Raw genomic sequence first — 57,671 nt, 5'->3', positions numbered from 1 at the left:
GAGGAAATTGAAAATTCTACAAAAACATACGGACCTAGTTCCGATGAATATAGTTGGGAAATGGCAGTGGATTCTGCAAGAATTCCTAGACCTGGATTAGCTAATTCATAAAGGATATCAGCAGAAATGGCAGAAAAGATTAAGATTTTAGTGGTGGGTTGTGGTAATATGGGGGCTTCCCATGCTACGGCCTATCATCAAATAGATGAGTTTGAGATTGTAGGGTTAGTCTCTCGTGGACAAAGTAAAGCGAAACTCAATGAAAAATTAAATAGTAATTATCCATTGTTTGATGATTACTATCAGGCTTTGGAGGAAACAAAACCTGATGCGGTTTGTATTTCTACTTATCCAGATACTCATGAGGAATATGCCGTTAAGGCGTTTCAAGCAAATGCGCATGTATTTATTGAAAAGCCTTTAGCGGATACTGTCCTGGGTGCTCAGCGGGTTATCGATGCAGCAGTGGCAGCTAATAAAAAATTAGTCGTCGGTTATATTTTGAGACATCATCCTTCATGGATTAAGTTCATTGAAGTGGCTCAAAAAATGGGGGCTCCTCTAGTCATGCGTATGAATTTAAATCAACAGAGTCACGGCTATATGTGGGATGTTCATCGCAGCTTGATGGAATCTCTAAGCCCGATCGTTGACTGTGGCGTGCATTACATTGATGTTATGTGCCAAATGACGAATGCGAAACCTTTAACTGTGTCGGCAATTGGCGCAAGGTTAACGGATGATATCCCTTCCGATAATTATAACTATGGGCAGCTACAGATTCGTTTCGATGATGGAAGTGTCGGATGGTATGAAGCTGGTTGGGGACCTATGATCAGCGATACGGCATTCTTTGTTAAAGATGTTATCGGCCCCAAAGGCTGTGTCTCGATTGTTGCAAAGGAGGCTGGGAAATCTGGCAATTCTGATTCTGTAGAATCACACACGAAAACCGAGTCCTTGAAAGTGCATTATGCTGATATTGATGAGCAGAATGAATTTATTAAAAAAGATGAATGGATTGATCTTACGGATGAACCTGATCATCAGGAATTATGTAATCGAGAACAGCGTTTCTTTTTAAAAGCTATTGAACAGGATCTGAATTTGGAAAAGTCCATGCAGGATGCTATCAATAGCCTTCAGATCGCAATTGCCTGTGATGAATCCGTTAAAACAGGGGCGGTAATAAAACTTTAATATGCGTAAATACTCTTTATTGATTGGGTTAATCTTTCTTAACCTGATTGTCTTTGCTCAATCCAAAAAACCAAATATTGTACTGATCCTTGCTGATGACTTGGGATATGGAGATTTAAGTGTCTATGGCCAAGAAAAATTCAGCACTCCAAATATTGATGCTTTAGCTGAAAAAGGAATCTTATTTACCGATTTTTATGCTGGAGCCCCAGTTTGTGCGCCTTCACGGTCTGCCTTAATGACCGGTCAGCACACTGGACATACCTATATTCGCGGGAACAAAGAAATCAACCCGGAAGGTCAAGAACCATTAGCCCAAAATATTGAAACCTTTGCGATGGCACTAAAAAATGCAGGCTATAAAACAGGAGCGTTTGGAAAATGGGGATTGGGTATGGTTGGCACTTCAGGTGATCCTTTGAAAAAAGGATTCGATGAGTTTTTTGGTTATAACTGCCAGCGGCAATCTCACCGCTATTATCCAACGCATTTATGGGATAATGAGGAAAGAATAGAATTGGATGCTAATGAAAACCTATCCAAAACTGAAATATACGCCCCGGATCTTATTCATAAAAAGTCATTGACATTTATCCATAATTATTGGGATGCTCCTCTTTTTCTGTTTATTCCTACTGTATTGCCACATGCGGAATTAATCGTTCCGGATGATGAAATCTTCAAGAAGTTTGATGGTAAATTTGAGGAAAAACCATTCAAAGGAAGCCCTTATGGACCAAATGCAGGTATAGGTTATACCTCGCAGGATAAGCCAAGAGCAACTTTTGCGGCAATGGTTACTCGTTTGGACGAACAGGTGGGTGAAGTTGTTTCTGCCTTGGAAGAGGAAGGTATGTTGGAGAATACCATTATCATCTTTACGAGTGACAATGGTTCTCACCGAGAAGGAGGGGCCGACCCTGACTTCTTTAAAAGCTCAGGACCTTTCCGTGGAAATAAACGCGATCTCTATGAAGGTGGCGTCCGTACCCCATTTCTTGTTCAGTGGCCAGCTAAGATAAAACCCAACAGCAAGTCAAATCATGTTGCAGCTTTTTGGGACATAGCACCCACTTTATTGGAAGTGGCTCAGGCAAAGCCCATCAAAAAAACCGACGGCATTAGTTTCTTACCTACCTTATTAGGAAAGAAAGGTCAAAAGGAACATGAATATTTGTATTGGGAATTCCATGAGCAAGGAGGGAAGCAAGGAATCCGCATGGGCGATTACAAAGCCATCCGGTTGAATGCTAAAAACGACCCCAATGCAGAAATTGCAATCTACCATCTGCCAACCGATATAGCTGAACAAAACAATATTGCCTCAAAACATCCAGAATTGGTTCAGAAAGCCAAGAAAATCATGGCAGAAGCCAGAATTGAAAGTGATATTTTTCCGTTCCAGGAAGCAGTAGGCAGTAGACATAAGACAGTAGACATAAGACAGTAGATTTTGCCAACTGGAATTTTAATCTTGTCAAATACAAAAAGACTTTAGCTCATCACTAAAGTCTTTTTTTTCCTACTAAAAACCAACTAGGCTCTTAATCTTATGTCTTTTGTCTAGTGTCTTAAACATATAACCACCATCCAGGCTCTTTTGTCTTATGTCTAATGTCTATTGTCTCCCTTACGGTATATTCAAATACTTATGGGTTTGCAAAGAAATTTCCCATTTAGGATTTTCTTTCACGTAATCGATGATTAATGGGGTCATTTCATCAGCTTTTGACCATTCAGGTTGCAGGTAAAGTTTGCAGTTTGCGCCAACAAATTTCGCATGTTCTTCCGCCCATTGGAAATCACTTTTGTTGAATACGATTACCTTCAATTCTCCGGCTGCGCTCAAGACATCCTCTCTTGGTCCCTTGAATTTCTTTGGAGATAAACATATCCAGTCCCAATAACCAGTCAGTGGATAGGCTCCTGATGTTTCCAGAAAAATTTTGATTCCAGCCTCTTTAAGCTTTTGAGTCAAATAAGTTAAATTGTATAGTAGGGGCTCTCCGCCTGTAATAACAACTGTTTTTGCTGGATGCTGCAATGCGTGTTCAACGATAACATCTGCTGATGTTAGTGGATGTAGTTCAGCATCCCAGCTTTCTTTTACGTCGCACCAATGGCAACCCACGTCGCAACCTCCTAAACGGATAAAGTAAGCTGCCTTCCCTGTATGATATCCTTCCCCCTGTATCGTGTAAAACTCTTCCATCAATGGAAGATAGGTGCCGTCCTCTGGAACTTGATTTGACATGTCTCTGAATTTGAGATGCAAAATTAGAAAAAAAACAAGAGATATGGAATTAATCGCAAAGCCTGACCTCAAGGTGACTTAAATCCCTGTTTACTGTCATTTTGCCCTGATTAGGCCCAGCTTTGGTTCTGCTCGGGTTTCAGTCGTGTTTTGCTCGTGTCTGGTCCGCACCTCATCCAGCCATAATCCGGCGCTCGTCCGCTCACAAGCGGACGAGCGCCGGATGACCTTTGGACATGCTGTGGATGAGACACGAGCAAAACACGAGCAAAACACAGCCAAAACAGGTGTAAAACTCTATCAAAAACCAGAGAATAAAAAAAAGGCCCATTGGGATTACTGAATTACAACAAAAAACCTAGTGAAATGACTGAAAATAAACTTTTTTGCTTGCCGCATCATTTTTAAAAGACATAAAATTTCCGTAATTTTGCATTGCATTAATTCAGGTGACCTTTATAATCCAATGTAATTGTACACATTGACGAAGGTTGCATTTTTATACAAACAATAAATCATAGTTGTAAATGATTAACATTACACTTCCTGACGGTTCAGTACGTCAGTATGAACAGGGCACTACTGCAATGCAGGTTGCTCAATCAATTTCCGAAGGATTAGCTAGAAATGTACTAGCTGCAGAAGTTAACGGTGAGGTTTGGGATGCTTCAAGACCTATCGAAGCAGATTCATCAGTTAAGTTATTGACTTGGAATGACGAAAAGGGAAAATCAACCTTTTGGCATTCATCCGCACACTTACTAGCAGAAGCTTTGGAAGCACTTTATCCAGGTGTCAAATTTGGAATCGGTCCATCCATTGAAACAGGGTTTTACTACGATGTTGATTTTGGAGATCGCGAATTCTCGTCTGATGATTTCAAGCAGATTGAGGATAAAATGCTGGAGTTAGCGAAGCAAAAAGAAGTTTTTGAACGTAAAGCAGTCTCAAAAGCGGATGCATTAGCTTATTTCGAAGATAAAGGTGATGAGTACAAGTTGGACTTGATCAAAGATCTTGAAGATGGGAAGATCACTTTTTATTCACAAGGTAACTTTACGGACCTGTGTCGTGGACCACATATTCCAAATACAGGTTTTATTAAAGCTATAAAATTAACCAACGTTGCTGGTGCATATTGGCGCGGGGATGAAACTCGTAAGCAATTGACTCGTATCTATGGGGTTACTTTTCCTAAGGCGTCTGAGTTGACTGAATATTTAAAATTCATCGAGGAAGCAAAGAAACGTGACCACCGCAAGTTGGGTAAGGAACTGGAACTTTTTGCATTTTCAGAGAAAGTAGGAATGGGCTTGCCGTTATGGTTGCCGAAAGGAACTGCTTTGAGACAGAAGTTGCAGGATTTTTTACAAAAAGCACAGATTAAGGCGGGTTATGAGCCGGTTATTACACCGCATATTGGCCATAAACAGCTTTATATAACTTCAGGACACTATGAGAAGTATGGTGCGGATTCTTTCCAGCCTATCAAAACTCCTGTTGATGGTGAGGAGTTCTTGTTAAAACCAATGAACTGTCCACACCATTGTGAAATCTACAAAACAAAACCTCGCTCGTACAAGGAGCTTCCGGTTCGTTTTGCAGAATTTGGAACCGTGTATCGTTATGAGCAGTCCGGTGAATTACATGGATTAACACGTGTAAGAGGGTTTACTCAAGATGATGCACACTTGTTCTGTCGTCCGGATCAAGTAAAAGAAGAATTCAAGAAAGTCATTGACCTCGTGCTCTATGTATTTGGAGCTTTAGGGTTTAATGAGTTTACAGCACAGATTTCGTTAAGAGATCCAGAAAACAAAACCAAGTACATTGGTTCTGATGAGAACTGGGCACTAGCGGAGGCGGCGATTATCGAATCTGCGGCAGAGAAGGGCTTACCAACAGTAGTTGAGTATGGCGAGGCTGCATTTTATGGTCCAAAATTGGACTTCATGGTGAAAGATGCTTTGGGTAGAAAATGGCAATTGGGAACGATTCAGGTAGATTATAACTTACCGGAGCGTTTTGAGCTTGAATACACAGGTAGTGATAACATGAAGCATCGTCCGGTGATGATCCACCGAGCGCCATTTGGATCGTTGGAAAGATTTGTTGCCGTATTGATCGAGCATTGCGGGGGGCAATTTCCGTTATGGCTTGCTCCTGAGCAGTTTATCATCCTGCCGGTGTCAGAAAAATATGAAGAATATGCTCAAAAACTTTTGGAATCGCTAAATAATTCCGATATTCGCGGTCTGATTGACTTACGTGACGAAAAAGTTGGGCGTAAGATCCGTGATGCTGAGGTGAAGAAAATGCCTTACATGTTGATTGTAGGGGAGAAAGAGATGGAAAACGGAACAATCTCTGTGCGTAAACACGGTGGAGTGGACTTAGGTTCGATTACACCAGAAGAATTTAAAGATTTATTAATAAAAGAAATCACTGTTTAATTAAAAAAACATTTGGCAAAAAGTAACAATTTCGGCCCTAGAGGCCCGATTAGAAAAAAAGAACCAGAACATCGTATCAATGAGAACATCCGTGTTCCAGAAGTACGTTTAGTTGGTGACAATGTAGAACAAGGGGTATTTCCAACGCGTCAGGCATTAGCGTTAGCTGATGAATTAGAGCTTGATTTAGTTGAAATTTCTCCCAATGCTACGCCTCCTGTTTGTAAAATTATTGATTACAGTAAATTTGTTTACGAACAAAAGAAAAAGCAAAAGGAAATCAAGGCAAATGCAAAGCAGACTGTTATAAAGGAAATCCGTTTTGGACCGAATACCAGTGAGCATGACTTCGAATTTAAATTGAAGCACGCGATGCGTTTCCTAGAGAGCGGCGAGAAAGTTCGTGCCTACGTACACTTCAAGGGTCGTGCGATCGTATTTAAAGAACAAGGAGAAATCTTGTTGTTACGTTTTGCACAGGCATTAGAGGATTATGGTAAGGTAGAATTATTGCCTAAGTTGGAAGGAAAGCGTATGTTCTTAACATTAGCGCCGAAAGCCAGCCCTAAAAAATAAAATGTATCTAACAGATTGATAATAATTATATAAGTATTATGCCAAAAGTAAAAACCAATTCCAGCGCGAAGAAACGTTTCAAATTGACTGGAACAGGTAAAATAGCAAGAAAAAATGCTTTCAAAAGCCACATCTTGACTAAGAAAACTACTAAACAAAAACGTAACTTAACTACTACTAGTTATGTTAATGACGCTGATATGGGCAACGTTAAACGTATGCTTGCTATCGGTAAATAAGTTTAGAAAACATTTAATAACACTATTTTTTTAACCGGGTATCGGGTTGTAAGATTACTGAAAAACGTAACGCCTATTACCAAATTAAATTTTAAAAATTATGCCACGTTCGGTTAACGCAGTTGCTTCTAGAAGAAGAAGAAAAAGAATCCTTAAATTAGCTAAAGGCTATTACGGATCTCGTAGCAAAGTATATACTATTGCTAAAAATACAGTAGAAAAAGGTTTACAGTACGCTTACCGCGACCGTAAAACCAAAAAACGCGAGTTTAGAGCCTTATGGATACAACGTATCAACGCTGGTGCTCGTCAACACGGAATTTCTTATTCTCAGTTGATCGGTAAATTAAACGCTAAAAACATCGGCTTAAACCGTAAGGTATTAGCTGACTTAGCTTTAAACAATCCAGATGCTTTCAAAGCAGTTGTAGACGCAGTAAAATAAGTTTAAACCGCATCAATTTTGTTAGGTATACAAAGCCATCCCGTTCGGGATGGCTTTTTTTATGCTGTAATGATTAGTTGAGTTTGATTTCAAATTCATCGAAATCTTCCGTTCGCCAAGCCAGGTCCTGCGTAGTGCTAGATAGGGCAAACCAAGGAGAAAAGGTTTTGACCTTGATGGTTTTTTGATCGGGTAGGAATTCTAAGATGCGGATCCAACCGTCCCCTCCGCTGCCATAAGTTCCGCCACCTAAGGCTTGCGCATTGAATGTCATTTGGCTGACGATTTTGCCTTGGGAATTTTTATCTGTTCTGAAACCGATGTGCTTTCTAATATCATTTGCTGCACCTATGTGTCCAGAAAATACCATTTCAATATTTTTTGATGGTTTCACTAGTTTTTCAAATACGGCCGTGCCATAGTTGGCATCCTGAAGGTCATATTTCGCGGTTTTGATATGTTCATTTTGATAATTGAGGTAGGCGTGGGTAAGTAATATAACGCTGTGGTCACGATATTTTTCCAGGTTGACCACTTGGTTGGCCCAAGCAAGAACGGTGTCCCTAGGGGCGAATTCTAGCGATAAGAAAAGAAATGGCTTGCCGTGAGGAGATACCCATTGGTATGAGGCATTCTCAAGGCTGGGATTGCCATAGATGTTCTCCGTAACTTCCCGCAATAATTTTTGATTTTCACTGTTTTTTTCCGGATAGAAGTAATTAGGAAAATGCGTTGTCTTAGGCTTATGGGTGTAGCTAAAAATATTGTAGTCGTGATTGCCTGTTGCGGTAATATATGGAATTTTCCCATCTAGCTTCGCAAAAGCTTTTGCCGAAGCTTCCCACTGTTGTTTTCCTGTTTGATCCATTTTCTTTGGGTCCGGATTGATTATATCATCATGTTCAACCAAATCGCCAGTGCACATGACCATTTCAATATTCATCCGGTCTTTATTTTCTATGATCCAATTCATCATCACATCTAAGATGGGTTGGTTTCTTTGGAACTTGACATAGTTTTGGATATCAGGCAGGAGGACCATGGTCCATGAGTTCGAATCTGTGAGGTTAGGTTGTTTGAATTTTAACTTTTCTTGTGCTAGGCAATTCGAAAATGTGGTTATTAGAAAAAGGCCTATTATAAGTTTCACTTTAAGAATTTTCATAGGGCGTGATTTTAAATTATTGTCCGTTAAAAACAAACGTGACCTGGGCGGGTCACGTTTGAGAAATTAAAGTATTTGTATGAATTGTAAGCGAATTAATAACCTGGGTTCTGTTTCAGGTTTTTATTGGCATCAAGCTCTTGTGCAGATATTGGCCAATATTCATCTTTATTTACTTTATAAACTACCTGTTGGCTACCGAAGGATTTGCTGGCAATGCTGTGGTTATACACAGGGTTTGCATTTTCGTCAATTCTAAGCAATACATTGGTATCCCAGGTATTGGCCAATCTGTTCAAATAGATATTTCCATTCATGACCTGGTTTGCGATTCCCCAACGACGAAGGTCGTACCAGCGCATGCCGTCGTTTGCCAGTTCTACTTTACGTTCATAACGTAATGCAGTACGCATCTGAACCTGATTCAAACCGGTTGGAAGATTTGGCATTTTAGCTCTTTGGCGGATTTGATTGATGGCATCATAAACAGACGCATCAATACTATTATCTTCGATTTTAGCTTCTGCATAAATCAGCAATAGTTCAGCATAACGTAATACACCCACATTAAGATCAGAGAACCCGGATACAGAAGTTGTAGCGAAATCTGCTAAATCGGTATGCTTACGCCATAGGTATCCGCTGAAAGAACGGTAGGCATTTGTTGCATCAGCATTGGTCTGTGAGCTTGGTTTTTCAGAAGTACCATTGATTACTGGCCAATAGTTGTTTACTTTAGAAAATGAGGCATTTGGTTCGAACTGGAATCCCATAAATCTTGAGTTAGGTCGAACGGTGTATAGGTCCAAGCGAGGGTCCCTGTTTTCAAAAGGTTTTGCAGGATTATAGGTACTGGATTCTGTGATATAATGACCATCCAAATCCTGGAAGGAATCAATAAAGTTTTGGGTTGGTCCCCAATAGCAGACTCCCTTTCCAAGTCTTGAAGCCAAATAATATCCTTGGTTGTGGACATTATCGGAAATGTTGCGGTTGTATTCTACTACCCAAATCCATTCCTTACTGCTTTCATAGCCTTTGTGTCCAAAGATGTTTGCCACCTCTGGTTCACCTTCTTTATGAGATTTATTGGCAATGTCAATGCTTTGGTCAAATTCTGTTAAGCTATGGATTCCATTAGATAAGCTGATGGCTTTTTTCGCGGCTTCTGCAGCAACTTTATATTGTTTTGCATATAATGCAACCCTAGCTTTTAATGTATAGGCAGCGATGCTCGAAGCTCTTGAGAACTTAACGCCTGCTTGCGATTGTGGTAAATGGTCTGCAATTGCTGTTAACTCATCAAGAATGAATTTTTCAACTTCTGTTTTTGGATCACGTGATGGAAGTTCATCCCCTAACTTTAAAGCATTTTTCAAAAGAGGAACATCTCCATAAAGTTCAATTAACTGGGAATAACAGTATGCACGGATAAACCTTAATTCACCGTCAATTTTATTGTAATCAGCTTCGGCCATTGTATTTTTGATTTCAGCTAATTTATCCAAAACATCATGTACCCTTCCGATTGTTTTATAATGGGCTGCCCAAGGTTTTGTTGCAAGCGGATTATCAGTTGTAATAGAGCTGGTGATTGGGGAGGTGTAATTATTGCCGGGTCTAGCATAGCCAATATCGGTAATGTTGTCCATGACATGCCAGATTGGAGTGCTAGAGGCATCCAATAAGGTAAGACCTTTGTAAGCGCCCAGTAATCCCATTTCAGCTTCTTTTTGATTGGAAGGGAATGTTTCCGATGAAGGTCCATCTAAGGGCATTCTGTCCAAGTCACATGATGACATGAGTGCAGCGCACAATAAGCTAATTCCTATAATTGATTTTGTCGTCTTGATCATTGTTTCTTAAAATTTAAAGTCTAAACCAAATGTGTACACCTTAACTTGAGGATAAAAGTTTCCCGAACCTAAGGTTACGCCATCTTGAGCTCCTGCATTGTAATTGATTTCAGGATCATAGCCTTCGTAGAAGTTTGTTTTTGTAAATAAATTCTGTCCGTTAGCATAGATGAAAATTCCGCCGATTTTGCTGTTAGCTAACCAAGTTTTTGGAATTTCATAACCTATCTGAACGTTTTTAAGCCTTAAGTATGAAGCACTTCTCATCCAGAAGTCTGAATTTTGGGTGTTGTTTGTAGAGGTTACTGAAACACGCGGCAAGGATGCGTCTTTATTATCTTCAGACCAGTAGTCTAACTGCCAAGGCTTGATTGCCGATGAGTTTACTGCCGGGATGACATAATGAGAATCCAGGTAGCCATTTGCTTTGGCAACTCCTTGTAGGAAGGCGCTGAAACGGACTCCTTTATACCCTAAATCCAGGTTAAATCCATAAGTGTAACGAGGAATTGTGCTGCCTAAAATCACTTTGTCAGCGTCTGTGATTTTTCCATCAGGAATAGCATTTCCGTTATCATCGAAAGCTCCAGCAACGTCCTTATATCGGATGTCACCAGGTTTGATCGTTCCGAATTGAGTTGGACCGTTGTCTATTTCTTCCTGACTTTGGTATAGTCCATCCGATTGGTATCCAAAAATAGAGTTGATTGCATAGCCTTCCTGTTGTCTCAATAAAGTACCTGAAACTTGGCCTTTCATATCAATGATCTTATTTCTGACATCGGAAATATTTGCGCCCACACCCAACTTAAAGTCTCCGAATTGGTTGTCATAACGAACAGAAGCCTCCCAGCCTTTGTTCTCAACCTTAGCAGCATTTTGGAAAGGCGCATTCTTACCATACAGTTCTGAAATATAAAGTTTCATCAAAATCCCATCGGTGTGTTTTTTGTACCAATCGAAAGTAAAGCTGAAGTGGTTGAACAAGGAAGCATCTAAACCAAATCCGGTCATTGTGGTTTCTTCCCACAATAATCCTGAGTTAGCCATGGTGTTTAAGGCAATCATTTGATCGACTGCGCCGCCGACTGAAATACTGCCAAGGTTCAAGGTCTCGATATAAGGGTAGTAGGTTGATCCAATGTTCTGGTTACCAAGGATACCCCAAGAACCACGAAGCTTCAATTGGTTGATCGATCCCTTAAGATCTTCCATAAAAGGTTCTTCTGAAATTCTCCATCCAGCAGAGAAAGATGGGAAAGCTGCCCAACGATTAGATTTTGCAAATCTTGAACTTCCATCATAACGTAGGTTTGCCTCTAAAAGATAGCGACCTTTGTAATCATAGTTGAAACGTCCGAATGTTGAAACCAATAACCATTGAAACTGGTTTCCGGCATTGTTTTTAGTTTCAGTGTCTGCTCCAGCATTTAATACCTCATAGGTGTCGTAGGTGAAATCACGACGGTATCCCATTAAATATTTCTCGTCATAAGTTTCTCTTGAGGCACCAAGCATCAAGCTAAAGTTATGATCGTTGAATGATTTTTGAGCAGTAGTTTGGAAAGAGTAGCTTCCGTTAAAGTAACGGTAAGCAGATTCGGTAAGTTCTGTTGAAGGCAATGCTGTGCCCGCTTCGCTACCATCTTCATAATAGGTCATGACAGCTTTTGCAAAATCATGGATATTGCGGGTGCGGTATCTTGGTGCAGCCATACCGGAAATGCTCAACCAGTCAGTAGGTTTATAGTTAATCGAAAGGTTACCGATTAATTCCAGGTTGTTAACTTTTCTGTTGCCCCCATCTTCGATAAAAGCAACCGGATTATTTTTTACCCATCCTTCTGACCATAATCCATCCGCTACGCGAATTGGAATGTTAGTAGGCATACGGCCAAGGTAGTTCCAGATTGTGCCTTCGTTTGCAATTTGAAGACGGTTGGTATTCACTGCAGATAAGTCAAATCGAATATTCAATTTATCATTCGGATTGATATCCATGTTATTTCTAAAGGTGTACCTTTGAAATCCTGTGTTTTTAATTAAACCATCCTGAGAAACATAGCCTACAGAAGGTGCCACACGAATTTTTCCGGCCCCAGCGTTTAGGGATAAAAAGTGGTTGTGGGTGAATCCTGATCCGCTAAGAATAGCTTTCTGCCAATCGAAATTATCAGGGTTTTCAGCATATAATTTGTTGAAGTCTTCAAAATCTTTATCGCTATAGATTACCGATCCATTGTCGTTCATATTTGCATCGTTGAAGACTTTCATAAAGGTAGCTCCATCCGTTACTTTAGGGATGAAGGTTGCATCCTGCCATCCCGTATAGCCTTTGTAGTTGATTCCAAATTGATCTTTACCACGTTTAGTAGTCACTAAGATAACGCCATTCGCAGCGCGGGAGCCATAAATAGCAGCAGAAGCAGCGTCCTTCAAGATCGAAATATTCTCGATTAGGTTAGCGTCAATATTGTCAAGAGATCCTGCTACCCCGTCGATGATCACTAAGGGTTCAGAATCAGAACCACCGAAGGAGTTTACACCACGAATACGGATCTGACCTTGATCAGCACCAGGAGCACCCGACTGGGAAGTTACAGTAACACCGGGAGCAAGCCCTTGCAGAGCAGAAGAGGTAGAGACTACAGGTCTTCTTTCAAGCTGTTCGCTATTGATTGTTGAAACCGCGCCAGTAAGGTTGACTTTCTTTTGAGTGCCATAACCAACGACTACGACTTCGTCAAGATTAGTTTGATCGGATTTTAGGATGATGTTGATTAAGCTTTGGTCAGTAATGCTGCGCTCAGCTGTGGCATAGCCCATGCTGGCAAATTCCAGCACATCTCCGACATTGGCCTCAATATTGAATTCTCCGGTTTGAGATGTTTGCGCCAATGCATTTAAGTGTCCTTTAATACGGATGGTTACTCCTTCAACAGGAATTCCATCTTCATTGGTCACTTTCCCCGTGATATTTTTTTGTTGAGCCCATAGCATACCGATCGGTAGTAAGCACAGCAAAAAAATGAGATGTAATTGTTTTTTCATTTAGATGTGTATTAAAAATAAATAGGTTCTTCAAATAGATGTTTCGAACTCAATTTTTACAACTTTTTATTTGTTTAAAATTGTTTCGAAAATAGATTTATAATGTTAAATAATTATTAAGTCAATGTTTTTGTTTTGTTAAAACAGGGCAAAAACTATGAAATAATAATAGATTTTATTCAAAAATAACAAAAGGTTATTTGCTTGTAAAGCGTTTCGAAAATAAAAAAAAGATTTTTAAACCAAAAATTTAAAAATCTTTTTTCTAAAAAAGTATTGAGGAAAGTGGATTATGCCACGATGATTTTGATGCCAAGGTCTTCAATAGACCTTACGATGTTAGAGGACACCTTGCTATCAGTAATAATGTAATCTACGTCGATAAGTTCGCAGATTTTGCCGAGGCCTCTTTTGCCAAATTTGCTGCTATCTACCAGGATAGCTATTTTTTGAGAGGTTTCTATCATTTTTTGGTTAAGGGTAGCTTCAGGAAGATTGCTGATTGAAATTCCGAATTCCAAGTCAATACCATCGGCACCGAGGAATAAAATGCCACAGCTGATCTCGTCCAAAATTCGCATTGCATACTGTCCTGCTACCGAAGATGAGTTGGTTCTGATTAATCCGCCAAGCTGTAAAACTTCAATATTAGGCTTCCCACTTAGCTCTAAACCCACTTTTAATGCAGGGGTGATAACGGTGAGCATATGAGCTGACTCGATGATTTTAGCTAATGTAAATACGGTGGTTCCAGATCCAATCATGATTGAATCATTGTCTCTGATGAGTTTAATGGCAGCCTGGGCGATGCGCTGTTTTTCTTCGCTGTTAATCGATTCCTTAACCAATATAGGTCGGTCAATAGCATAAGGGTTGCTGCTCGAAGCTCCCCCTTTAATCCTGAATAACAGGTTTTTATCTTCTAGTACTTTAAGGTCCTTTCGGATCGTTACGCTGGAAACCTTCATGGTTTCGCAGAGCCAGTCTATCGTAATTTTTCCTTTTTCCTTTAAGCTTTTTAGAATGAATTCGTGTCTGTCCGTAATATTCATCATAATTCATTTAAATAAGTTAATATAGAACAAATATAATGACCTTTTCTGTTCTTGCCTATTGTTTTTTTTTATTTAAAAATGTTTTTTTTTCTATTCATTTATTTCTACATTTGGAACGTAACATAAAAAAATAATAACCAAATTTTCCTTATGTCAAAGTTTACATTGCCGATTCCTGCTAAGAAAAGAAGGTGGTTTATCATTCTGGTAATCTTCCTAGCGATAGTATTCAATTACTATGACCGGCAGATTGTATCCATCCTAAAGCCTATGCTGAAAGATGAATTTGATTTAGGAGACGATGGTTATGCATTAGTGATCAATGTCTTTACAGTATTCTATGCATTAATGTATCCGGTTTCTGGATGGTTGGTAGATAGATTCGGTGAGCGAAAGGTTATGCTGGTAGGGATTTTAGGATGGTCGGTAGCTTGTTTGGGAGGAGGATTCTCCAGGACATTTGGATCGTTTCTATTTTTTCGGGGGATGTTGGGAGCAGCAGAACCTACAAATTTTCCAGCACAATTAAAAGTGATTACAGTCTGGTTTTCGGGGAAGTTGAGAGCAACAGCGAATAGCCTCTGTGTAGCAGGAAGTTCAATAGGGGCCATTATTGCTCCGCCTTTAGTAGCATGGCTAGCTATGCGTTATAATTTTCATACGGTATTTATTGTAGCAGGGATTGTAGGATTAATCATTGCATTATTATGGTTTTTGATCTATACCGAACCGCCTGCTGAAATTCGTAAAGAAGCATTAAACGAAGGGGGGGCTGCTGATTCTGAGCATTCCTTTACTTGGGGGCAATTGTGGAGCAGAAAGTCATTATGGGGGATTTTATTGATTCGTTTTGTCAGCGATCCGGTTTGGTATTTCTGCCTGTTTTGGTTACCGGGATATCTACAGGAGGAGAGCGGATTGACATTGGCTCAAATTGGTATGTTTGGATGGATCCCGTTCTTGGTTGCCGATCTTGGAGCAATAGGTACATCGGCATGGTCTGATAAGATGGTAAGAAACGGTAAGGAACCTTTGTTGGCAAGAAAGATTATGCTGAGTAGCATTGCTGTTTTGGCGCCATTATGTTGTTTGACAGCCTATGTTTCTAATCCTTATCTGACCATATTGATTTTTTCTTTGGTAGCAGTAGCATGTCTAAGTTGGTTATTTACAATTTCAGTTGTCATAGCGGAAGCATTTCCTGTAAAGAATGTTGCCTCTGTATTAGGGATTGCAGGTGGTTTTGGAGCATTAGGAGCGGTATTGTTCAATTATTTTGTTGGACAGATGATGGGTTCATTAGGTGCTGGAACCATTTTTATTGCGATGGCCTTTATGCATCCGATAGCTGTATTGATTCTGTGGACGATGGTAAAGAAGGAAAAGCCGAACGGGGCATTGATGGTAGAAAATAATTAAAAGTAAAATTTTATAAAATATTAATTGTTATGGGAGAAGTTAAGACCATTTTGGAGCCCGCAAGAGAAACTCCAGTACGTATGGAAGTCGATGTATTAGTAGTCGGTGGAGGACCTGCAGGAATTATTGCAGCGCAGGCGGCGGCTTCTGACGGTTTGAAGGTTGCCTTAATTGACAATCGAAGCTTTGTAGGTGGAAACATGACTATTGGGTTGCCCATCTTAGGCTTTTTAGGTCAAAAGGGAAATCAGATTATTAAGGGGCTACCTCAAAAATTTATTGAAAGACTGAAAGAGGTCGATGCAGCTTCAGAACATCGTCCTTGTCCATTACATATGAGTTTGACTTTGGTTGAACCTGAGGCTGTAAAAAATGTTGGCTTAAAGGTGTTGGAAGAGTCCGGCGTAAAGGTTCTGTTGTATGTGTTTTCTGCAGGAGTAGTGATGGAAGGGGATGAATTAAAAGGGGTCATCATAGAAAGTAAATCGGGTAGAGAGGTGATATTGGCGAAAACCGTTATTGACTGTACCGGAGATGCTGACGTTGCTTTTAAAGCGGGAGTTGAATGTGAACAAGGAAATGAAGTTGGGGGAGCACAACCACCGACCTTGATGTTCTGTATGGCGGGTGTTGATACAGAAAAATTAAGGATGTCTATTGCAGAGGAGCCAAGGACCTATTTGACGGATTTTATTCCGGCGGAATATTTCGGTCAGAATAATCAGTTCATCGTGGTAGGTCTTCGCAGCGTTATGGAAAAAGCACGTGCAGCAGGATACCACCTTCCTGTAGAAAGAACGATTTTAATCACGGGCTTGCGCGAAGGAGAGGTTTGGGTTAATATGTCGAGAATTAATGGGGTTGATGGTACGAATCCGGAAAGCTTGACCTTTGGTGAAATTGAAGGTCGAAAACAGGTTGAAGAGATACAGCGCTACCTACAAGAATATGTTCCTGGATTTGAGGAATCACATTTTACGAAAATGGCTCCATTCTTGGGGATCCGTGAAACTCGTCGCATAGTAGGAGATTATGTGATGACAGCAGATGATATTTTGACCTGTCGTCGTTTTGAGGATGCGGTAGCAGTAGCGAGCTATCCATTGGATATCCACCATCCAGAAGGAGGAGGCTGTACCTTGACTTGGTGTGGGGATAGCTATGATATTCCATACCGTTCATTGGTTCCAAAGAAAATAAAGAACTTATTGGTTGCAGGACGTTCGATTTCCACAACACATGAAGCGATGTCTGCTATTCGAGTTATGGCACCATGTATGGCGATGGGTGAAGCAGCTGGACGCGCGGCAAAATTAGCTGTTCGTCATGGTGTTACTCCAGCGGAGGTGAACGTTGAAGAATTAAGAACAGAGTTGATCAATGCTGGAGCCTATTTAGGTGAAGGATTAGAGGCAACAGTTTAATAGAAACAGAGATGAAACAACCTGTAAAATCCAACCGTCGCGAGTTTTTTAAGAAAGCAGGACTTATCACGGCAATCCCTTTATTGGGTAAATTAGATTTACATGCCGGAGAATCAATCGTTGGTACTTCAGATTTAAATGTATTGACCTGCAATATCCGTGTGGATTTAGAGGAAGATGCTGCAAAAGGATTAGGTTGGGCAAGTAGACGCGAGGCATGTTTAGCTGTTATTAAAAAACAGAAGGCAGATATAATTGGGTTTCAGGAAGTTTTAAGAGGACAGTTTCTTGACCTTAAGGCAAATCTTTCGGATTACTTTGCTTTTGGATTTGATGGACCGGAAATGGATCAATTCAAGGAAGGCTATCATGGCATTGCCAAAAACCCGATCCTATTTTCTAAGAAACGGTTTGAATTGTTAACAGCTGGAACTTACTGGCTTTCGGAAACTCCATTAAAACCGGCTAGCCTCTCATGGGGATCAGCCAGAGCTAGGAATGCTGTATGGGTAAGGTTATTGGATAAGAAAACCAATAGGGAACTTCGATTGACCAATCTTCATTTGGATCATGTGAGTAATGAAGCTAAGGAAGGGCAAATCAAGGTCGTGTTAGATGAAGCATCCCCGTATCAATCGGATTTTCCTCAGATCTTAACGGGAGATTTCAATGTAGGCATGGATTCGAAAGTTTATCAAGATGTGATTTCTGCAGGTTGGCAGGATTCCTATGTTCAGGTTAATGGAAATGAGAAACCTGAAGGGACTACTCACGGCTTTAAAGGCGAAGATCCTAACCGCAAAAAATCCAAAAAGATTGATTTTATATTCGTAAAAGGTCCATTAAAAGGGATAGAAATGAAAATAATAAAAGATACTTTGAATGGCGTATTACCAAGTGACCACTATTTTGTGAGTGCTCAATTAAGATATAGCTAGAAATTGTTTTAATAAAAAAGAACAGCAAATGGTCTGTTCTTTTTTTTGCACCAATAGGTTTAATTATGTTTTATTTTGTTTATTTTTAATGAAATACTATTTAATAAATCAATAATAACCTTAAATAAAAACAATGACACAAAGTAATTTAATGGATAGGATCGGTATCCCATCAAATTTGAAATGGGGCTACCTGGGGATTCTTCTCTTTATGATGGGTGACGGGGTGGAACAGGGCTGGCTGAGTCCATACTTGACCGAACATGGTATGAGTATAGAACAGTCTGCGCTACTCTTTACGGTTTATGGGATCACCATTGCCATATCATCTTGGTTTTCGGGAGTTCTTGCAGAAAGTTATGGTCCTCGCAAGTCCATGTTTATGGGCTTGTTGCTTTACCTGATTGGGACAGTAGGATTTATCTCAATGGGAATGGCGAAGTTGGATTACAATGCGATGCTGTTATTTTATGCAATTCGAGGTTTTGGCTATCCATTATTTGCCTATTCATTTATGGTTTGGATAAACTACCGAAGCCCTAAATATATGTTGGGGAGAGCAGTGGGCTGGTTCTGGTTTGTATTTACAGGCGGGCTGAACGTTTTAGGGGCATATTATTCAAGTTGGGCTTTGGAGCGATATGGCTATGAGAACACGTTGTGGTCTTCGATTTTATGGGTGCTAATTGGAGCCTTCTTCGCCTTGGTATTGAACCGGGATAAGTTTGAGACCAAAGCATCTCAAGGTCCGAAAGGTAAGGAATTATTGAATGGGCTGACGATTGTTCAAAAGGAGCCAAAGGTATTGATAGGTGGAATCGTTCGTGTGATCAATACGACGGCACAATTTGCTTTTCCGGTATTCTTACCTATGTATATGGCCGAGCATGGTTTTGACACCAAGGAATGGTTACAGATCTGGGGAACAATTTTCACTAGTAATATAGCCTTCAACTTAATCTTTGGTTTTGTTGGAGATCGATTAGGCTGGCAGCGCACCATTATGTGGTTTGGTGGTGTGGGCTGTGCCATAACAACGGTATTGTTTTATTACTCGCCGATCTGGTTCAATGGGGCATATTGGGCAGTAATGGCAGCAGGAATAGCTTGGGGAGGGCTATTGGCCGGATATGTTCCTTTGTCAGCATTAGTACCATCCTTGGTAAAAGAAGACAAAGGGGCAGCCATGGCTATCTTGAATCTTGGGGCAGGATTGCCTGTTTTTGTAGGACCAGCATTAGTGGGTCTATTGATTGGTACAATTGGAAGCGAAGGGGTGATTTGGGTATTGGCAGGCTTATACCTAGTGAGTGCTGTACTAACAAAATTCATTACGATTCCAGAAGAAATGAAGGAGTCTCAAGCCGAATTAAATACAGTTTAGTAATTAAATAAAGAAAAAAGAATAAACAACCTATGAAAGTATTGTTAACAGCACCTTATGAGAATGAAAAAGCTTTGAATGAGTTGAAGGGGCTTTTTGATGAGGTAATTTATCGTTCATGGAAACCCCATGGGCGTGCATATAATCCGACGGAAATTTCAGCATTGCTTAAAGAAACTGGGGCAGACGCCTTAATTTCGGAGCATGATGAAATCACCGAAGAGGTATTACGTTCAAATCCGGATTTAAAATTTGTGGGTATCTGCCGTGGAACACCATCAAACATTGATTTGAATGTGGCTACTGAATTAGGCATCCCGGTATTTAATACACCTGCACGAAATGCACAAGCGGTTGCAGAGATGTTTATCGCCAATGTCATTACATTGATGCGTAACACAATACCTGCCATCAATTGGTTAGAAGGTAAAAACTGGGGCGAAGGGGCACATACCTCTTACCTAGAATTTAAAGGAAATGAATTAGCAGGAAAGAAGGTGGGGATGGTTGGATTTGGTGCTGTAGGTCAGCATATCGCAAGGATGCTGAAGAACTTTCCAAGTGAAATTTATTATTTCGATCCATACTATGTAGATCCAAACCCGGACTTTAAGAAAGTTGAATTGGAGGAATTGTTCTCCACCTGCGATGTAGTCGGCATCCACCTTCCGGTAACGCCGGAAACAAAAGGAATGATTGATAAAAAATATCTTTCATTGTTGAATAAAGATGCGATTTTTGTTAATACAGCAAGAGCTACCGTTGTTAATCGTGAGGATTTATTAGAAACAATTGAAAGTGGTCAGATCCGTGGTGCGGTATTGGATGTATTCTACAATGAGCCACCAGACGAGATTGACTATAAGATGATTTTAAATAAGAATGTGATTGCCACACCGCATATTGCGGGAGCAACCCATGAAGTAGAAGATCATCATGCTTTCATTATGAACAATAACATTCGGGAATTTTTCCATAATGGAAATAAATCGATCAAACAACTGGTAAATAAAGCTGTCCTAGAAAAAACATCAATTAGCTAATCATGGCAAAGAAAAAAGCTTATTTAATCGTCGATATCGGTACTGGAAATGCACGTGTTGCTGTTTGTGGTATCGATGGAGAAATTTTGAGTATTAAAAGAGAAAATGTTCATTATGAAACTGATCCTCAGTATGAAGATTCTATCTTTTTCAATCCAGAGGAACTGTGGGGTCAGATATTAAGGCTTTCTAAAGAGGCATTACAAGAATCTGGTGATATTCAGATTAATGCAGTCACAGCAACCAGTCAAAGAGAGGGGATTGTAATCACGGATAAAGATGGTAAATCTTTGTTGGGGATGCCTAACATTGATCATCGTGGACGTAAGTGGGAGGTTGATCTAAAAGATAAGGATTTGGTTTACAACCTTTCCGGCCGTTATCCTACATCGCTATTTTCAGCTTTTAAATTAGTCGGTGTACGAGAAGTTTATCCTGAGCTTTTTGCAAGGGTATCCTGCTTTATGAGCATTAGTGATTGGATTCAATTTCAATTCTCAGGGATCGAAGGGTATGAACATTCTCAAGCTTCTGAAACATTATTATACGATGTTGAACATAAATCATGGTCTGCAGCTTTGTTGGATCAATTCGGTTTATCTGCCGATATATTACCAGAACTAAAAGATGCGGCAACAGTCTTAGGCCCAATAAAATCTGAGGTTGGAGAAGAATTAGGAATAAGTTCTACGGCTTTGATCGTAGTTGGGGGCGGAGATACGCAATTGGCAATCCGAAGCATGGAGCCCTCTGCCAATGATGTAGTGATTGTTTCCGGTACGACTACTCCGATCATAAAAATTGTGGATAGCTATGAAAAAGATAGCGAGCAACGTACTTGGACCAGCCGGCACATCGATGCCGATAATTTTATTCTGGAAGCGAATGCAGGTGTTACAGGACTGAATTACCAACGTTTGAAGGAAATTTTCTATCCAAACGAAGGCTATGATATTATTGAAAAAGAATTAGAGGATGCAACCTATTCGCAGTGTGTGGCTTCGTTGGGTTCCCTCATAGCAGACGAAGAAGAACCCTTGACCAAGGGAGGTTTTATCTTCAATGCACCGGTGTCCCATCAGTTAACTCGCGGGAGTTTTGTTTTCGCGATACTTTGGGATATAGCCTGCAGTATTTATGAGAACTATAAGTTCTTATGTGCGGTATCTCCACATCAAGAATCCTATATATGGGCTTGTGGAGGAGGAGTGGAGAGCCGCAAACTGCGTCAATTCATAGCAAACTTATTTGGCAAGAGCATCAAGATTAGGGATACATTCCGTCAGGCTTCGGTCTTGGGTGGTGTATTTATTTGTAATGATGCACTAGGCGTAAAAAATGAGAGTCCGGAATTATTGGAGGAGATTCATCCACAGAATCATGAAGAGTTTGAAAAGCTATACCAAGAGTGGAAGAATGCTCGTAAAACATTTAAACAGGTAGGTCAATAGATGAGCACATATTTTTTTGGACTCGATGTCGGAACGCAAGGAGCGAGGGTGGTCTTGGTTGACGAGAAGGGAACATTGATTGCATCTGACTCGCGTAAATTCCAGTTAAGCGATAGGTTTCGGGAGGAACAATCGCCATTAATTTGGTGGCAGGATTGCGATGAAATGATATTCTCATTAATCCAAAACCTTCCTGAATCCATAAATAAAGCCGATATAAAGTCGATTTCAGTGACTTCAACATCAGGGACGGTTATACCGCTAGATTCCAATAATAAGCCTTTGCATGATGCAATTATGTACAGCGACCCTAGATCATCTGACCAAGGGAAGCGCATTAAAGCAATTGCAGAAAGAAATATACGACACGGATATACAGGGTTCAATGCTTCGAGTGGTATTTCCAAGATGCTTTGGTATATAGAAACCTATACTGAAAAGGTCAAGGATATTTCTTTATGGATCCATGCATCGGACTTTTTAGTAGGAAAGTTATCTGGAAATTACCATACAACTGACTACACCAATGTTTTAAAGTCGGCTTTTGATTTAGAGAAATTGGAATGGCCAAGTTTTGTAAGTGATGAAATTGGAATCAAAGAAAGTTGGCTACAGAACGTTGTTCCTTCAGGAACTGTTGTTGCGACCTTATTGCCACATCTATCGCAAAAATGGGGGCTTGGAGAAATTTCTGTTGTTGTAGGGATGACAGATGGATGTGCCACACAAATGGCATCCGGTGCTGTAAAACCAGGAACATGGAATACGACGATAGGAACGACCTTAGTTATAAAAGGAGTTACGAAGAACAATGTTATCGACCCATTGGGAAGATTATACAGCCACCGCCATCCGGAAGGGTATTGGATGCCGGGCGGAGCAAGTAATACCGGTGCGGACTGGATTTCAATGGAATTTTCGGAAGGGCTGGAGCAGCTAAATGCGGAGGCAGAAACATTGGTTCCTACCCATGAGTTGGCTTGGCCGTTATGGCAGGACGGCGAGCGTTATCCTATTATGGCGCCTCAAGCTAGGGGTTTTGCTCCGGAAGGACTAAGCCGGACGAAGTTGTTTACAGCAAACCTAGAAGGTGTAGCTTTTATAGAAAAACTGGCATACGATATTATAGAAGAGCTTTCATCGGAGAAAGTGGAGGCGGTATATTCCGCCGGTGGAGGAAGCAATTCAGATATCTGGTTAAAAATTAGAGCTTCAGTATTGAATGTTCCAATTTACAAATGCAAAGAAGCTAGTGGGGCATTTGGAGCCGCGATTATGGCTGCCTCCAATACCTTTTATTCTTCATTGATTGAAGCCTCGGAAAAGATGACCGCAATTGAAAAGATGGTATTGCCAGATCCTGAATTAGTTGGCGCCTATAAAAAGCAATACGAGGATTTTAAACAGAAATTGAAAGATTTAAACTACCTATAGATGATTACAATCTGTCTATTAAGACATGGAGAAACTGCGTTTAATGCAGATGGAAATAAATATTGTGGACGAACGGATATCCCATTAACAGAAAACGGGATTTCGCAGGCCAAAAGAATGAATGAATTATTAAAGGAATATTCATTTGACCATATTTTTTGCTCACCATTACAACGTGCAAAAACTACAGCTGAAATTGCTTCAGGCAGACCTGAAAAGGTTCAGGTTGATGAACGCTTGATTGAAGTTGACTTTGGACAGTGGGAGGGAAAGCGTTCTGAAGATTTTATTGCTGAGGATCCTAATTCTTGGTACAACTGGCTGTCGGATCCGGAAGGATTTGAAGCGGGCAGAACAGGTGAAAATGCAAAACAGGTTATCAATAGGCTGGAGAGTTTCTATAATGAACTGATGGAAAAATATGATGGTCAAACCATTTTGGTTGTTGGGCATAATGGTGTTAATCGACTATTTATGTCACAGCAATTGGGTATGCCATTGAAAAATTATCGAAAAATTGTGCAGGAAAACTCGGCCTTAACGTTGATAACCTTAGATAAACATAAAGGTTTCAATTTGTTAAAGTTGAATGCTTAATTTTAGGACTTCAAATTAATTCCGATGAAGAAAACGATTATTGCTTTATTCACATGTCTTGCTGTAATTCAAACAGCTCCTTCCTTTTCACAAAATCTGCATAAGCTAAATTTTAAAACGGTGGAGGAAATGTATGACTATTTCAAATATGCACCTGGAAAGAAAGTAATTTCTGGTCATCGAGGGACGATTGAAGAACAGATGCCTGAAAATTCTATAGCTGCTATGGAAGCGGTTTTAAAGCATAGCCCAGCAATTTTTGAAATTGATCCTCGATTAACAAAAGATGCTGTGCCAGTTATGGTTCATGATGCAACCCTGGAAAGGACAACGACAGGATCTGGAAAGGTGGCTGATTTTACATGGAAAGAACTTCAGCAATTAAAGTTGAAAGACCATAAAGGCAATCCTACGAAGTATAAGATCAATACCCTTGAAGAAATGATTTTGTGGGCAAAGGGAAAGACCATCTTGAATTTAGATAAGAAGGATCTTCCGATGGAGATGACGGCGGAGATTATTAGAAAGCATAATGCTTATGCCTGGGTATGGGTGACAGTTCATAATGTTGAACAAGCAAAATTCTACCTAGACAAAAATCCTAAGCAATATCTTTCCATGCATATCCGTAACAAGGAAGATTTAGATGCATTCAAAGCCTCGGGATTACCTTTCGACCGGATGATCGTCTACATAGGTCCGGAGATCAAGCCGGCAAATCAGGAGATGTATCAGTTCTTTCGTGAAAAAGGGGTGATGTGCATGATTTCTTCAGCACCTACCTATGATAAATTGTCAAGTGTTGAAGAAAGAGCTGAAAAATACAGAGCAGTATTTGAAGACGGGGCTGCTGTGTTGGAATCAGACCTGCCAATTGAGGTAAGTAAGGCCATAAAATAAATTCAGGAAGATAAATTTATAAAGGAAGCTAATTTTGGCTTCCTTTTTTGTTTATAGCTATTTGAAGTATTAGGATATGCGGTAAAATACATTAGTTAAGTAGTTGATATTCAGTATTTATATATTTTTTGAAACTTAAAAAATTATTTGCTTTTATGTTTATATTCGTTTACTGATTATTAACACATGAGAAAATCAATTTTATTAACAGCCATGTTGCTGCTGATGTTGCTATCGGCATTAATGGCTCAACCCTCGATAAAAATAACTAAGGCAGAGATTCCTGCATGGTTAAGGACAATTTCTCAAAAACCTCAGCAAATTAATTTGGATGAGATCAGTCTAGGATATTATTTTGAGCTTATAGAGAATCAATATCATCTAGGAAACCAAACCCATTATGCCAATTCAATAAAAGTTCTAAGCGATGACTCCGGGGCTGAAAATGCTGGTCAGGTGAGCATAGATTTTGATCCGCTATTTCAACGTGTTGTTATTCATAGGTTACAAGTAGAAAGGGACGGAAAGATTCAGGACAGATTGGATTTATCAAAATTTAAGACTGTTGCGGTTGAGACTGATCTATCCCGATTAATCTATAATGGTCAATATTCTTCATTCACCGTTTTAGATGATTTAAGAAAAGGGGATAAGATTATATTTTCCTATTCGATCATTGGATTTAATCCTGTGTTTGAAGGGAAGTTTTCAAATCTTTACTATTTAGAAGGATCTGAACCCAATGGGCTAGTGCATTTAGTATATGTTGTTCCAAATGGAAGAAAACTGAATATCAAGCCGCACAATGGGGCAAAGGCGAATAAGCATCTTGTGAAAGATGGTTTGGACTATTTATACTGGGAGGAACCAACAGAGGGCTCATCAACTTCGGATGAATATTATATTCCTTATTGGTATGATAAAACAGCATATATACAAGCATCTGAATTTTCATCATGGCGACAGGTTGCAGATTGGGCAAAACGGGTTAATCCTATTTCTGAGATCAAAGCTGGCAGTGCCTTGGATAATCAAATTCAGCAATTTTGGGCTGAATCAAAGCAGGATACTACAGCGTATTTTGAAAAATGTCTGAATTTCGTGCAGAATTCAATCCGTTATATGGGGATTGAGATGGGTGAAAATTCCCATCGTGCACATGCACCTGAGAAAGTGTTTAATCAACGTTACGGCGACTGTAAGGATAAGTCACTGCTTTTGGCCTCTATGTTGGCCAGAAAGGACATAAAATCATCGTTAATCCTTGCCAATACTTATCAAGATAAGGAGTTGGATAAATCTCTGCCAAGTCCATATTCTTTTAACCATATGGTGATCGCTGCGGTGATCAAGGGAAAGTTGAAAGCTGTCGATCCAACCATCACGAATCAAGGGGCTGATGTAATGGACCGTTATTTTCCGTATTATGGAAAAGTTCTATTCCTGGAAAATGGTTCAAAATTAAGTGAAGTAACAAAACCCGTATCAAGTCATGGTTATTTTGTAACTGTTGAAGATGTTTTCCAATTATTACCCGAAGGAAAAGCAAACTTAAAGGTTACTACAACATATTTTGATCATGAGGCGGATCGGATGAGAACCTATTTTAAAGAAACGGCAAAGAATCAGATCCAAAATGAGTATGAAGACTATTATAAACAACTATATAAGAAGGCAAAGCACTTAACACCCATATCATTCACGGATGATTTGAAAAACAATGTTTTCATCATTAAGGAAGAATATTTACTTGATAAATATGTCGTTGATGAGGAAAAGCGTGGTGCCCCAGCTTATATGAAATTTATTTATGATCGAATTCCAGCAGTAGAGGAAGATCGGGTTTCGCCAATCTCTGTCGAATATCCTTTGAACATCAATTACCTTGTAAAAATCATCAATAGAGATAAACAAAATGTTGGTTCTTTGGAACATGATGAAGATGTCATCGAACGAGATTCTTATTGGTATTCGAGATTTTTAAAAACATCGAAAGATACATTGATTATTTCCACGACTTTTCGTTTTAATGATTCATATATTCCTGCAGAACAAGTTCAGGATTATATTACTGATTATAAGAAAATAAGCGCTGCATTGAACTTTTATCCCTATTTAAATGATAATGATCAAATAGAGTTGGAGAATTTTAATATCAATGAATTGGATTTTAGTCCTTACGCTTTTTTAGCATTTATGGTCTTAAGTGGATTATTCAGTTGGTTCTTATTTAAACATTATATCAAATCCAGACCTGGAAATTTAATAAGTGTTGAACCTGCGAGGCCTTTTAGTGAAATTACTGGTATTTTATGGATATTGGGCATTGGTCTTTCGCTTGGGAATCTGATGATTTTTGGTGTTTTTTTCACAAGTGAATCCCCTTTAAATGCAAAGCAATGGCAAATAATTGATGGCTTAAGCAATGATAAAGCAAATAGTATACTTTATTTTATGTACCTAAGTTGGTGGCTATTGATTTCCGTATTTTCTTGTGTTTCAACTTTGTTTTTAACGATTCTATTTTGGAAATGTCGTGATATATTCCCTCAAACTTATGTTATTATTCAAGGTATATCTATTATAACCATTTTATTTACAAACTTTTTTCTTTATTTATTAAACTCATCGGAATTTAGCATTTCTACAAATTTAGCGCCAAGAGATCTTTGGACAATCTTGATCGGCATACTATGGTGTATCTATCTGTATAAATCAGATCGTGTAAAACGGACCTTTGTAGTGCCTTACAATTTTGATGATATTGTTGTAGAAGAGGAAAATCAGATTGAAGAAGAAAATAACCTTAAGGAACAAAAAGATGATAGCCTAGATAATCCTGAGGGATTTAAATCCTTATCTGAAGGAAACGGAATTTAAGCCAATCAATTAATACGATAAACAAAAAGAAAAAGGAAAGGTATCACCCTTTCCTTTTTCTTATGTCTACTGTCTTTTGTCTACTGTCTCCCTAAAGATTACTCTCTTTTTTAATTTTTCTTCTTGTTGTGACAGGCTTCGCAAGCTGTTTAGCCTCATACTGTCTTTCAAGATATTTGATTATCTCGCCTGCAATATCTTTTCCGGTAGCTTGTTCTATACCTTCCAGTCCAGGGGATGAGTTTACTTCTAGGATAAGAGGTCCTCTAGCAGAAGGAAGGAGATCAACACCAGCAACGGTTAATCCCATTGCACGTGCTGCGGCAATTGCTGTTTCTTTCTCTTTGCGTGTAAGCTTAACGACCTCGGCAGTACCTCCTCGGTGTAAGTTTGATCTGAACTCGCCTTCTTTAGCTGTTCTTTTCATTGCTCCAACCACCTTTCCGTCCACAACAAATGCACGGATATCGGTTCCTTTTGCTTCTTTGATATATTCTTGGATCAGAATATTATTCCCCAAGCCATAAAAAGCTTCGATAACCGAAGATGCAGCTTTCTTTGTTTCAGCTAATACAACACCAATACCTTGGGTTCCTTCCAATAGTTTAATCACTAGAGGAGCTCCACCAACCATATTGATCAAATCGTCCACATTAGAGGCTGTCCGGGCAAACCCTGTAATGGGAAGTCCTAGACCAGCACCAGAAAGGATCTGCATACACCTCAGTTTATCCCTTGAGCGCGTGATCGCTTGCGAAGGATTGGCAGAGAGTACGTCCATTACTTCAAACTGGCGAACGATTGCCGAACCATAAAAAGTCACTGAAGAACCAATTCTAGGGATGATTGCATCAACACCTGCGATATCTTGACCTTTATAATGTATGGAGGGTTTGCCTTGCTGTATGCCTACATAGCATCGGATATGGTCGATGACCTCACATTCGTGACCTCTACTAATGGCAGCTTCTACCAATCTACGGGTAGAATATAATGACTTATTCGTCGATAGTACGGCTATTTTCACAATATTTTATTTGTTAAACAGATAACGAGGTTATGTGTTTTATATGATGTTATTTGCTAAATTTTTTTTAGATACATCTACCAAGAATTTCCCCGTAATAAAGTTACGTCCTAAAAGCATTGGATAGGACATGGACGAACGATTTCTAAAAGATAACTTGATGTCATACAGTTCGTTAAACATACGGATTTTTGTTAGAAAGATATAACGAATTTCTGACTGGCCAAAAGAACTCTTGACGGTTCTTTCCCTATGAACAGGGAAGGTCAGCTTCAATGTTTTGTCATTATCTTCCTCTGGTCTGATGTAAGCGGTAATATAGAGGTGCCCAGCTTTCTTGACCACTTGCATATCTTCACAGTGTAAAACAGATGTTTCGGCCCCTGTGTCGATCTTTGCATGAATATTGTAAAGTCCGAGTTCAGGCAGGTCAATGACCTCTGTTCTTCCTATGGTTTTTTTACCTTTCACCTTCAATTTATTCGTATATAAATTCTCCAAATGGTGAACGGATAGTCACTTGTTTTTTATCAGCAGCTTCCACACGACCGATGATCTGTGCCGGAATGCCAAATGACTCTGAAATTTTAATGATATCTGCTGCGATTTCTTCTGGGACATAAAGTTCCATACGGTGACCCATATTGAATACTTTATACATTTCCTGCCAATCCGTATTGGATTCCTTTTGGATTAATTCAAATAGTGGTGGAATCGGAAATAGATTGTCTTTAATAATGTGGACATCATCCACAAAGTGAAGAACTTTCGTTTGGGCACCGCCAGAGCAATGGACCATTCCATCGATTTGGCTGCGGTATTTGTCTAAGATTTGTTTGATCACAGGTGCATAAGTACGAGTAGGAGAAAGCACGAGTTTACCCGCTGTAACTTCTTCACCAGTTTCTGTTTTAATTTTGTCCGTGAGTGCCTTACCTCCTGCGAAAACTAATTCATAAGGAACAGCAGGATCAAAACTTTCAGGATATTTTTCTGCGATATATTTGCTGAATACATCATGACGGGCAGAGGTAAGTCCATTGGACCCCATGCCTCCATTGTATTCTTTTTCGTAGGTTGCTTTACCGTATGAAGCAAGACCGACAATCACATTGCCGCCTTTAATCTTGTGATTGGAGATAACGTCTTCACGTTTCATTCTACAGGTAACTGTACTGTCAACGATGATTGTTCTAACCAAGTCGCCCACATCTGCAGTTTCACCTCCAGTTGAATAAATACCAATGCCCATATCCCTTAGTTCGGCTAAAATTTCTTCTGTTCCGTTTATAATTTCAGCGATGACTTCTCCAGGGATGTTGTTCTTGTTTCTTCCGATTGTCGATGAAAGAATAATATTGTCAATAGCACCAACGCACAATAAATCATCCAGGTTCATAATAATTGCATCCTGAGCAATACCACGCCAAACATTAGCATCGCCTGTTTCTTTCCAATAAACGTAGGCTAAAGAAGACTTCGTACCAGCACCATCGGCATGCATGATGTTGCAATACTGCTCATCACCTGCCAAAATATCTGGAACTATCTTACAGAATGCTTTTGGGAATAAACCCTTATCAATGTTTTTGATTGCGTTGTGTACATCCTCTTTCCCTGCGGATACACCTCGTTGGTTATATTTTAAATCTGACATCTTGCTGCAAAAATAAGCAAACCTGTTGACTATTGCGAAAGTTTTTCATGTGGAAATACTGGGATTGAAGAAATTGAATTAGAATCTTTTAATCCGATATTCCTGTCGGATCGAAGTTGTTCTCTTTTATCTTGATAAGCTTATTAAATACATCTTTCAGGTTCTTGTCGGTATCCTTGTATTCCTTTAAGAATTTTTCATTTTCCTTGTCTGTTGCGATGATGTTGAAAAGTTTATCATTCATGTAGTAATACCTGACCTCCCCGGCTTTCTTTGTTTTGTCCATATCAAATTTGGGGTCAATGATATGCGTATTATAATCAAAGCGCTCTTCGAATACAAAGGAAAGTTTACCATCTTTTAAATAGATGTCTTGAAAGGTGTAGCCACTTTCACCATAATGCCTGGCCTTGATAAGCTCAAGTACATTGTTTTTTGTGTAATACTTGGCAATGCCACCTTCAGTTGATTCATGTATTTCTGCGGAATCAATGCGATCCCAATTCTTTATGGCATTAATCCTATTGAAATTCTCCCTGACAATCAGCGTTGAATCTGTTTGAATGCTTGTGCTGCTGTCTTTCGGAGTTTCAGTGAGCGTGCTGACTGTGTTAGGATTCTCCGTCTGTTTATTTTTATTCTCTTGACAAGATGATAAACCTATAATACAGCTAAGTGTAATCAATGTTAGTAGTCTCATAGTGTATGATTTAATTTAAAATAATGTGCAAAAACGATTCCAAGGATTTTTTTTAGATTGGCAACATAAAAAAAGCCCTCAGGTTTTAAACCTGAGGGCTCATGAATTCTTATAGCTATTGCTTAGTGTTTGAAGTGTCTAACACCAGTAGTTACCATGGCAACACCTTTTTCATTGGCCATATCGATAGATAGTTGATCTTTAATCGAACCACCAGGTTGAAGAACTGCAACTACTCCAGCATTTCCAGCAATCTCTACGCAGTCAGGGAAAGGGAAGAATGCATCTGAAGCCATCACACTTCCTTTGATGTCGAAACCAAATGAATGTGCCTTTTCGATAGCTTGTTTTAATGCGTCCACACGTGAGGTCTGTCCGACACCTGAAGCGATCAAGGTACCGTCTTTAGCAAAGACAATCGTGTTTGATTTCGTATGTTTTACGATTTTATTCGCGAAATATAAGTCTTCCAATTGTTGCGCGGTAGGTTTAACTTCTGTAACAGAAGTCATTTGTTCAGGACCTTCTACAGTATGGTCTTTATCTTGAAGGATAACACCATTCAACAAAGTTTTGAATTGTTGAGCTGGTAGTTGAACCTCCTTACGGCGAAGGATAATACGGTTTTTCTTTGCAGTCAAGATTTGTAAAGCCTCTTCTGTATAAGAAGGAGCGATTAATACTTCAAAGAATAGGTTGTTGATTTCCTCAGCAGTTGCTTTGTCAACTTCACCATTAGTAATTAACACACCGCCGAATGCAGACACAGGGTCACATGCAAGTGCTGCTTCCCACGCTGCCTTAATAGAAGGGCGAGATGCCACTCCACAAGCATTCGTGTGCTTTAAGATTGCAAAAGTTGGCTCGCTAAATTCGTCAATAATTGCAACAGCAGCATCAACGTCAACCAGGTTGTTATATGATAATTCTTTTCCATTCAATTTATCAAACATGGCATCTAAATTTCCGAAGAAGATACCTTTTTGATGTGGATTTTCTCCATAACGCAACACTTGAGCATTTTGCTCAGACTGCTTGAACACTTCAATTGGATCTTCTTGGTTGAAATAATTGAAGATCGCAGTATCATAGTGCGATGATGTATTGAAGGCGCGTTTTGCGAATGATTTACGTTGTTCAAGTGAAGTAGAACCTTCTTGAGCAGCAAGGATTTCTTCAAGTTCTGTGTAGTCATTCTTTGAAGAGATGATGACAACATCGTTAAAGTTCTTTGCAGCAGCACGGATTAAAGAAATACCACCGATATCGATTTTCTCGATGATGTCTTGCTCTGGAGCACCAGAAGCAACGGTTTCTTCAAATGGGTAAAGGTCTACGATTACTAAATCGATCTCTGGGATGTTGTATTCCTCGATTTGTTTTTTGTCTTCTGCCAATGGACGGCGAGACAAGATTCCTCCAAATACATTCGGATGTAATGTTTTAACTCGGCCTCCTAAAATAGAAGGATAACCAGTTAAATCTTCAACACGTTCAACAGGGATGTCTAAGTCACGGATGAAGGATTCAGTTCCACCAGTGGAATAAAAAGTAACTCCGTATTTGTTTAGTAGTTGAATTAGAGGTGCAAGGTTGTCTTTGTAGTAAACTGAAACCAATGCATTTTTAATCTTAACAGGATGATTCATTGCGTTTTATTTGGAGCGCAAAGATAATTATTTAAAATATAATTTTCCTGAATTTTGTTAGATTATTAATGTTCAATGCTTTAGCAGCTTTTTGTTTTTATTAGTATATTGGATAACCTAATTGATAAACAGACTAATCATGAAAAAATCCATTCTTCATTTGATTGCTTTTGCATTGAGCATCAGCACGATCACGGTGTCGGCACAAGAAAATATCGGCAAGCAATTGTCAAAAGTGTATTCTCCGGAGGTTTCAGCAGATAATTCAGTTACTTTTCGCTTATTAGCTCCAGAAGCTAAGAAAGTTGCAGTGACCGGTAATTGGATGCAGCAAACAAGTGCTGCAGCGCCTCAGGTGGAAATGTTAAAAGATGAAAATGGAGTTTGGTCTATTAAACAGAGCGATCTGGGTTCGGATTTATTCCTTTATAATTTTATGGTAGATGGTGTGAGGATCAATGATCCATTAAATGTTTACCAGATTAGGGATGTCAGCAATGTTTTCAATTATTTTATCACAAATGGAGATCCCGCTGAATATTATAAAACAAAAGCAGTACCCCATGGCTCTGTAAATAAACAGTGGTACCCATCTTCATTGAATAAGGCAGAACGTAGATTGACGGTTTATACGCCGCCGGGTTATGAGTCCTCAAAAGATAAGTATCCTGTTTTATATTTATTGCACGGAATGGGTGGTGATGAAGATGCATGGCCAACCCTAGGAAGGGTTTCGCAGATTATGGATAACTTGATAGCCGCAGGTAAAGCGAAACCAATGATCGTTGTCATGCCTAATGGTCACACCAGTAATTCAGCAACTCCCGGTAATTCCGAAAAAGGTGAATACCCAATCGAATTCGCGACACCCGACGTTGGTTCTGGTGATATGGAATCAACTTTTGATGAGATCATTAAATATGTTGAAAAAAACTACCGCGTAAAGAAAGAAAAAAAGAGCCGTGCCATTGCCGGACTTTCCATGGGCGGAATGCATACCTTGTTTATCTCAAGCTATTATCCTAATACTTTCGATTATGTTGGCTTGTTTTCAGCGGCTTTCAGAATCAATGACAAAGTTCAGCGTGAAGTGTATGATAATTTTGATCAGAACCTATTGAAACAAAAAGAAAATGGTTTGAAGCTATATTGGATCGGTATGGGCAAAACTGATTTTCTTTACCAAACAGGAGCTGATTTCCGTAAGAAGCTTGATCAAGTTGGTCTAAAATATACCTATGTTGAATCAGAGGGTGGGCATACCTGGTCGAACTGGAGAAAGTATCTTTTAGAATTCAGTTCGTTCCTTTTTAGGTAGATGATAGACAATAGACATAAGACAAAAGAGTCAGAGATGTTGTCCATAAGAGTCTATAAAGTTTTATAAGAATAGACAAAAACCTATAAAGATTTACAAGAATAAAAAAAGGGTCTCTATTTTTTAATAGAAACCCTTTTTACAATATCTCAGTTCTTATGTCTTATGTCTATTGTCTCTCCCTAATTATACTTTTTCAGCAAATTCTCGATTACTTTGGGGTAATGGTTATGTTCCAATTGCTGCCCATTGAATTTGATGATTTCTAGGGTGTCACCAGGTTCCACACGGAAACGTGCTTGGTGTATGATTTCACCTTCGTCAAAATTTTCATTGACAAAATGAATTGTAATTCCATGTTCGTCTTCACCGGCTTCCATTACTGCTTTATGCACGCGGTCGCCATACATGCCCTTTCCGCCAAACTTTGGCAAAAGAGCAGGGTGGATATTGATGATCTTGTTAGGAAACCCTTTTAGGAGGTTTTCAGGCACTAGCCATAAGAAACCTGCAAGAACTACTAAGTCGATATCTAATCTTTTCAACAGGTTGACGATTTCATCGGTTTGATAGAAATCATGCTTGTCAAAAACATGGGTAGGAATTTCAAAATTATCGGCGCGTTGCAATACATACGCATCCGGGTTGTTACTTAATACTAAGGCAACTTCGGCACTGTCAGAATATTTAAAATGCTCCATGATTTTTTGGGCATTCGATCCAGAACCTGAAGCAAAGATAGCAATCCGCTTTTTCACAGTGTGTTATAGTTAGAAAAATTAAACCTTATTCTTTGGCAAATATAGCTGTTTTTTTGCAATAATAGGGTAGGTTGCCATGATATTGGGGCATTTTTTGTTAGTTTTATTAAGATTTTATCTATTCTGTTGATTTATGAAAAATATTATACCGACAATAATTTTGGTTTTCACATTTGTTAGCTCTAGTTTGGCTCAGGTGCCAAAGGAAATGCCGTCATTTTCAAAGTTCATCAATCTATATACAGGAGAGCTTGTCACCTCTGATTCCATCAATAAAAAGCATACCCAGGTTTTCATATTATTCGATGCAGGATGTGGGCATTGCCAGGAATTAGGGCAAGGGATTTCCCTCTCCTTAGATAAAATTAGAAAGAACGTCGACTTTTATTTTGTTTCAATGCAAGAGAAGGCTTTGGTTGATGGCTACATCAACATGTTTGCAAAGGGGCTTCGGAATGATAGCCGTGTCAAATTCCTGTATGACAAAGAAGGAGAGTTCATTTTAAATTTCCATCCAACAAATTTTCCATCCACCTATATTTTTGAAGCTGAATCTCTACAATTAATTAAACAATTTGATGGAGAAAATAAGGTTAATTCTATCCTTCCTTTCCTAGAAAAACCTAATTAATTTGTTTAAAAACATTGAATTTTTAATTTTCCTTATTTATTTAATTATTTTCCTAATAAAATAAATCAATATTAGTTATTTAATTCTTTTCTTATATTTACTTTAATGAATGGTTAGTAAGAAAAAACTGTTCTAGATTGGTAGTCTGGAAATTGAAAAACAGGCCTTCCGAAGACTTTATTATTGAATTATTAATAGCAAGGGGATTGATCACAGGGAATGATTTAAATCCAACAGAAAAAAATGTTAATTGGGGAACAAAGGGATTCGGCTTCTATCGTAAAATATTTATGGTGGACTTGCCGTTAGATTATTGTGAATGAGAGTTTCATCGTATTCACAATCAGATACTTTTATGCTAACAATTAAAAAAGATTATTTTCATCCTTCATTAAACATTTTCAAACTTTAATAGTCTTTGTGAATGTCAGCCAATCAACAAATAAAAAATTGTAAGGGCCAATTTATTTACAATTTGGTTGATGAATACATTTATTTATGATTAACATTTATAAGGAGTTAAATTACAGAGATGAGAATGCTTTTTCAGCTATAGAATCATTGATTATCTCGCTTAATAATGGCCCAATAAAGGAGATTATGTTATCTCATCCTCCTGTTTGGGTAAACATTGCAAAGGAGTATATTAAGAATAATTGGAACAAGCACATCTCCCTGGACGAACTAGCAAGGCTATGTTCCGTCCATAAAGTTACCATATCCAAATATTTTGAGAAATATGCGGGTAGTACGGTTTTATTGTATCAACGGAAGATACGAATGATTCGTGCTATGGAATTTATACAATTAGATTCACACTCGTTGACAGAGGTGGCATTTTTGTGTGGGTTTTCGGATCAAAGTCATTTCACTAGATACTTTCGGCAAATGTTTGGTTTCCTGCCAAAAGAACTACAAAAGAATTAACGCTAATATCGTTCTATTTTAAAAATTAAGTAAAAGTTTATTTTTGTAGCAGGTTAATGAAATTATTTATTTTGCATGAAAATACTACAAGGGAGTAGGCTGCCAAAGCCTAATGGACATTACAGTACGGCGATAGTATCTAATCATTTTTTGTTTATATCTGGGCAATTGCCAATTTCCGCAGATGGTCGGCATCATGAAGAAGAAGATTTTGAACATCAATTCAACATTGTCTTTCAAAATATTGAAGACATCTTGGTAGCATCTTCTAGTAGTCTTCAAAAGATTGTCAAGGTAACGGCATATCTCAGTGATACCAAGTATTGGCCGCAGTTCAATGCCTTGTTTGCTGATTTTATCGGAAAACATAAGCCAGCGAGAACCGTAGTGCCTGTAACGGAATTGCGCCACGGATATAAATTGGAAGTTGACTTGATTGCAGAAGTATAAGGTTGCACACACACAATAAGCCCGTATATTCCTTTTCTGTCAACAGTTAATGAGGCTTAAAATATGCTTAGAAATAAAATGCTTATTCTATTTCAATAGTATATATAAAAAGTTTTCATAATGATTGAAAAAGCGAAAGGTTCTTGTTTTCTATTGAGATTTACTTGATAACGGCAGATTATTCTGCAGTTTGACTTAAAGAATATTTGAAATGAGAACTACACAATGAAATAGGGGAGAATTCCGTTTGGAAATCTCCCCTTTTCTATGTCAAATTCCGTAGAATTATTTTGTCGTTAAAACTTTCTCGATTAGCTGAGTCCCAATCTTTCCCAATTCATTGCTTGAATTAGACAGCATGATTACCACTGATTTTTCATCGGGTACAAAGCTCACAAAAGCATTTGATCCCGCTGTAGCTCCAGTATGATGGTAATAAATTACACCATCTAACATGTTCATATGCCAAGCTAAGCCAATATCACTGTTAGGAGGCACGAAAAAAGTGAACTGTTTTGTTAAATTCATTGCTTTTTGAACATCGTTTTCCGGATAGGTTAGCTGTGCAATGGTATAGCGTAAAAGGTCATTTAAGCTTGACTTTAATGATCCCGCTGCTGAAAGCGCCTGGAAGTTCCAAAATGGTACCTGTTGACCCTCTGTATTGAATGGGGCAGCGAAATTTTTGTCCTTTGGATTTATTTTATCACTGGTTGTGGTCATCTCCAAAGGAGTGAGAATAGTTTCCTTCACCAGGGTCATATAAGGTTTTTTAGCGATGATGGACAGGAGTTCCCCCAACAATCCGAAGCCTAAATTACTATATTCATATTCTGTTCCTACTTCTTTCTCGGCTTTAAAATCTTTCAGGAAAGCAAATAGTGCTTTTCTATCATAGACAGCATAAGGATCCTGATCATTGAATTTAGGGACTTTATTCCAATTGCTAGCCATTCTAGGTAGGCCAGAAGTATGATTTGCCAGCATTTTGAAGGTCATCTTTTGGATATCCGGGTTCTGAGCTACAGAGTCCGGAAGGTATTTCGCAATGCTGTCTTCCAATCCCACAAGACCTTTGTTGACCATTTCTGCTAGCAAGGTTGCGGTTACTGTTTTTGTAACAGAACCTATTTCATAAACAGTGTTTGCATCTGGTAAAGTGTTGTTACCTGGTGCCGTTTCACCATAAAAGAAAGTGTTGATTTTATTTTGATGGATGACTGCAACTGCTAATGAATGGGCATTGCCATTCTTTGCATAGCTTCTGGCAACAGAGTCTACATATAGGTCTAATGGACTTTTGGCTTCAACATTCGAAATAATTTCTTCTTTGACTGGAACTTCTTTACCCTCGTATGGCTTCAATAAAAAATAACCAAAATGCATAGTAGAATCAATCCCAAGAACCATGCTCATTGTGGCTGATTCAAAGTCAATTTTATAAGTCGCCAAGCCTTTATTAAAGTCTGTCTTGGTTGCGTTTTTTATTTTGCCAAGGTCGAACATCTGTTCCAATATTCCGTTCAATTTGTCCTGGCTGATTTGCTGCTTGAACTCTGCGTTAGCTAAATGATAAATTGAATCAGCTTGTTGCAAATTGAAGAAGTATTCAATTCGATTAAAAACTGCCCTATTATTATCCTCGTCAATTGTTTGCGCCTTTACGAGGCTAAAAGAAGATAAAATAAGGATAATGAGGAGGTTGAATGTTTTAATTCTCATGCCCAAAAATACAAAACAAATTATAAACCAATAACCTGCTTTAATCTGGCATAACCAGATTTACTGATATTAACCTTTTCGCCAGTCAATAAGGTGGCGATATAGCTGTCCTTCTCCATGGGTTCTATTTTTTGCAATTGGTCAACCTTGACAATAAATGAACGGTGCACCCGTACATATTGCTTCCCGTCCAATTGTTTCTCAAATGAACTCATTGTCTTGTTTTTTAAGAACATCCCATCAGGAGTGTGGATCTTAACATAATCATCATAGGCCTCTAAAAAAAGAATCTGCTGCACCGGAATAATCTTGATCTGATTTCCGGTCTTGACAACGATCCGCTCCAATGAGCTATCCTCTTCCATAGATTCCTGTAATTTTGCAGAATCAATTTTTGGGACTTGCTGTGTGCTGAATGAAGCTTTGAATTTGTCGATTGCTTTTTGGAATCTATCCGGACGAATTGGTTTCAGCAAGTAGTCAATTGCATTTTTTTCAAAAGCTTTTAAAGCGTATTCGTCAAATGCTGTTGTAAAGATGATATGCGGTTGATTGTCCAATAATTCTAACATTTCAAAACCAGTTAATTTAGGCATTTGAATATCTAAGAAAACCAAATCTGGCTGATGTTGTTGAATTGCCTTTACACCTTCAAATCCGTCATTACATTCCGCTAAGACTTCAAAATCAGGAAATTCTTTAAGGTATTCAAGCACCATGCTACGTGCTAATGGTTCATCATCTATAAGTATCGTTTTTATCATAATTGTGGTATTCTTAATGTGGAAATAAAGGTATTGCCCTCAGCGGCTGTTTCTAATAGATCCGTCCTTCCGAAAAGCAAATATAAGCGACGTTGTATGCTTGTTAATCCAAATCCAGTACCTTTTTTCTGCTCTGGCTGGTCTGCCTCGAATGGATTACTGATCTTTATCGTAAGCATATTGTTTTCTAGTTGTATGCTGGTTCTGATGGTAACTTGATCAGTTACATTGTATAGTCCGAATTTTATTGCATTCTCAACTAATGGTTGCAAGATCATAACCGGTATTTTTCCAGCAAGAACCTCCTCTGTATAGTCGAATTCTGTGCTGAGACGGTGTCCGAACCTCACCTTTTCAATGTCTAAATATAAACTTAAATGGTTTATTTCCTCTTCTACAGTTGTAAATTGTTTCTCATCCTTCCGCATGGTGCCTCTTAAAAAATCTGACAACTGAAAAGTCATATTTCTGGCTTCGGTCGGTTTGCTGCCAATTAATGCAATGATTGAGTTTAAACTATTGAATAAGAAATGGGGCTGTAGCTGCTGTCTTAAATTATAGAGTTCAGCATCTCGAACCATCTTTTCACTTTCATCTTTTCTTCTTTTGTTAAATACTAATTCTTCCTGTATGTTCCAAAAGATGTTGATCGTCATCACACAGGTAATGATCAAAAAGTTGATCACAAAACGAAAAGGAAGACTGAAATCTAAGTAAGCCAAGTTTTCATCGGGAGATATCTGAATAATCAAAACCCGGGTAATCAAAACGCTAATGGCTGAAAAAATAGCAGCCATTGAGAATAATTTCCAGTAGTTTTTATTATTAGGCAAATAGAACTGTAAGGTGCTGTAAATTAAATAGGAGATACCTGTCATGGTAAAAGCTCCGATTGCTGCATCATAGGCAGCCGTTACCTTAGCAATATTAGACCATAACAATAGTCCATAAACAATAAGGAAATATAAAACACAAATAATCCATGATGAGGCATGGATTACATAACGTTTGGATTGTTCACTAATGGGTTTTTGCATGCCTAGTATACATTCTTAATGGTTAAGCCCCCAAATAATGATGTTCCCGTGATGTAAATCTTTCTATTCTCATCGGTTTCAATCTCGATCATAGGACGTCTATCGTCTACTTCACCGAAAATAGAGGAAACATTGGAATAAACTTTCCAGTTTGTAGGAACGATTATTTTTGTGCTTCCGAATAGTTGAAAGGTGTCAATGACAACGGGTTGTTTCAAATCTGCCTGCAAGAAGTTCAGTTGAGTGCTTCCAAAAACAGAAGTGATGTTTCCGCCTAAAAAGTTTTTAGTTAAGATTACTTTTTTAGTATCACTGAAAAAGTTGTCTACTTTAAGGTAGTTTTCAAAATCGGGAAGATATTTTTTTCCATATGGCCTATGCTCAGAGCTTGTCGCTTGAGCATAGGAATCGTTAGGGTTTTGTGATGTAGAGTTGCTAGGGCCGGATTGATTATCATCATAATCCTGGCTTACACGTTTGTCCCAGTCAAACTCATCTTTTGGAGGAGTTGTTGGCGGCAATTGCGGAGTGTTTTTGTTGCGGTTGATTAAATAAAATCCCAATCCAATCGCTGCTGCAGGGATCAAGAATCTACCTAAGTGAATGTCGAGTTCATTCTTTAGAAGAAATACCGAACCTATAATAATTAATATGATCGATGATTTCTTTTCGAATTTTGAATTGATACCAATTACCAATCCGATAATGATTAAAATAGTTTCCCATCCAAACATCCAATTCGGTACGATATTTCCCATGTTTAAATTCTTGAATAGGATGGCTACACCTAAGAATACAATGATAAATCCGACCAAGTTTGAAGACTTGTTGTTTTTTGGAGGTTTTCCGTAATCTGTTTTTGTTGTTTGATTGTTCATGTTGTTGTTTCCTTTTGAATTAGTATAACCAAAAGTATAGCGAATATAAGCATAGCACCAGAGCTAATAGGTCTCTTGGGTGTTTTTTTCGGTAAAAGTGTGAAAATAGTCGGTAAATATTCCGAGCATAATTGTAATCTATTCAAATTAGATGCAATATTTTAATTATTATAACAATAATTTTTAAATAAAATTTGGATGATTGAAATTAATTATTATATATTTATGACTGAAAATAGAGGGTTAAACTTAAATTTTATATTAATCTAATGGGAGATTTTGACAATAAAGAGCGTGAAGAGGTATTTTCAAAAAAGGTGAGAGCGGGAAAACGTACTTATTTTTTTGATGTAAAGGCCACTCGTTCTAACGACTATTATGTGACAATTACGGAAAGTAAGAAACGTTTTGAGGACGGACAGTTTATCAAACATAAAATTTTCCTTTATAAAGAAGACTTCGAGAAATTTGCTGAAGGTTTGCAAGATGTAGTTGAATACATCAGATCAAACCAAGAAGTAGTTGAGAAAAGATACGAGCCAAATCAAGACGATTCAGGTTTTGAAAACAATGGCGAACTAGTACAAAAAGACAATTACTCTTTTTAATTTAGTTTTAAATACATTATTTTAAGCCACTAATCACGTTAGTGGCTTTTTTTATTGAATCAATTTCTCAGGTGTGAAATTACGCTAACGATTTCGTTAAATATGTTACAGGCTTTTTTTAAGAGATCGTTAGGAAATTGTTAATTTCGAACCTTGAACAAATTACTTATAAACGTAATCACATGAATAAATTGTTTTCTGTGGCTTGCATGGCATTGTTTATTCTTTCTACAGATGCCGCAAATGCACAAACTCAAAAACTTACCTATGAACAGGCGTGGAACCAATCTCCTTCATTAACCAAGAAAATTAGTGCATTTGAAGGATGGGCTGATCCAAACCATTATATCGAAAGAGCCAATAATCAGCTTTTTAAAGTAAATGTTAAGACGGGAAAGAAAGAAAGCTATTCCTACCCAGTCAATACCTCAATGAATGTTTTTGTTAAGGATAAAGATGTATTTATCCAATATCCCAACAGTCCAGCAAAACAATTAACAAAATCTCCAGAAGTTGAGGAACAAAATCCAACTTTATCACCTGATGGCAAATTTGTCGCTTTTACTCGTAAAAGTGATCTTTATGGATTGGAAATCGCTTCTGGAAAAGAAATCAGATATACAACAGATGGTACCGATGTGATATACAATGGTTGGTCATCCTGGGTTTATTATGAAGAAATATTAGGCCGCCCAACAAATTATAGAGCATTCTGGTGGTCTCCAGATAGTAAAGAGATTGCTTTTATGCGTTTCGATGATACCAAAGTTCCAATGTTTCCAATTTATGTTTCCAAAGGTCAGCATGGCTATTTAGAGGAAACAAGATATCCTAAGGCAGGAGATCCAAACCCTGAGGTTAAGGTTGGGTTCGTAAAGGCGGAAGGATCGCCAATAGTATGGGCAGATTTTAATGAAAAGGATGATCAATATTTCGGTCAGCCTTATTGGAGCTTCGATAGCAAAACTATCATGGTTCAGTGGATGAACCGTGATCAGACTAACTTAAAGTTCTATGCTGTCAATCCATCAAATGGGCAAAAATCAGAAATCTACAACGAGGAACAACCGACTTGGATTAACCTGGACCATGATGAGCGAATCACCTACCTAGCAGACAATAAGCATTATATTCTAAAGTCCGACAAAACAGGCTGGGCACATTATTATCTGTATACTTTAGACGGAAAGTTGGTCAATCCAATGACAGCTGGGGATTGGCAAGTCACTTCCATCGAGCGTATTGATGAAAAAGGTAAAGTGCTTTATTTTACGGCTAGGAAAGAGAATTCTGCAACCCGCGATCTTTATAGAGTAGGATTTGATGGAAAGGATATGAAAAGGTTGACATTTGGCGATTATACACATAATGTATTGGTATCTCCTGATGGAAAATATTTTATTACCAATTATTCCAACATTCATACCCCAAATAAAGTAGCTTTAGTAGACAACAAGGGCAAGGTAGTAAAAGAATTAGCAGACAGCAAAGCTGATGATTTTGCAAATTATAAAGTAGCAAAAAGAGAGTATTTGACCATACCTTCGGATGATGGTAAATTCAATTTACCATTGATCATAACCTATCCTACTGATTTTGATGAGACGAAGCAGTATCCGGTTATTATGAGCATTTATGGAGGTCCAGATGCAGGATCAGTTAGGAACACATGGAAAGGTGTGAGTGGTGAATATTGGTCTCAGGAAGGGATTATTCAAATAGAAGCCGACCACAGGGCTTCTGGCCATTATGGTAAACAAGGTGTTGCTTGGATGCACAGAAATCTTGGTAATTGGGAATTAGTTGATTATATCACAGTAGCTAAATGGTTGAAGGCGAAACCTTGGGTAGCAAAAGATAAATTATTGATTACTGGACATAGCTACGGAGGATATATGACTTGTCTGGCATTGACTAAAGGTGCCGACTACTTCAATTACGGAATAGCAGGTGCCCCAGTTACCGGTTGGGAACTCTATGATACACACTATACAGAACGTTGGATGGATACGCCACAGGCAAACCCTGAAGGCTATAAAAATGGTTCAATCCTTCCTTATGTAAATCAATATAAAGGTAGACTGCGCATTATGCATGGTGATATGGACGATAATGTTCATATGCAGAATACCATTCAATTGGTTGATGCATTGACTGATCGGTCGGTGCCTTTTGAACTTATGATTTATCCAGGAAGCCGACATGGATTTAATCGTTCGAAAAACGCTTATGATTTTAAAGAGCGTACAAGATTTTATTACCAATATCTATTGGAAAAACCTGTGCCAGAGAATTTAAGATAATGAATGTTAAAAAAGGCTAAGAATATAATTTCTTAGCCTTTTTTTGTGTGATTTGACCTTCTAAAAATTGCTAACCGCGAAAAAATTATCATATTTGCAGTATTAATTAAGACATGCTAAATTTCCTCAAAGACATTACTTTCAGAGCTAACGACGTTGTTCTCCGGGCAATAGACATTTTAATGCGAAATTATATATCTATTGCAGGACTTTGCTTTTTACTTTTTGTGACGTCGAATCTGTCTTCTTTTCTTGCACTATACTTAGACTCCTCAAATTTCTTTATCAAAGTATTGCTGTTACTGCTTTTTGTAGGCCTTTATTTCGGACTCCAACTGGTACTTTTGAAAAGAACAATTTTCTTGGCTAAGGAAGAAAGAAAACATGCCTTTATGGATTATATCCCTACTGTTTCCCAATTCTGTTATTACATTATTGGCTTACTGTTGTATAGTCTGATTGCTTTCATCGTTTATCTGATTATGTATGTCGTTTTGTTTCCTTTATTATTTTTGGGAGTGAACATGCAGACGGTACAGACGGAAATACATCCTTTACTAACAGGATTGATTATGATGTTCATCCTGATTAGAATTACTTTCTTTCCATTCTTTATTCTTGAGAATGGATTTAACACCTTTAAATCTTATAGATTTAGCTTGGCAATGACCAAAGGAAATGTCATGACCTTGGTTATCATCATTGCTATTGTAGCGTCTACGCATTTATTACAGCTTGGAACCGAATACTTAGGTTATTCCCTGGTATCTTGGATATTGAGCTTGGTGAATGCATTCGTTATTATCCCGGTTGTAGGAGTTGTCATGTCAATTGTTTATATTGATATGATGAAAGCATACAAAGGGGGAGAAGATCCATCCCTTATCGATAATATCATTTAACAAATTATTTAAGTTTTGAGTAAAAGAAAATTAGCCGTATTAGGTTCTACAGGAAGTGTTGGGACACAAACATTAGAAGTCGTAGAACTATATCCTGATCATTTTTCGATTACTGTGCTATCTGCTGGTAAAAATGCAGAGCTATTAATTCAGCAAGCGCTGAAATTTAATCCAGCGGCCGTAGTAGTTTGTGATAAAGGAGCATTCGAAAAGGTGAAGGATGCATTGCAGGGAAAGGATATTGAAGTCTTATATGGAGAAGATGCATTGATTGAGGCTGTTAAAAGAGATGACATTGATATTGTATTAACAGCAGTTGTTGGAGCTGTTGGATTAAAGCCAACCGTTGCAGCAATCGAATCAGGCAAAGATATTGCTTTAGCGAACAAAGAAACTTTGGTTGTTGCTGGTGAGCTAATCACCGGTTTGATTGAAAAGCATCAGGTAAAATTACTGCCTGTTGATTCTGAGCATTCAGCCATCTTTCAATGCTTAGCTGGAGAAGAAGCCAACCCGATTGAAAAAATTATCCTTACAGCATCGGGAGGTCCATTCCGTGGAAAATCTCGTGAAGATTTAGTTGCTGTTACAAAAGCACAAGCCTTAAAGCATCCAAACTGGAGCATGGGTGCAAAAATAACGATTGACTCTGCCTCATTGATGAACAAGGGCTTAGAAGTTATCGAAGCGAAATGGCTTTTTGGATTAGAAGCAGATCAAGTCGATGTTATCATCCACCATCAATCGATCATTCATTCCTTAGTTCAATTTGAAGACGGTTCCTTGAAAGCTCAAATGGGACTGCCGGATATGAAGCTGCCAATTCAATATGCTTTAACCTATCCAAATCGATTCAAAAACAATTTTAAAAGATTTAATTTCTTAGACTATCCAACATTGACGTTTGAACAGCCTGATATGGAGGTGTTCCGAAACCTGAAGTTGGCCTACCAGGCACTTCGGGATGGAGGGAATGCTCCTTGTGTATTAAATGGTGCAAATGAGATTATTGTAGAAGCGTTTTTAAATGATCGGATAGGATTTTTGGAGATGAGTGATATCATTGAAGAGACATTGTGTCAGGTCAAATCACAAAAAACGTTAAGTTTAGAGGATTACCTTCATTTCGATCTTGAAAGTAGGACTGTGGCACGAAGTTTAATAGATCGTAAATATTAAATTAAATAAAACAATAAAAATAAAATAGATGGGAATTGTGATCATGGTAGGACAGGTACTTTTAGGCTTGTCTTTATTAATCATCTTACACGAGCTTGGCCACTTTCTGGCGGCAAGGGCTTTCGGTATCAAGGTAGAAAAGTTCTATCTTTTCTTTGATGCATGGGGAGTAAAACTATTTAAATTCAATTATAAAGGTTGTGAGTACGGTGTGGGATGGCTTCCATTAGGTGGCTATGTGAAGATTGCCGGAATGATCGATGAGTCGATGGATACGGAACAGATGCAGGGAGAACCTCAACCTTGGGAATTCCGCTCAAAACCTGCTTGGCAAAGGTTGATCGTGATGCTGGGTGGTATCATCGTCAATATTATCGTGGGTATTGTGATATTCTGGATGCTGACTTTTAAATATGGATCTACAGACTTCAACAATACACAGCTTTATGGCATAAAACCAGGAATTATTGGTGAAAAGGTCGGCCTGAAAGAAGGCGATAAGATCCTTGCTGTAAACGGTAAAAAAGCAAACCTTTTCTTCCAAGATATCTTGACTTCCGATGTTTTGATGGGTGAAGCGGTGTTAACCGTAGAACGTGGCGGAAATCAAATGGAGATTACACTTCCAAAGGATATCCTTAACGATGTATCAGAGCATAAGAAAAATGAATTGGTAAAGCCTATCTTTAAGATGACTCCAATAACGATGGTGGAAGAGGGTAGCAGGGCAGATAAAATGGGCCTTCAAGTAGGTGACAGTATTGTATCCTTGAATGGCGTTCAATTGGAGAAACTTGATCAATTCAAAGCGGAGATGGCCGCGAATAAAAACAAGGAAATTAAATTGGATGTAATGCGTCAAGGAAAAAGTATTTCCTTAACTGCAGCTGCAGATACTTCATCAGCCTTAGGGTTTTTGAACCTTCCAGTCGTTCAGCATCAATATGGATTTATGGAGTCATTGCCAATCGGGGCAAGCAAAGCTTTTTCGGTAATTACCGACAACATAAAAGGTTTTGGAAAAATATTTAAAGGCGAGGTGAGGGCAGATAAGGCTCTTTCTGGACCAGTAGGAATTGCAACCATGTTCGGTACTGAAGTAGATTGGTTAAGATTCTGGAGCTTGGTAGGTATGTTGTCCATGGCATTAGCCTTTATGAACATCCTTCCAATCCCTGCTTTAGACGGTGGTCACGTTATTTTCTTGATCGTCGAAATGATTCAAGGAAAACCTTTAAGTGATAAATTCTTAGAGAAAGCGCAGATCGTAGGCTTCTTTATCATTGTTGCTTTAATGATCTTTGTCTTTGGAAATGATATCTTCAAATTGACGAAATAATATATCAACGATATTGGATGCCTCAAGGATTAATTCTTGGGGCATTTTTTTTATGCTTTTTACATTAAGAAATAAAAAAACTATTGTTTGAGAATTAAAATAATTTGTACCTTTGTCTCCCAATAAAATGAAAGAGACCTTCTACCCGATAGCAATTCAAAAAGTAGTTTCTACTTCAAGTCAATATTAATTGATACGTCAGCCCGTTTGGGCTTTTTTTATGTTTGGGAGTTAAGGAAATCAATCAGTAAATTAGAGAATAAGTTTTAACTAGATATAAGAATGACCAACTACAGCAAATTGCCAGCAATTTTAGTCCTAGAGGATGGAACAGTTTTCCATGGTAAAGCCGCAGGTAAAATCGGAACTACTACCGGAGAGATTTGTTTCAATACTGGAACTACAGGCTACCAAGAGATCTTCACAGATCCTTCTTATTATGCACAGATTATGGTGACAACCAATGCACATATTGGAAACTATGGTATCGATGAAGAGGATGAAGAATCTAGAAAGATTCAGATTGCAGGTTTAGTTTGTAAAAACTACAACATTAACTACAGCCGTAAAATGGCCGATCAGTCTATCCAAAATTACTTTGAAGAAGAAAATTTAGTGGGTATTTCTGATATTGATACTCGTTCTTTAGTTCGTCATATCCGTAGCAAAGGAGCAATGAATGCAATCATTTCTTCTGAGAACTTAGACATAGATGCTTTGAAAGGAGAACTAGCTAGTGTGCCTTCGATGGATGGATTAGAACTTTCTTCTAAAGTATCTACAACTGAGCCTTACTTCTATGGTGAAGAAGGTGCTCCTACTCGTATTGCGGTATTGGATTTAGGAATCAAAAAGAACATCTTAAGAAACTTCGATTCACGCCAAGTGTATGCTAAGGTATTTCCAGCAAAAACTACGTTTGCCGAAATGGAACAATGGAACCCTGATGGATACTTTATTTCTAATGGTCCTGGTGATCCAGCAGCAATGCAATACGCTATTGATACGGTGAAAGAAATTTTAGCTGCTAATAAACCAATGTTCGGGATTTGTCTTGGTCACCAAATCTTAGCATTGGCAAATGATATCAGAACACAAAAGATGCATAATGGTCACCGTGGTATCAATCACCCTGTGAAAAATATCATCGCTAATAAATGTGAAATCACTTCTCAAAACCATGGCTTTGGCGTGGTAGCTGAGGATATCCAAAATTCGGATAAAGTTGAGATCACACATGTCAACCTGAACGATAACTCCATCGAAGGTATCCGTGTGAAAGGTAAGAACGCATTCTCGGTACAATATCACCCTGAATCTTCGCCAGGTCCACACGATTCGAGATACTTATTTGATGATTTTATTGCAATGGTTAAATCATAAGCAATATATCACTTAGCAAAATAGAAGGTTACATCGGAAACGATGTAACCTTTTTTTATGGTTTCTTTGACAAAAAGGAACTAATTCCACTCTATTTATTTAATTTTTATGAGAAGTAAGGCTAATCACTTAGATTTTTTCATATTTTTGATATAGTAAGAATTATTATTTATATTAGTGTCTTAAATACACTAAGTAAGATATTTAAATAAACCACACATAAAAATGAGCTTGATAATTGACGTACATGCGCGCCAGATTTTAGATTCGCGCGGAAATCCTACGATAGAAGTTGATGTAACAACGCAAAATGGTTTTGTTGGCCGTGCTGCAGTTCCTTCTGGTGCTTCTACAGGTGCACACGAAGCGGTAGAATTACGCGACGGTGATAAGAAAAAATATCTTGGTAAAGGTGTTTTAAAAGCTGTTGAAAACGTAAATACTAAAATTGCAAAAGCTTTAGAAGGTGTTGACGTGTTTGAACAAAATGCAATCGATAAATTAATGATCGATTTAGATGGTTCAGAAAATAAAGGAAAATTAGGTGCTAACGCAATCCTTGGTGTTTCTTTGGCAGTAGCTAAAGCAGCAGCTCAAGAAAGTCGTCAGCCTTTATATCGTTATATCGGTGGTGTAAATGCAAATACGCTTCCATTGCCAATGATGAATATTGTTAACGGCGGTGCTCACTCTGATGCGCCTATCGCTTTCCAAGAATTCATGATCATGCCTGTAGGCGCAGAGTCTTTCTCTGAAGCTTTACGCTGGGGTGCTGAGGTTTTCCATAGCCTTAAAAAAATCCTTCATGACCGTAACCTTTCTACTGCAGTAGGTGACGAAGGTGGATTCGCCCCAACTTTTGACGGTACAGAAGATGCAATCGAAACAATTTTAGAAGCTATCAAAAAAGCTGGTTACAAACCTGGTAAAGATATTTGCCTTGCTTTAGACTGTGCTTCTACTGAATTCTTCGTAAAAGGTAAATACGATTATGCTAAATTCGAAGGTAAAGGTGGGGCTGTTCGTACCATCGAACAACAAGTTGATTACCTTGCAGAATTAACGGCTAAATATCCAATTATTTCAATCGAAGATGGCATGGCTGAGGACGATTGGAAAGGTTGGAAATTATTAACTGAAAAAATCGGTGACCGTGTACAATTAGTTGGTGACGATTTATTCGTAACAAATACTAAACGTCTTCAAGAAGGTATTGACAAAGGTATTGGTAATTCAATCCTTGTTAAAGTAAACCAAATCGGTTCTTTAACAGAAACTATTAATGCTGTTCATTTAGCTCAAACAAATGGCTATACTTCTGTAATGTCTCACCGTTCTGGTGAAACTGAAGATACGACTATCGCTGACTTAGCTGTTGCATTAAACTGTGGTCAAATCAAAACTGGTTCAATCTCTCGTTCAGACCGGATTGCTAAATACAACCAGTTGTTACGTATCGAAGAAGAATTAGGCGCTAATGCTAAATTCATCGGAAAAGATTTTAAATACGCTCCGAAAAAATAATTGATTCTTTAATCAAGAAAAGGGAACCATCGGTTCCCTTTTTTATTTTTCAACAACAGTTAATTTAATTATTGCAATAACCGCTTTCCAAAACTTGTATTGTTCACCTTAAATTAGTTATCTTTAACCGAATTTAAATTGCTTTTGGTTAATCCTATGGAACGTTTTATCAATACTATCCGCAATCAATATCTTATCGCTGGAGTCGCATTCTTAGTATGGATGTGCTTTTTTGACCGTTATGATATCACTACGCAGTATAATTTTCAAACCGAGAAAACTAAATTAGAAGAGGAAAAAGCCTACTATACTACGGAAATTGAAGATATTTCTCAAGCGATAAAGGATGTTCAATATAATCAAAGCGAAATTCAACGCATTGCTCGAGAAAAATACAAAATGAAAAAAGATCACGAAGATGTCTATATCATTACAGAAATAGAAGCTCCGGAAACAAAATAAAAAAAGCTCGAATCATTGATTCGAGCTTTTTTATATCTAAATCTTATTAAATACTCTTTACCAGAGAAATTTCTTGATAGGTATCCGAAATTGCAAAGATCCGATACCCATGGTCATGTAGCTGCTTGAAAAATTTCTTTCCTTTTTCCTTACCGTCCTCAAAAAATCTTTCATGGGTTTCTACTAAAATCTGTTGGATAGGAATGCCAGATTTCAATATCCCGTCCATCACAACGTATTCAGAGCCTTCTATATCCATTTTTAGAACATCGATATGATCATGACCCAGTTCGCTTACAATTTCTTTAAACTCCTTTAAAAGCACCTCTACTGAGTTATGCTCATCAACCAATTTATGATCATATACACTCCCTGAAACATGGTCTTTGTTTTTAGGCAAATGAAAGGTCACCATTTCTGTTTTTTCACCAATACCATAGGGATGGAAATTAAACGCTTCAGGTGTTTCATTATTCTTCACGTAGTTTATCGATTTTGGAGTAGGATCAAAACCGTAAACCTGGCATCCATGCTTGGAAATGATTGCTTTATCAAAGGATATATCCTCGCCAATACCAAAAGAATAGACTATTGCTTGATCAGGAACTAGGGTAGGGTCAACATAAAAGCCGCCATATCCATTTCCATACCATTGCTTTTCTCGTTTTTCTTCAACGTCAATAAAAGCAATCTTTCCGATCCTTGCTTTAACCCAATATTCTAATCGTTTAAGTTTATCGTTTCTTTCCATTCTTTTCGGTAGATAATTTTAAATATACCCAAAAAATGGAAATATCCTAAACTTCAGAAATAGCGTTGATAATATCGTATTGTGTAATGATATTGATCCTTCCGTAGCTATCTTCAACCAATACGGCTTGAGTATCTTTATTGATAAGTCCAGAAATCTTATCGATAGATGTATTGAGGTCTACAAATGGAAAAGGCTTTGTTGCGATCTCTTCAACTGCTGAGGATTTCAACGACGGATTTTCCAATAAGGCACTCAAAATATCCGATTCTGTCACCTTTCCAATAACCATTCCCTGTTGGGTGACAGGTATTTGGGAAATGTTCAATGATTTCATGATATTGAAGGTCTCAACCACGGTTTGATTGGCATCTGCTGTAATAATCGCCTGCTCACCTCGCTTTTTCAAGATTGATTTTGCCGTTAACTTCTCGTCTTTCAAGAATCCACGCTCACGCAACCAATCCTCGTTATACATTTTTCCCATGTACCTTGAACCGTGGTCATGGAAAATCACGACTACAACATCATCTTCTTTCAGCTCTGATCCTAATTGTAACAAACCCGCCACTGCAGCACCAGCCGAGTTTCCTGCAAAAATACCTTCTTTTCTTGCTAAATCCCTCGTCATCAAGGCTGCATTTTTATCTGTTACCTTTTCAAATAGATCTATTAAGCTAAAATCTACGTTTTGTGGTAGAAAATCCTCGCCAATACCTTCCGTGATATATGGGTATATTTCGTTTTTATCAAAAATCCCGGTCTCCTTATATTTTTTGAAAACAGAACCAAAAGTATCGATTCCCCAAACCTTAATATCGGGATTCTTCTCCCTTAAAAATTTAGCGGTACCCGATATGGTTCCTCCAGTTCCTACGCCAACAACCAAATGAGTGATTTTTCCCTCGGTCTGTTCCCAGATCTCAGGTCCCGTTTGTTCATAATGAGCTTTAGAATTTGAAAGATTGTCATACTGATTTGCTTTCCATGCATTCGGAACCTCCTTCTCCAATCTGCTGGATACAGAATAATAGGAGCGGGGATCTTCAGGATCAACGTTGGTGGGACATACGATAACTTCTGCGCCAAAGGCACGCAGCGCATCTATCTTCTCTTTTGATTGTTTATCCGTTGTGGTAAAAATACAGCGGTAACCTTTAACTACTGCAGCCATGGCCAAGCCCATTCCGGTATTTCCTGAAGTACCTTCAATAATGGTTCCGCCTGGTTTAAGTAGGCCTGCTTCCTCAGCATCCTCAATCATTTTTAGAGCCATGCGGTCCTTGATCGAATTGCCGGGGTTGCTGGTCTCTATTTTAGCTAATACGGTTGCTTTTAAGTTTTGTGTTACCTTATTTAATTTAACCATTGGCGTGTTGCCAATGGTTTCTAATATGTTATTATACCACATAGGTGAAATCTCTTCTGTTTGTTGTCTACTACAAAAGTAGATATTTTTTAGAACTTCAGGTGTTTTACCGTTAAGCCGTTGTTAATTAATTGCTTCAAGGCGTCGATTCCAATCTTTACGTGAGTCTCAACATAAGATTTCGTTACGGTTACATCCGATATCTCGGTTTTTACACCTTCTGGAACCATCGGCTGATCTGATACCAATAACAATGCTCCCGTTGGAATTTTGTTCGCAAAACCGACAGAGAAGATGGTTGCAGTTTCCATATCGACAGCCATTGCTCGGATTCCTTTCAGGTATTTTTTAAATTGTTTATCATGCTCCCAAACTCGTCTATTGGTTGTATAAACTGTACCAGTCCAATAATCACGTGAATGATCACGGATGGTTGTAGAAATGGCTTTCTGTAAGGCGAAGGCTGGTAGCGATGGAACTTCTGGTGGCAGGTAGTCATTCGATGTTCCTTCACCACGAATTGCTGCTATCGGTAGGATCAAGTCGCCAACATCAATTTTCTTTTTTAACACACCTGTTTTCCCTAAGAACAGGACTGCTTTTGGGTGAATGGCGGTCAATAAATCCATTACCGTCGCTGCAACCGGAGATCCCATACCGAAATTAATAATGGTAATTCCATCTGCAGTACAGGACTGCATCGGTTTATCTTCGCCCATAATCGGTGCGTCGCCATGCATTTGGGAGAATAATTTAACATAATTGCTGAAATTCGTTAATAGTATATATTCCCCAAACTCTGCAAGTGGTCTACCGGTATAACGTGGAAGCCAATTGTTTACAATATCTTCTTTTGTTTTTAATCCGGCCTTAATTGGAGAGTTAACTTCGCGCACTTTTTCTGGGGTTTCTTCTTTTTTCTTCGTCATAATTTCATCCTTTAATAATAATCACTTTATACAAAAAACCCTCGCGTGATAGGCGAGGGTTTCAGTTTCGTTATGCTACTTGTAATTTTTTGAAGTCCGTCTTTGCAAATTTGTTCTTCGCATAATCCAAGGTAATCTGTAAAGCCTTTTCATCCGAATTGTCTTTATTGCTCGGCGTTTCAAACATGGCGTCCAGCATAATGGCTTCACAGATACTCCGTAAGCCCCGGGCACCCAGCTTGAACTCCCAAGCCTTATCCACTATGAATTCATAAACCTCCGGTTCGAAGGATAATGTTACGCCTTCATATTCAAACAATTTAATGTATTGTTTTACCAATGCATTTTTAGGCTTGGTCAGGATGTTCAATAAAGTTTCCTTATCCAATGGATTTAAATGCGTAAGAACTGGCAAACGACCGATTAACTCTGGAATCAAACCGAAGTTCTTTAAATCCTGCGGTGTGATATATTTATACAAGTTATTCAAATCAATTTCCTGATCCTCATCTTTCATTTTATAACCAACAGTTTGAGTTCTCAATCTGTTTGCTATTTTCTTTTGAATACCATCAAAAGCACCACCACAAATGAATAAAATGTTACTGGTGTTTACCGAAATCATTTTTTGATCCGGATGCTTACGTCCTCCTTGTGGTGGAACATTCACATTGGTACCTTCTAAGATTTTCAACAAGGCTTGTTGAACACCTTCTCCTGATACGTCCCTTGTAATGGACGGATTATCACTTTTTCTTGCGATTTTATCGATCTCATCAATATAAATGATACCGCGTTCTGCTGCTGCAACATCATAATCAGCTGCTTGCAATAACCTTGTCAAAATACTTTCAACGTCCTCACCTACATAACCCGCTTCTGTCAACACCGTAGCATCAACGATACAAAAAGGTACGTTCAGAATCTTTGCAACGGTTTTTGCCAATAAGGTTTTACCCGTTCCGGTTTCACCAACGATAATAAGGTTTGATTTTTCAATCTCGGTCTCATCGGAGTCAACACGTTGGTTTAAACGCTTATAGTGGTTATAAACTGCCACAGAAATTACTTTCTTAGCGTCATCTTGTCCAATAACATATTGATCTAAATGATCTTTAATCTCTTTTGGACGGATTAACTTAAGAGCAGTTTGAATAGATTTATTCTTGCGTTGCTTAAGCTCTTCCGCTAAAATCTCCCCAGCTTGTTGCACACATCTGTCGCAGATATGCGCTCCATCACCCGCAATAAGCATTTGCGCTTCATTTTTACTGATCCCGCAAAATGAGCAATGTATATCTCTATTGTTCGTCTTACTCATCGTTTTTATTTTGTTTCTTTTTTCGGAAGCAATACCTCATCGATCATACCAAATTCTTTGGCTTCAGCGGCACGCATCCAATAATCACGGTCTGATGATTTCTCAACCCAGTCATAAGTCTGGCCTGAGTGATCAGAAATGATTGTGTATAATTCTTCTTTTAATTTCATCATCTCTCGTAAGTTGATTTCCATATCCGATGCAACTCCCTGAGCGCCTCCTGATGGTTGGTGAATCATAACACGTGAGTGACGTAATGCAGCACGTTTACCTTTCGCGCCGGCTACTAACAATACCGCTCCCATTGAAGCTGCAATTCCTGTACAGATAGTCGCTACATCTGGTGAAATGTATTGCATCGTATCATAGATTCCTAGTCCTGCATAAACACTTCCGCCCGGTGAATTAATGTAAATCTGAATATCACGCTGAGCATCTGTCGATTGTAAAAACAATAACTGGGCTTGAACGATATTCGCAACCTGATCATTAATTCCATCACCTAAAAAGATAATACGGTCCATCATCAAGCGCGAAAAAACGTCCATCTGAGCAACATTTAATTGACGTTCCTCAATAATGTATGGCGTTAAATTGCTTGGGATTTGTTGTTGTAGTCTAGAAATGTAACCATCTACATGTTGGCTTCCAATTCTATGATGCTTGATCGCATACTTTCTAAATTCGTTTTTATCTATATTCATGTGGTTCCTTCTGTGCTTTAAACTACTAATATAATATTTATTTTATTATCCAAAATCTTCTTCATTAAAAGATGGCAGTTCCGTTATAAATGTAAATTTCTCCTGCTCGAAATCTATTCTACAATAATAATGCTCAATTCCATTACTGACCAAAAGAAGGGGAATTTTATAAATACTGTTATAATTTGCGATTTGTTCAAATACTTTTTCGGTAATTTTGACAGATGGAGCTTTGAATTCTGCCAAAAGTACACGGGATCCTGAACGATTAAAAATGACTAAATCACTCCTTTTCTGAAGGTCATTTAATGATAGTCCGCCTTCAATCTTCATCAATGACATCGGATATTGGTAATGCTTGTTTAGATGATTAACCCAATGTTGTCGTACCCACTCCTCTGGAGTCAACAAGAGATGCTTTTTCCGAAGCGTATCGAAAATATAATATTGATCTTGTTTTTTGAGGATTTTTGCCGGAAAAGGCGGTAAGTTCAAAGGAACTGGTCTAAACATTTACAAAATTACGAAATTTTCCGCCCTTTTCCAACAAGTAAAAGTCTCCACATTTTTGTACTTTCGTACTGCATGAATACCCAATCCATTTTATCCGATATCAAGAAAAAAAATCTTGCTCCTGTCTATCTTTTGCATGGAGAAGAACCCTATTTCATCGATCTGATAGCTGATGCTATTGAACATCAAGTCCTGGAAGATGCCCAAAAGGGTTTCGACCAAACCGTGGTCTATGGCAAGGATACTGATTTCTCCAACGTAATCAGTATGGCCAAGCGCTATCCGATGATGAGCGATTTCCAAGTTATCGTCGTCAAGGAAGCTCAGAACCTAAAATGGAAAGATGATGAACTACTCCTAAAATACCTGGAACAGCCCACTCCATCAACCGTTCTGGTCTTTGCACATAAATATAGCAAGTTCGATAAACGAAAGAAGGTATTCAAACTCATGGAAAAAACAGGCATTGTCCTGGAATCTAACAAACTTTATGAGGATAAAGTTGCTGCATGGATCAATGAGCAATTACAAGCGTCCGGAAGGAAGATTCATCCTCAGGCATCTGCATTAATGGCGGAATACCTAGGTACGGATCTTTCAAAAATTGCAAATGAAATAGAGAAACTTCAACTCAATATTCCTGCTGAAAAAGAAATTACCAACAACGATGTTGAACAGAATATAGGAATCAGCAAAGATTTCAATGTATTTGAATTAAATACCGCGCTTTCGAAAAGAAATGCGCTGAAAGCATTCCAAATTGTTGATTATTTTGCAGCAAATCCTAAAAGTAATCCAATGCCAGTGGTCATCGGTTCTTTGGGAACGTATTTTACAAAGATCTTGAAATACCATTACCTGCCTGACAAATCCTCCGCTGCAGCTGCCAAACAATTAGGAGTACACCCTTTCTTTGTTAAAGAATACGAATACGCCGCCCGAAATTTCAACAGAAGAAAAACTTTTGAAGTCATCCACGTCATCAAGGAATTTGATTTGAAATCTAAAGGGATGAATGTTGGTCATTTAACAGAAAGTGGAGACTTATTAACCGAATTAATCTATAAAATACTCAATTAACAAATGAAGATACTCTTCA

The 57,671-nt window shown here is 38.4% G+C and carries 51 protein-coding genes (1 of these 51 only partly in view); 30 read left to right on the top strand and 21 right to left on the bottom strand.

What is annotated here, in order from left to right; translation table 11 throughout:
* The 3 genes in view from E0Y80_RS16125 to E0Y80_RS16115 are tightly spaced (at most 15 nt apart) and all read left to right on the top strand, a layout consistent with a single transcriptional unit that may run on beyond the window.
* Positions 1–111 carry the end of a Gfo/Idh/MocA family protein gene (locus tag E0Y80_RS16125; RefSeq protein WP_156308703.1) on the top strand. Its footprint begins 1,152 nt before the window's first position, so only the last 111 of its 1,263 coding nucleotides appear in the window; its start codon lies off the left edge, out of view; the stop codon is at positions 109–111.
* Between the two features lie 15 nt (positions 112–126).
* A complete protein-coding gene (locus E0Y80_RS16120) occupies positions 127–1,200 on the top strand; it encodes a Gfo/Idh/MocA family protein (RefSeq protein ID WP_156308702.1) in 1,074 nt (357 codons plus the stop codon).
* A gap of 1 nt (position 1,201) precedes the next feature.
* Positions 1,202–2,650 carry an arylsulfatase gene (locus E0Y80_RS16115; RefSeq protein ID WP_156308701.1) on the top strand — a complete coding sequence of 483 codons (1,449 nt, stop codon included), beginning with the start codon at positions 1,202–1,204 and terminating at the stop codon, positions 2,648–2,650.
* A gap of 180 nt (positions 2,651–2,830) precedes the next feature.
* Here the strand turns inward: E0Y80_RS16115 and E0Y80_RS16110 are convergent, their stop codons facing one another.
* On the bottom strand, positions 2,831–3,454 hold the full coding sequence (locus tag E0Y80_RS16110) for a 7-carboxy-7-deazaguanine synthase QueE (protein WP_156308700.1): 624 nt from the start codon (positions 3,452–3,454) through the stop codon (positions 2,831–2,833).
* Positions 3,455–3,981: 527 nt separating this feature from the next.
* Here E0Y80_RS16110 and thrS point away from each other — a divergent pair.
* The 4 genes from thrS (at position 3,982) to rplT (ending at position 7,167) form a co-directional block, all read left to right on the top strand.
* On the top strand, positions 3,982–5,907 hold the full coding sequence (gene thrS, locus E0Y80_RS16105; protein ID WP_156308699.1) for a threonine--tRNA ligase: 1,926 nt from the start codon (positions 3,982–3,984) through the stop codon (positions 5,905–5,907).
* Positions 5,908–5,919: 12 nt separating this feature from the next.
* A complete protein-coding gene (infC, locus tag E0Y80_RS16100) occupies positions 5,920–6,483 on the top strand; it encodes a translation initiation factor IF-3 (protein WP_231596077.1) in 564 nt (187 codons plus the stop codon).
* Between the two features lie 38 nt (positions 6,484–6,521).
* On the top strand, positions 6,522–6,722 hold the full coding sequence (gene rpmI / locus E0Y80_RS16095) for a 50S ribosomal protein L35 (RefSeq protein ID WP_094255093.1): 201 nt from the start codon (positions 6,522–6,524) through the stop codon (positions 6,720–6,722).
* A 100-nt stretch (positions 6,723–6,822) separates the two neighbouring features.
* Entirely contained in the window at positions 6,823–7,167 is a 345-nt protein-coding gene (gene rplT / locus E0Y80_RS16090; protein WP_093098929.1) for a 50S ribosomal protein L20, read from the top strand.
* 73 nt (positions 7,168–7,240) lie between these two features.
* Here the strand turns inward: rplT and E0Y80_RS16085 are convergent, their stop codons facing one another.
* The 4 genes from E0Y80_RS16085 to E0Y80_RS16070 form a co-directional block, all read right to left on the bottom strand.
* Positions 7,241–8,317 carry a metallophosphoesterase gene (locus E0Y80_RS16085; protein ID WP_231596076.1) on the bottom strand — a complete coding sequence of 359 codons (1,077 nt, stop codon included), beginning with the start codon at positions 8,315–8,317 and terminating at the stop codon, positions 7,241–7,243.
* A gap of 110 nt (positions 8,318–8,427) precedes the next feature.
* Complete coding sequence (locus tag E0Y80_RS16080) at positions 8,428–10,188, bottom strand: RagB/SusD family nutrient uptake outer membrane protein (protein ID WP_156308697.1); 1,761 nt, start codon at positions 10,186–10,188, stop codon at positions 8,428–8,430.
* 6 nt (positions 10,189–10,194) lie between these two features.
* Complete coding sequence (locus E0Y80_RS16075) at positions 10,195–13,239, bottom strand: SusC/RagA family TonB-linked outer membrane protein (protein WP_156308696.1); 3,045 nt, start codon at positions 13,237–13,239, stop codon at positions 10,195–10,197.
* Positions 13,240–13,529: 290 nt separating this feature from the next.
* Positions 13,530–14,294: a DeoR/GlpR family DNA-binding transcription regulator gene (locus tag E0Y80_RS16070; protein ID WP_197091632.1), complete on the bottom strand. Its 765-nt coding sequence runs from the start codon at positions 14,292–14,294 to the stop codon at positions 13,530–13,532.
* Between the two features lie 150 nt (positions 14,295–14,444).
* Here E0Y80_RS16070 and E0Y80_RS16065 point away from each other — a divergent pair, with 150 nt between their 5' ends.
* The 10 genes from E0Y80_RS16065 (at position 14,445) to E0Y80_RS16020 (ending at position 27,764) form a co-directional block, all read left to right on the top strand.
* Entirely contained in the window at positions 14,445–15,713 is a 1,269-nt protein-coding gene (locus tag E0Y80_RS16065) for an MFS transporter (protein ID WP_156308695.1), read from the top strand.
* 29 nt (positions 15,714–15,742) lie between these two features.
* Positions 15,743–17,137 (top strand): FAD-dependent oxidoreductase, encoded by a 1,395-nt coding sequence (locus E0Y80_RS16060; RefSeq protein WP_156308694.1) that lies wholly within the window; start codon positions 15,743–15,745, stop codon positions 17,135–17,137.
* An 11-nt stretch (positions 17,138–17,148) separates the two neighbouring features.
* Positions 17,149–18,075: an endonuclease/exonuclease/phosphatase family protein gene (locus tag E0Y80_RS16055; protein ID WP_156308693.1), complete on the top strand. Its 927-nt coding sequence runs from the start codon at positions 17,149–17,151 to the stop codon at positions 18,073–18,075.
* Positions 18,076–18,208: 133 nt separating this feature from the next.
* On the top strand, positions 18,209–19,459 hold the full coding sequence (locus E0Y80_RS16050) for an MFS transporter (protein ID WP_156308692.1): 1,251 nt from the start codon (positions 18,209–18,211) through the stop codon (positions 19,457–19,459).
* Positions 19,460–19,491: 32 nt separating this feature from the next.
* Positions 19,492–20,502, top strand: a complete 1,011-nt coding sequence (locus E0Y80_RS16045; protein WP_156308691.1) for an NAD(P)-dependent oxidoreductase — start codon at positions 19,492–19,494, stop codon at positions 20,500–20,502.
* Positions 20,503–20,504: 2 nt separating this feature from the next.
* Positions 20,505–21,953 (top strand): FGGY-family carbohydrate kinase, encoded by a 1,449-nt coding sequence (locus tag E0Y80_RS16040; protein ID WP_156308690.1) that lies wholly within the window; start codon positions 20,505–20,507, stop codon positions 21,951–21,953.
* Complete coding sequence (locus E0Y80_RS16035; protein ID WP_156308689.1) at positions 21,954–23,387, top strand: FGGY-family carbohydrate kinase; 1,434 nt, start codon at positions 21,954–21,956, stop codon at positions 23,385–23,387.
* Positions 23,388–23,984, top strand: coding sequence for a histidine phosphatase family protein (locus E0Y80_RS16030; protein WP_156308688.1), 597 nt, complete (start codon positions 23,388–23,390; stop codon positions 23,982–23,984).
* 24 nt (positions 23,985–24,008) lie between these two features.
* Positions 24,009–24,884, top strand: coding sequence for a glycerophosphodiester phosphodiesterase family protein (locus tag E0Y80_RS16025; protein WP_156308687.1), 876 nt, complete (start codon positions 24,009–24,011; stop codon positions 24,882–24,884).
* 186 nt (positions 24,885–25,070) lie between these two features.
* Positions 25,071–27,764, top strand: a complete 2,694-nt coding sequence (locus tag E0Y80_RS16020; RefSeq protein ID WP_156308686.1) for a DUF3857 domain-containing protein — start codon at positions 25,071–25,073, stop codon at positions 27,762–27,764.
* Positions 27,765–27,855: 91 nt separating this feature from the next.
* On the opposite strand, the gene rimK is transcribed toward E0Y80_RS16020, so the two are convergent.
* The 5 genes from rimK to purH all read right to left on the bottom strand — a co-directional run bounded on the left by rimK (position 27,856) and on the right by purH (position 32,797).
* Entirely contained in the window at positions 27,856–28,791 is a 936-nt protein-coding gene (gene rimK / locus E0Y80_RS16015) for a 30S ribosomal protein S6--L-glutamate ligase (RefSeq protein WP_156308685.1), read from the bottom strand.
* Positions 28,792–28,830: 39 nt separating this feature from the next.
* Positions 28,831–29,262 carry an ATP-dependent zinc protease family protein gene (locus E0Y80_RS16010; RefSeq protein ID WP_156308684.1) on the bottom strand — a complete coding sequence of 144 codons (432 nt, stop codon included), beginning with the start codon at positions 29,260–29,262 and terminating at the stop codon, positions 28,831–28,833.
* A gap of 7 nt (positions 29,263–29,269) precedes the next feature.
* Positions 29,270–30,448: an AIR synthase related protein gene (locus tag E0Y80_RS16005; RefSeq protein WP_156308683.1), complete on the bottom strand. Its 1,179-nt coding sequence runs from the start codon at positions 30,446–30,448 to the stop codon at positions 29,270–29,272.
* An 88-nt stretch (positions 30,449–30,536) separates the two neighbouring features.
* Complete coding sequence (locus E0Y80_RS16000) at positions 30,537–31,148, bottom strand: hypothetical protein (RefSeq protein WP_156308682.1); 612 nt, start codon at positions 31,146–31,148, stop codon at positions 30,537–30,539.
* Between the two features lie 122 nt (positions 31,149–31,270).
* Complete coding sequence (purH, locus tag E0Y80_RS15995) at positions 31,271–32,797, bottom strand: bifunctional phosphoribosylaminoimidazolecarboxamide formyltransferase/IMP cyclohydrolase (protein ID WP_156308681.1); 1,527 nt, start codon at positions 32,795–32,797, stop codon at positions 31,271–31,273.
* 139 nt (positions 32,798–32,936) lie between these two features.
* On the opposite strand from purH, the gene E0Y80_RS15990 reads away from it, so the two are divergent.
* The gene (locus tag E0Y80_RS15990) at positions 32,937–34,115 is read left to right on the top strand and encodes an esterase (protein ID WP_156308680.1); all 1,179 of its coding nucleotides are present in this window, start codon (positions 32,937–32,939) and stop codon (positions 34,113–34,115) included.
* Between the two features lie 182 nt (positions 34,116–34,297).
* Here the strand turns inward: E0Y80_RS15990 and purN are convergent, their stop codons facing one another.
* The gene (gene purN, locus E0Y80_RS15985; protein WP_156308679.1) at positions 34,298–34,873 is read right to left on the bottom strand and encodes a phosphoribosylglycinamide formyltransferase; all 576 of its coding nucleotides are present in this window, start codon (positions 34,871–34,873) and stop codon (positions 34,298–34,300) included.
* Between the two features lie 136 nt (positions 34,874–35,009).
* On the opposite strand from purN, the gene E0Y80_RS15980 reads away from it, so the two are divergent.
* The 3 genes from E0Y80_RS15980 to E0Y80_RS15970 all read left to right on the top strand — a co-directional run bounded on the left by E0Y80_RS15980 (position 35,010) and on the right by E0Y80_RS15970 (position 36,884).
* Complete coding sequence (locus E0Y80_RS15980; protein WP_156308678.1) at positions 35,010–35,507, top strand: TlpA family protein disulfide reductase; 498 nt, start codon at positions 35,010–35,012, stop codon at positions 35,505–35,507.
* A 498-nt stretch (positions 35,508–36,005) separates the two neighbouring features.
* Positions 36,006–36,434: a helix-turn-helix transcriptional regulator gene (locus E0Y80_RS15975; RefSeq protein WP_156308677.1), complete on the top strand. Its 429-nt coding sequence runs from the start codon at positions 36,006–36,008 to the stop codon at positions 36,432–36,434.
* Between the two features lie 75 nt (positions 36,435–36,509).
* Positions 36,510–36,884, top strand: coding sequence for a RidA family protein (locus E0Y80_RS15970; protein ID WP_156308676.1), 375 nt, complete (start codon positions 36,510–36,512; stop codon positions 36,882–36,884).
* Between the two features lie 285 nt (positions 36,885–37,169).
* On the opposite strand, the gene E0Y80_RS15965 is transcribed toward E0Y80_RS15970, so the two are convergent.
* From E0Y80_RS15965 to E0Y80_RS15950, 4 genes are read right to left on the bottom strand one after another with little or no spacing between them, the layout of a single operon-like run.
* Complete coding sequence (locus E0Y80_RS15965) at positions 37,170–38,606, bottom strand: serine hydrolase (protein ID WP_156308675.1); 1,437 nt, start codon at positions 38,604–38,606, stop codon at positions 37,170–37,172.
* A gap of 20 nt (positions 38,607–38,626) precedes the next feature.
* Positions 38,627–39,370, bottom strand: coding sequence for a LytR/AlgR family response regulator transcription factor (locus E0Y80_RS15960; RefSeq protein ID WP_156308674.1), 744 nt, complete (start codon positions 39,368–39,370; stop codon positions 38,627–38,629).
* The gene (locus tag E0Y80_RS15955) at positions 39,367–40,407 is read right to left on the bottom strand and encodes a sensor histidine kinase (RefSeq protein WP_156308673.1); all 1,041 of its coding nucleotides are present in this window, start codon (positions 40,405–40,407) and stop codon (positions 39,367–39,369) included. The genes E0Y80_RS15960 and E0Y80_RS15955 overlap by 4 nt, the downstream gene beginning before the upstream one ends.
* A 2-nt stretch (positions 40,408–40,409) precedes the next feature.
* Entirely contained in the window at positions 40,410–41,285 is an 876-nt protein-coding gene (locus tag E0Y80_RS15950) for a LiaF transmembrane domain-containing protein (RefSeq protein ID WP_156308672.1), read from the bottom strand.
* A 269-nt stretch (positions 41,286–41,554) separates the two neighbouring features.
* Between E0Y80_RS15950 and E0Y80_RS15945 the strand changes: the two genes are divergently transcribed.
* The 8 genes from E0Y80_RS15945 (at position 41,555) to E0Y80_RS15910 (ending at position 50,985) form a co-directional block, all read left to right on the top strand.
* Positions 41,555–41,893 (top strand): DUF3276 family protein, encoded by a 339-nt coding sequence (locus E0Y80_RS15945; protein ID WP_156308671.1) that lies wholly within the window; start codon positions 41,555–41,557, stop codon positions 41,891–41,893.
* Positions 41,894–42,075: 182 nt separating this feature from the next.
* A complete protein-coding gene (locus E0Y80_RS15940; RefSeq protein ID WP_156308670.1) occupies positions 42,076–44,196 on the top strand; it encodes a S9 family peptidase in 2,121 nt (706 codons plus the stop codon).
* 344 nt (positions 44,197–44,540) lie between these two features.
* Positions 44,541–45,098, top strand: coding sequence for a hypothetical protein (locus E0Y80_RS15935; protein WP_156308669.1), 558 nt, complete (start codon positions 44,541–44,543; stop codon positions 45,096–45,098).
* Positions 45,099–45,113: 15 nt separating this feature from the next.
* Entirely contained in the window at positions 45,114–46,277 is a 1,164-nt protein-coding gene (locus E0Y80_RS15930) for a 1-deoxy-D-xylulose-5-phosphate reductoisomerase (RefSeq protein WP_156308668.1), read from the top strand.
* Positions 46,278–46,305: 28 nt separating this feature from the next.
* Positions 46,306–47,616, top strand: coding sequence for an RIP metalloprotease RseP (rseP, locus tag E0Y80_RS15925; protein ID WP_156308667.1), 1,311 nt, complete (start codon positions 46,306–46,308; stop codon positions 47,614–47,616).
* A gap of 282 nt (positions 47,617–47,898) precedes the next feature.
* Positions 47,899–48,999, top strand: a complete 1,101-nt coding sequence (gene carA, locus E0Y80_RS15920) for a glutamine-hydrolyzing carbamoyl-phosphate synthase small subunit (RefSeq protein ID WP_156308666.1) — start codon at positions 47,899–47,901, stop codon at positions 48,997–48,999.
* Positions 49,000–49,224: 225 nt separating this feature from the next.
* Complete coding sequence (eno, locus tag E0Y80_RS15915; RefSeq protein ID WP_156308665.1) at positions 49,225–50,523, top strand: phosphopyruvate hydratase; 1,299 nt, start codon at positions 49,225–49,227, stop codon at positions 50,521–50,523.
* A gap of 156 nt (positions 50,524–50,679) precedes the next feature.
* The gene (locus E0Y80_RS15910; protein WP_156308664.1) at positions 50,680–50,985 is read left to right on the top strand and encodes an FtsB family cell division protein; all 306 of its coding nucleotides are present in this window, start codon (positions 50,680–50,682) and stop codon (positions 50,983–50,985) included.
* 46 nt (positions 50,986–51,031) lie between these two features.
* On the opposite strand, the gene E0Y80_RS15905 is transcribed toward E0Y80_RS15910, so the two are convergent.
* From E0Y80_RS15905 to E0Y80_RS15880, 6 genes are all read right to left on the bottom strand, one after another.
* Positions 51,032–51,736 (bottom strand): FkbM family methyltransferase, encoded by a 705-nt coding sequence (locus tag E0Y80_RS15905; RefSeq protein WP_156308663.1) that lies wholly within the window; start codon positions 51,734–51,736, stop codon positions 51,032–51,034.
* 46 nt (positions 51,737–51,782) lie between these two features.
* Complete coding sequence (locus E0Y80_RS15900; protein WP_156308662.1) at positions 51,783–53,147, bottom strand: pyridoxal-phosphate dependent enzyme; 1,365 nt, start codon at positions 53,145–53,147, stop codon at positions 51,783–51,785.
* Between the two features lie 47 nt (positions 53,148–53,194).
* Complete coding sequence (locus E0Y80_RS15895) at positions 53,195–54,034, bottom strand: AMP nucleosidase (RefSeq protein WP_156308661.1); 840 nt, start codon at positions 54,032–54,034, stop codon at positions 53,195–53,197.
* A 70-nt stretch (positions 54,035–54,104) separates the two neighbouring features.
* Positions 54,105–55,355 carry an ATP-dependent Clp protease ATP-binding subunit ClpX gene (gene clpX, locus E0Y80_RS15890; protein ID WP_156308660.1) on the bottom strand — a complete coding sequence of 417 codons (1,251 nt, stop codon included), beginning with the start codon at positions 55,353–55,355 and terminating at the stop codon, positions 54,105–54,107.
* A gap of 5 nt (positions 55,356–55,360) precedes the next feature.
* Positions 55,361–56,059, bottom strand: coding sequence for an ATP-dependent Clp endopeptidase proteolytic subunit ClpP (gene clpP / locus E0Y80_RS15885; protein ID WP_156308659.1), 699 nt, complete (start codon positions 56,057–56,059; stop codon positions 55,361–55,363).
* A 45-nt stretch (positions 56,060–56,104) separates the two neighbouring features.
* Positions 56,105–56,572 (bottom strand): type I restriction enzyme HsdR N-terminal domain-containing protein, encoded by a 468-nt coding sequence (locus tag E0Y80_RS15880; RefSeq protein ID WP_156308658.1) that lies wholly within the window; start codon positions 56,570–56,572, stop codon positions 56,105–56,107.
* A 72-nt stretch (positions 56,573–56,644) separates the two neighbouring features.
* Here E0Y80_RS15880 and holA point away from each other — a divergent pair, with 72 nt between their 5' ends.
* On the top strand, positions 56,645–57,652 hold the full coding sequence (holA, locus tag E0Y80_RS15875; RefSeq protein WP_156308657.1) for a DNA polymerase III subunit delta: 1,008 nt from the start codon (positions 56,645–56,647) through the stop codon (positions 57,650–57,652).
* The last annotated feature ends 19 nt before the right edge of the window (positions 57,653–57,671 follow it).

Source organism: Sphingobacterium endophyticum (genome assembly GCF_009733535.1).
GTDB classification, from domain to species: domain Bacteria; phylum Bacteroidota; class Bacteroidia; order Sphingobacteriales; family Sphingobacteriaceae; genus Sphingobacterium; species Sphingobacterium endophyticum.
This window is presented reverse-complemented; position numbering and strand designations above follow the sequence as displayed.

Bases quoted from the DNA above. Each gene is read 5' to 3' on its own strand.
- E0Y80_RS16060 (WP_156308694.1), top strand. From the start codon at position 15,743: ATGGGAGAAGTTAAGACCATTTTGGAGCCCGCAAGAGAAACTCCAGTA.
- E0Y80_RS16045 (WP_156308691.1), top strand. From the start codon at position 19,492: ATGAAAGTATTGTTAACAGCACCTTATGAGAATGAAAAAGCTTTGAAT.
- E0Y80_RS16115 (WP_156308701.1), top strand. From the start codon at position 1,202: ATGCGTAAATACTCTTTATTGATTGGGTTAATCTTTCTTAACCTGATT.
- E0Y80_RS16080 (WP_156308697.1), bottom strand. From the start codon at position 10,188: ATGATCAAGACGACAAAATCAATTATAGGAATTAGCTTATTGTGCGCT.
- E0Y80_RS15955 (WP_156308673.1), bottom strand. From the start codon at position 40,407: ATGCAAAAACCCATTAGTGAACAATCCAAACGTTATGTAATCCATGCC.
- E0Y80_RS16050 (WP_156308692.1), top strand. From the start codon at position 18,209: ATGACACAAAGTAATTTAATGGATAGGATCGGTATCCCATCAAATTTG.
- E0Y80_RS16000 (WP_156308682.1), bottom strand. From the start codon at position 31,148: ATGAGACTACTAACATTGATTACACTTAGCTGTATTATAGGTTTATCA.
- E0Y80_RS15905 (WP_156308663.1), bottom strand. From the start codon at position 51,736: ATGGAAAGAAACGATAAACTTAAACGATTAGAATATTGGGTTAAAGCA.
- E0Y80_RS16035 (WP_156308689.1), top strand. From the start codon at position 21,954: ATGAGCACATATTTTTTTGGACTCGATGTCGGAACGCAAGGAGCGAGG.
- E0Y80_RS15910 (WP_156308664.1), top strand. From the start codon at position 50,680: ATGGAACGTTTTATCAATACTATCCGCAATCAATATCTTATCGCTGGA.
- E0Y80_RS15990 (WP_156308680.1), top strand. From the start codon at position 32,937: ATGAAAAAATCCATTCTTCATTTGATTGCTTTTGCATTGAGCATCAGC.
- E0Y80_RS16070 (WP_197091632.1), bottom strand. From the start codon at position 14,294: ATGATGAATATTACGGACAGACACGAATTCATTCTAAAAAGCTTAAAG.
- E0Y80_RS16030 (WP_156308688.1), top strand. From the start codon at position 23,388: ATGATTACAATCTGTCTATTAAGACATGGAGAAACTGCGTTTAATGCA.
- E0Y80_RS16075 (WP_156308696.1), bottom strand. From the start codon at position 13,239: ATGAAAAAACAATTACATCTCATTTTTTTGCTGTGCTTACTACCGATC.
- E0Y80_RS15950 (WP_156308672.1), bottom strand. From the start codon at position 41,285: ATGAACAATCAAACAACAAAAACAGATTACGGAAAACCTCCAAAAAAC.
- rplT (WP_093098929.1), top strand. From the start codon at position 6,823: ATGCCACGTTCGGTTAACGCAGTTGCTTCTAGAAGAAGAAGAAAAAGA.
- E0Y80_RS15900 (WP_156308662.1), bottom strand. From the start codon at position 53,147: ATGTGGTATAATAACATATTAGAAACCATTGGCAACACGCCAATGGTT.
- rseP (WP_156308667.1), top strand. From the start codon at position 46,306: ATGGGAATTGTGATCATGGTAGGACAGGTACTTTTAGGCTTGTCTTTA.
- E0Y80_RS15975 (WP_156308677.1), top strand. From the start codon at position 36,006: ATGATTAACATTTATAAGGAGTTAAATTACAGAGATGAGAATGCTTTT.
- E0Y80_RS15895 (WP_156308661.1), bottom strand. From the start codon at position 54,034: ATGACGAAGAAAAAAGAAGAAACCCCAGAAAAAGTGCGCGAAGTTAAC.
- carA (WP_156308666.1), top strand. From the start codon at position 47,899: ATGACCAACTACAGCAAATTGCCAGCAATTTTAGTCCTAGAGGATGGA.
- holA (WP_156308657.1), top strand. From the start codon at position 56,645: ATGAATACCCAATCCATTTTATCCGATATCAAGAAAAAAAATCTTGCT.
- E0Y80_RS16005 (WP_156308683.1), bottom strand. From the start codon at position 30,448: ATGTCAGATTTAAAATATAACCAACGAGGTGTATCCGCAGGGAAAGAG.
- E0Y80_RS15880 (WP_156308658.1), bottom strand. From the start codon at position 56,572: ATGTTTAGACCAGTTCCTTTGAACTTACCGCCTTTTCCGGCAAAAATC.
- E0Y80_RS15965 (WP_156308675.1), bottom strand. From the start codon at position 38,606: ATGAGAATTAAAACATTCAACCTCCTCATTATCCTTATTTTATCTTCT.
- clpX (WP_156308660.1), bottom strand. From the start codon at position 55,355: ATGAGTAAGACGAACAATAGAGATATACATTGCTCATTTTGCGGGATC.
- E0Y80_RS15970 (WP_156308676.1), top strand. From the start codon at position 36,510: ATGAAAATACTACAAGGGAGTAGGCTGCCAAAGCCTAATGGACATTAC.
- E0Y80_RS15945 (WP_156308671.1), top strand. From the start codon at position 41,555: ATGGGAGATTTTGACAATAAAGAGCGTGAAGAGGTATTTTCAAAAAAG.
- E0Y80_RS15980 (WP_156308678.1), top strand. From the start codon at position 35,010: ATGAAAAATATTATACCGACAATAATTTTGGTTTTCACATTTGTTAGC.
- E0Y80_RS16025 (WP_156308687.1), top strand. From the start codon at position 24,009: ATGAAGAAAACGATTATTGCTTTATTCACATGTCTTGCTGTAATTCAA.
- E0Y80_RS15960 (WP_156308674.1), bottom strand. From the start codon at position 39,370: ATGATAAAAACGATACTTATAGATGATGAACCATTAGCACGTAGCATG.
- E0Y80_RS16065 (WP_156308695.1), top strand. From the start codon at position 14,445: ATGTCAAAGTTTACATTGCCGATTCCTGCTAAGAAAAGAAGGTGGTTT.
- E0Y80_RS16040 (WP_156308690.1), top strand. From the start codon at position 20,505: ATGGCAAAGAAAAAAGCTTATTTAATCGTCGATATCGGTACTGGAAAT.
- E0Y80_RS16020 (WP_156308686.1), top strand. From the start codon at position 25,071: ATGAGAAAATCAATTTTATTAACAGCCATGTTGCTGCTGATGTTGCTA.
- E0Y80_RS16110 (WP_156308700.1), bottom strand. From the start codon at position 3,454: ATGTCAAATCAAGTTCCAGAGGACGGCACCTATCTTCCATTGATGGAA.
- purH (WP_156308681.1), bottom strand. From the start codon at position 32,797: ATGAATCATCCTGTTAAGATTAAAAATGCATTGGTTTCAGTTTACTAC.
- eno (WP_156308665.1), top strand. From the start codon at position 49,225: ATGAGCTTGATAATTGACGTACATGCGCGCCAGATTTTAGATTCGCGC.
- E0Y80_RS16120 (WP_156308702.1), top strand. From the start codon at position 127: ATGGCAGAAAAGATTAAGATTTTAGTGGTGGGTTGTGGTAATATGGGG.
- thrS (WP_156308699.1), top strand. From the start codon at position 3,982: ATGATTAACATTACACTTCCTGACGGTTCAGTACGTCAGTATGAACAG.
- rpmI (WP_094255093.1), top strand. From the start codon at position 6,522: ATGCCAAAAGTAAAAACCAATTCCAGCGCGAAGAAACGTTTCAAATTG.
- E0Y80_RS15940 (WP_156308670.1), top strand. From the start codon at position 42,076: ATGAATAAATTGTTTTCTGTGGCTTGCATGGCATTGTTTATTCTTTCT.
- E0Y80_RS16055 (WP_156308693.1), top strand. From the start codon at position 17,149: ATGAAACAACCTGTAAAATCCAACCGTCGCGAGTTTTTTAAGAAAGCA.
- clpP (WP_156308659.1), bottom strand. From the start codon at position 56,059: ATGAATATAGATAAAAACGAATTTAGAAAGTATGCGATCAAGCATCAT.